The organism is Pseudomonas sp. TSO6 (assembly GCF_056098905.1).
On the sequence record NZ_JBLZWV010000042.1, the window covers coordinates 1 to 57,671 of the forward strand.

General features: G+C 63.7%; 39 protein-coding genes (1 of these 39 running past the window's edge). 20 read left to right on the forward strand and 19 right to left on the reverse strand.

Features of this window, described 5'->3' with window-relative positions; translation table 11 throughout:
- The first annotated feature begins 248 nt into the window (after positions 1–248).
- The 6 genes from ACN6NG_RS18720 to ACN6NG_RS18745 all read left to right on the forward strand — a co-directional run bounded on the left by ACN6NG_RS18720 (position 249) and on the right by ACN6NG_RS18745 (position 6,728).
- Complete coding sequence (locus tag ACN6NG_RS18720) at positions 249–1,001, forward strand: ABC transporter permease (protein ID WP_474315463.1); 753 nt, start codon at positions 249–251, stop codon at positions 999–1,001.
- 10 nt (positions 1,002–1,011) lie between these two features.
- On the forward strand, positions 1,012–1,767 hold the full coding sequence (locus ACN6NG_RS18725) for an ABC transporter permease (protein WP_474315467.1): 756 nt from the start codon (positions 1,012–1,014) through the stop codon (positions 1,765–1,767).
- Positions 1,768–1,778: 11 nt separating this feature from the next.
- Positions 1,779–2,564, forward strand: a complete 786-nt coding sequence (locus ACN6NG_RS18730; RefSeq protein ID WP_061202452.1) for an ABC transporter ATP-binding protein — start codon at positions 1,779–1,781, stop codon at positions 2,562–2,564.
- 166 nt (positions 2,565–2,730) lie between these two features.
- Positions 2,731–3,249 carry a sigma-70 family RNA polymerase sigma factor gene (locus tag ACN6NG_RS18735; protein ID WP_197898673.1) on the forward strand — a complete coding sequence of 173 codons (519 nt, stop codon included), beginning with the start codon at positions 2,731–2,733 and terminating at the stop codon, positions 3,247–3,249.
- Positions 3,246–4,214 carry a FecR domain-containing protein gene (locus ACN6NG_RS18740; protein WP_353455127.1) on the forward strand — a complete coding sequence of 323 codons (969 nt, stop codon included), beginning with the start codon at positions 3,246–3,248 and terminating at the stop codon, positions 4,212–4,214. The genes ACN6NG_RS18735 and ACN6NG_RS18740 overlap by 4 nt, the downstream gene beginning before the upstream one ends.
- Before the next feature lie 96 nt (positions 4,215–4,310).
- Positions 4,311–6,728 carry a TonB-dependent siderophore receptor gene (locus tag ACN6NG_RS18745; protein ID WP_353455125.1) on the forward strand — a complete coding sequence of 806 codons (2,418 nt, stop codon included), beginning with the start codon at positions 4,311–4,313 and terminating at the stop codon, positions 6,726–6,728.
- Positions 6,729–6,889: 161 nt separating this feature from the next.
- Here ACN6NG_RS18745 and ACN6NG_RS18750 read toward each other — a convergent pair whose 3' ends face one another.
- The gene (locus ACN6NG_RS18750) at positions 6,890–17,716 is read right to left on the reverse strand and encodes a peroxidase family protein (protein WP_474315471.1); all 10,827 of its coding nucleotides are present in this window, start codon (positions 17,714–17,716) and stop codon (positions 6,890–6,892) included.
- Positions 17,717–18,261: 545 nt separating this feature from the next.
- On the opposite strand from ACN6NG_RS18750, the gene ACN6NG_RS18755 reads away from it, so the two are divergent.
- The 3 genes from ACN6NG_RS18755 to ACN6NG_RS18765 are packed head-to-tail and all read left to right on the forward strand — an operon-like array spanning position 18,262 to position 22,675.
- Positions 18,262–19,998 carry a type I secretion system permease/ATPase gene (locus ACN6NG_RS18755; protein WP_474315473.1) on the forward strand — a complete coding sequence of 579 codons (1,737 nt, stop codon included), beginning with the start codon at positions 18,262–18,264 and terminating at the stop codon, positions 19,996–19,998.
- A 6-nt stretch (positions 19,999–20,004) separates the two neighbouring features.
- The gene (locus ACN6NG_RS18760; protein WP_063422862.1) at positions 20,005–21,345 is read left to right on the forward strand and encodes an HlyD family type I secretion periplasmic adaptor subunit; all 1,341 of its coding nucleotides are present in this window, start codon (positions 20,005–20,007) and stop codon (positions 21,343–21,345) included.
- 1 nt (position 21,346) lies between these two features.
- Positions 21,347–22,675: a TolC family outer membrane protein gene (locus ACN6NG_RS18765; protein WP_474315476.1), complete on the forward strand. Its 1,329-nt coding sequence runs from the start codon at positions 21,347–21,349 to the stop codon at positions 22,673–22,675.
- A gap of 181 nt (positions 22,676–22,856) precedes the next feature.
- Here the strand turns inward: ACN6NG_RS18765 and ACN6NG_RS18770 are convergent, their stop codons facing one another.
- The 3 genes from ACN6NG_RS18770 to ACN6NG_RS18780 form a co-directional block, all read right to left on the reverse strand.
- The gene (locus ACN6NG_RS18770; protein WP_474315479.1) at positions 22,857–25,286 is read right to left on the reverse strand and encodes a TonB-dependent siderophore receptor; all 2,430 of its coding nucleotides are present in this window, start codon (positions 25,284–25,286) and stop codon (positions 22,857–22,859) included.
- Between the two features lie 105 nt (positions 25,287–25,391).
- The gene (locus ACN6NG_RS18775; RefSeq protein ID WP_474315482.1) at positions 25,392–26,375 is read right to left on the reverse strand and encodes a FecR domain-containing protein; all 984 of its coding nucleotides are present in this window, start codon (positions 26,373–26,375) and stop codon (positions 25,392–25,394) included.
- Positions 26,376–26,888, reverse strand: coding sequence for a sigma-70 family RNA polymerase sigma factor (locus ACN6NG_RS18780; RefSeq protein ID WP_028613511.1), 513 nt, complete (start codon positions 26,886–26,888; stop codon positions 26,376–26,378).
- Positions 26,889–26,977: 89 nt separating this feature from the next.
- Here ACN6NG_RS18780 and ACN6NG_RS18785 point away from each other — a divergent pair, with 89 nt between their 5' ends.
- A complete protein-coding gene (locus ACN6NG_RS18785; RefSeq protein ID WP_474315485.1) occupies positions 26,978–27,652 on the forward strand; it encodes a class I SAM-dependent methyltransferase in 675 nt (224 codons plus the stop codon).
- 125 nt (positions 27,653–27,777) lie between these two features.
- On the opposite strand, the gene quiC is transcribed toward ACN6NG_RS18785, so the two are convergent.
- Positions 27,778–29,685 carry a 3-dehydroshikimate dehydratase QuiC gene (gene quiC, locus ACN6NG_RS18790; RefSeq protein ID WP_063422858.1) on the reverse strand — a complete coding sequence of 636 codons (1,908 nt, stop codon included), beginning with the start codon at positions 29,683–29,685 and terminating at the stop codon, positions 27,778–27,780.
- Positions 29,686–29,973: 288 nt separating this feature from the next.
- Here quiC and ACN6NG_RS18795 point away from each other — a divergent pair, with 288 nt between their 5' ends.
- Entirely contained in the window at positions 29,974–31,347 is a 1,374-nt protein-coding gene (locus tag ACN6NG_RS18795; protein ID WP_063422857.1) for an MFS transporter, read from the forward strand.
- 140 nt (positions 31,348–31,487) lie between these two features.
- Here ACN6NG_RS18795 and ACN6NG_RS18800 read toward each other — a convergent pair whose 3' ends face one another.
- The 5 genes from ACN6NG_RS18800 to ACN6NG_RS18820 form a co-directional block, all read right to left on the reverse strand.
- Positions 31,488–32,900: a DOPA decarboxylase gene (locus tag ACN6NG_RS18800; RefSeq protein WP_063422856.1), complete on the reverse strand. Its 1,413-nt coding sequence runs from the start codon at positions 32,898–32,900 to the stop codon at positions 31,488–31,490.
- Positions 32,901–33,101: 201 nt separating this feature from the next.
- On the reverse strand, positions 33,102–34,046 hold the full coding sequence (locus tag ACN6NG_RS18805) for a LysR family transcriptional regulator (protein ID WP_197898686.1): 945 nt from the start codon (positions 34,044–34,046) through the stop codon (positions 33,102–33,104).
- Positions 34,047–34,238: 192 nt separating this feature from the next.
- Positions 34,239–34,949 (reverse strand): YebC/PmpR family DNA-binding transcriptional regulator, encoded by a 711-nt coding sequence (locus ACN6NG_RS18810; RefSeq protein WP_016500402.1) that lies wholly within the window; start codon positions 34,947–34,949, stop codon positions 34,239–34,241.
- Positions 34,950–35,046: 97 nt separating this feature from the next.
- Complete coding sequence (locus ACN6NG_RS18815) at positions 35,047–36,438, reverse strand: FAD-dependent oxidoreductase (RefSeq protein ID WP_353455113.1); 1,392 nt, start codon at positions 36,436–36,438, stop codon at positions 35,047–35,049.
- A 15-nt stretch (positions 36,439–36,453) separates the two neighbouring features.
- A complete protein-coding gene (locus ACN6NG_RS18820; protein ID WP_016500404.1) occupies positions 36,454–37,770 on the reverse strand; it encodes an MFS transporter in 1,317 nt (438 codons plus the stop codon).
- Positions 37,771–38,014: 244 nt separating this feature from the next.
- On the opposite strand from ACN6NG_RS18820, the gene ACN6NG_RS18825 reads away from it, so the two are divergent.
- Together ACN6NG_RS18825 and ACN6NG_RS18830 are read left to right on the forward strand one after the other, a co-directional pair.
- Complete coding sequence (locus ACN6NG_RS18825) at positions 38,015–38,884, forward strand: LysR substrate-binding domain-containing protein (RefSeq protein ID WP_016500405.1); 870 nt, start codon at positions 38,015–38,017, stop codon at positions 38,882–38,884.
- Between the two features lie 140 nt (positions 38,885–39,024).
- Positions 39,025–39,396: a DUF2784 domain-containing protein gene (locus tag ACN6NG_RS18830; protein ID WP_016500406.1), complete on the forward strand. Its 372-nt coding sequence runs from the start codon at positions 39,025–39,027 to the stop codon at positions 39,394–39,396.
- Here the strand turns inward: ACN6NG_RS18830 and tam are convergent.
- The 4 genes from tam to ACN6NG_RS18850 all read right to left on the reverse strand — a co-directional run bounded on the left by tam (position 39,386) and on the right by ACN6NG_RS18850 (position 44,307).
- Positions 39,386–40,162: a trans-aconitate 2-methyltransferase gene (tam, locus tag ACN6NG_RS18835; RefSeq protein ID WP_353455109.1), complete on the reverse strand. Its 777-nt coding sequence runs from the start codon at positions 40,160–40,162 to the stop codon at positions 39,386–39,388. The genes ACN6NG_RS18830 and tam overlap by 11 nt on opposite strands.
- 162 nt (positions 40,163–40,324) lie before the next feature.
- Positions 40,325–42,730 carry a TonB-dependent siderophore receptor gene (locus ACN6NG_RS18840; RefSeq protein ID WP_474315490.1) on the reverse strand — a complete coding sequence of 802 codons (2,406 nt, stop codon included), beginning with the start codon at positions 42,728–42,730 and terminating at the stop codon, positions 40,325–40,327.
- Between the two features lie 201 nt (positions 42,731–42,931).
- Positions 42,932–43,774 (reverse strand): FecR family protein, encoded by an 843-nt coding sequence (locus tag ACN6NG_RS18845; protein WP_063422850.1) that lies wholly within the window; start codon positions 43,772–43,774, stop codon positions 42,932–42,934.
- A complete protein-coding gene (locus tag ACN6NG_RS18850) occupies positions 43,771–44,307 on the reverse strand; it encodes an RNA polymerase sigma factor (protein ID WP_016500410.1) in 537 nt (178 codons plus the stop codon). Before ACN6NG_RS18850 ends, ACN6NG_RS18845 begins: the two co-directional genes overlap by 4 nt.
- Positions 44,308–44,362: 55 nt before the next feature.
- Between ACN6NG_RS18850 and ACN6NG_RS18855 the strand changes: the two genes are divergently transcribed.
- Entirely contained in the window at positions 44,363–44,542 is a 180-nt protein-coding gene (locus tag ACN6NG_RS18855; protein WP_063426997.1) for a hypothetical protein, read from the forward strand.
- 3 nt (positions 44,543–44,545) lie between these two features.
- Here the strand turns inward: ACN6NG_RS18855 and ACN6NG_RS18860 are convergent, their stop codons facing one another.
- The gene (locus tag ACN6NG_RS18860; RefSeq protein WP_016486018.1) at positions 44,546–45,961 is read right to left on the reverse strand and encodes an amino acid permease; all 1,416 of its coding nucleotides are present in this window, start codon (positions 45,959–45,961) and stop codon (positions 44,546–44,548) included.
- Positions 45,962–46,286: 325 nt separating this feature from the next.
- On the opposite strand from ACN6NG_RS18860, the gene ACN6NG_RS18865 reads away from it, so the two are divergent.
- The 3 genes from ACN6NG_RS18865 (at position 46,287) to ACN6NG_RS18875 (ending at position 49,914) form a co-directional block, all read left to right on the forward strand.
- Complete coding sequence (locus ACN6NG_RS18865; RefSeq protein ID WP_474315494.1) at positions 46,287–47,711, forward strand: aminotransferase-like domain-containing protein; 1,425 nt, start codon at positions 46,287–46,289, stop codon at positions 47,709–47,711.
- 99 nt (positions 47,712–47,810) lie between these two features.
- The gene (locus ACN6NG_RS18870; RefSeq protein WP_019470893.1) at positions 47,811–48,551 is read left to right on the forward strand and encodes a response regulator; all 741 of its coding nucleotides are present in this window, start codon (positions 47,811–47,813) and stop codon (positions 48,549–48,551) included.
- 25 nt (positions 48,552–48,576) lie between these two features.
- Entirely contained in the window at positions 48,577–49,914 is a 1,338-nt protein-coding gene (locus tag ACN6NG_RS18875) for a HAMP domain-containing sensor histidine kinase (protein ID WP_353455210.1), read from the forward strand.
- Positions 49,915–50,056: 142 nt separating this feature from the next.
- Here the strand turns inward: ACN6NG_RS18875 and ACN6NG_RS18880 are convergent, their stop codons facing one another.
- The 3 genes from ACN6NG_RS18880 to ACN6NG_RS18890 all read right to left on the reverse strand — a co-directional run bounded on the left by ACN6NG_RS18880 (position 50,057) and on the right by ACN6NG_RS18890 (position 54,685).
- The gene (locus tag ACN6NG_RS18880) at positions 50,057–52,012 is read right to left on the reverse strand and encodes a TonB-dependent receptor domain-containing protein (RefSeq protein ID WP_474315497.1); all 1,956 of its coding nucleotides are present in this window, start codon (positions 52,010–52,012) and stop codon (positions 50,057–50,059) included.
- 95 nt (positions 52,013–52,107) lie between these two features.
- Entirely contained in the window at positions 52,108–53,349 is a 1,242-nt protein-coding gene (locus ACN6NG_RS18885; protein ID WP_474315498.1) for a Zn-dependent hydrolase, read from the reverse strand.
- Between the two features lie 31 nt (positions 53,350–53,380).
- Positions 53,381–54,685, reverse strand: coding sequence for an MFS transporter (locus ACN6NG_RS18890; protein WP_474315500.1), 1,305 nt, complete (start codon positions 54,683–54,685; stop codon positions 53,381–53,383).
- 228 nt (positions 54,686–54,913) lie between these two features.
- On the opposite strand from ACN6NG_RS18890, the gene ACN6NG_RS18895 reads away from it, so the two are divergent.
- Entirely contained in the window at positions 54,914–55,822 is a 909-nt protein-coding gene (locus tag ACN6NG_RS18895) for a LysR family transcriptional regulator (RefSeq protein ID WP_474315503.1), read from the forward strand.
- 42 nt (positions 55,823–55,864) lie between these two features.
- Here ACN6NG_RS18895 and ACN6NG_RS18900 read toward each other — a convergent pair whose 3' ends face one another.
- Entirely contained in the window at positions 55,865–56,110 is a 246-nt protein-coding gene (locus tag ACN6NG_RS18900) for a type II toxin-antitoxin system Phd/YefM family antitoxin (protein ID WP_019473905.1), read from the reverse strand.
- Between the two features lie 224 nt (positions 56,111–56,334).
- Here ACN6NG_RS18900 and ACN6NG_RS18905 point away from each other — a divergent pair, with 224 nt between their 5' ends.
- Together ACN6NG_RS18905 and ACN6NG_RS18910 are read left to right on the forward strand one after the other, a co-directional pair.
- Positions 56,335–57,132: an SDR family NAD(P)-dependent oxidoreductase gene (locus tag ACN6NG_RS18905; RefSeq protein WP_063427010.1), complete on the forward strand. Its 798-nt coding sequence runs from the start codon at positions 56,335–56,337 to the stop codon at positions 57,130–57,132.
- Positions 57,133–57,249: 117 nt separating this feature from the next.
- Positions 57,250–57,671, forward strand: the 5' portion of a protein-coding gene (locus ACN6NG_RS18910) for a WYL domain-containing protein (protein WP_063427012.1). It continues 121 nt past the right edge of the window; the window shows 422 of its 543 coding nt (coding positions 1–422); it begins with the start codon at positions 57,250–57,252; its stop codon lies off the right edge, out of view.

The window sequence follows — 57,671 nt, forward strand, 5'->3', positions numbered from 1 at the left end:
GGGCTGCGAAGCGGCCCCACAGTTTCAGCTTCGCCGCTGGAATTGCCGGGGCCGCTTTGCGGCCCATCGCGACGCAAGGCCGCTCCTACACCAACCGCGCCAGGCAGCTGCTGACTGACTGCTTCCAAAGCAGCACCTCGCTGCTGCTCCAGCACCACCCCCTCCTTCCAGCCCCGCATTCCGGGGCCTCCAGTGCCTGGCACAGCTCTTGCGATACAGCTCTACCTTCTGCTTTCCCAAGGCCAGCCATGCGCGTGCTCTCTCGTCTTTCCTGGTTCATCTCCCCCCTGGCCCTGCTTACCCTATGGGCCGTGGTGGCCAATGCCGGGCTGTTCCCGGCCAACCTGCTTATCCCGCCGTTGGAGGTGTGGCACAGCCTCAACGACCTGCTGGCAACCGGCGAGTTGCAGGAGCACCTGGCCGGCAGCCTGTCGCGGCTGGCCTTTGGCTTTACCGGCGGCGCGCTGGCCGGCCTTGGCTTTGGTGCCGCACTGGCCTTGTCGAAGACCGTAGAGGCCTACTGCGCCCCGCTGTTCCATACCCTGCGCCAAGTGCCCAGCATCGCGCTGATCCCGATGTTCGTGCTGCTGTTTGGCGTGGATGAGACCTTCAAGGTGGTCATCGTCGCCAAGACTGCGTTTTTCCCGGTGGCACTGGCCACCTGCGAAGGTATCCGCGCGATCCCTCGCAGCCATTTCGAAGTGGCTGCGGTATACCGCCTGCGCTGGCCGACGCTGGTGGGGCGGATTGCCCTGCCCGCTGCGGTGCCGGCGATCGTCACCGGTATACGCGTGGCACTGACCCGCGCCTGGGTAGTGCTGGTGGCGTGCGAGTTGCTGGCGGCCGACAGCGGCCTGGGGCAGATGATCGAGATGGGCCGGCAGATGCTGCGCATCGACGTGGTCATGGTCGGCGTTGTGTTGACCGGGCTGATCGGCTTCAGCCTGGACTTCACCCTGCGAGGCGTGGAACGACGCCTGTCCGCCTGGCAAAGCCGTTGAGGAAATTGTGATGAAACGACCTGATTTGCGTGGCCTGGTACTGCCGCTGTTGCTGCTCGGCGCCTGGGAGTATGCCTCGCGCCAAGGTGCAGCCGGGGCCTATGCCTTCGTGCCACTGGCGCAGGTGGGCACGGCACTGGCCGAACTGCTGGGCAGCGGCGAACTGCAGGTCAACCTGTGGGCCAGCCTGTTGCGCACCTGCAGCGGTCTGGCCATCGGTATTGTCGGCGGGGTCGGCCTGGGTGCGTTGATGGCCCTGTCCACACCCGCCAACCGCCTGATCGCGCCGCTGTTCCATGCCTTGCGCCAGGTGCCGATGCTGGGCTGGATCCCGCTGATCGCCCTGTGGCTGGGTAATGGCGAAGGCGCCAAGCTGCTGATCGTCAGCCTGGCAGCGTTGTACCCGATGGTGCTCAACACTTTCGGGAGCCTGCGCCAGGTCGCCGGCCAGCACCGCGAAGCGGCACGGGTGCTGATGCTCGGCCGCTGGCAGCAGCTTTGTCTGATCCTGTTGCCCGCCGCACTGCCCGGCATTGCCGCCGGGGTACTGCAAGCCTTGGCCTTCGCCTGGGTAACCTCGGTGGGCAGCGAGCTGTTCCTGTCTGCCGGGGCTGGCCTTGGCAGCCTGATGATGAACGCCGAGGCTGCGGCTCGCATGGAGATCATCGTGGTCTGCGTGCTGTGCATCGGCCTGAGTGGCTACCTGATGTCCTGGCTGTGCACCCTGCTCACCCGCCGCCTGCTGCGCTGGCGCACCAACCATTGAAAGGCCCGACCATGAACGCCATCGCCCACGCTTTACCCACCACCGCCAGCACTGGCGCGCTGACCATTCGCGGCCTGAACAAGGCGTACCCGCTCAAGGGCAAGCATGTGCCAGTGCTCGAAGGCATCGACCTGGATATCCGCCCGGGCGAATTCGTCAGCATTCTCGGCGCCAGCGGCTGTGGCAAATCCACGCTGCTGCGCCTGATTGTCGGCCTCGACCAGGACTACCAGGGCCAGATCCTGCTGGACCGGCAACCCGTGCGCGGGCCGGGCCTGGAGCGCGGTATCGTGTTCCAGGACCACCGCCTGTTCCCGTGGATGACCCTGCAGCAGAACATTGCCTTGGCCTTGAAAAACCATGCGTTACCCGCAGCCGAGAAAAACAGGTTGGTGGCCGAGCACATCGAACTGGTCGGTCTGAGTGGTTACGAGCAGGCCTACCCGCACCAGCTGTCCGGCGGCATGGCCCAGCGCGCGGCAATTGCCCGGGCGCTGGTGAACAAGCCCAAGGTGCTGTTGCTGGACGAACCGCTCGGCGCGCTGGACGCCCTGACCCGGGTGCGGCTGCAACAGGAGTTGCAGCGCATCTGGGTGCAGGAGCGCTGCACGGTGATCATGGTCACCCACGACATCGAGGAAGCACTGTACCTGGGTGACCGGGTGATCGTGATGGACGCGCACCCGGGGCGGATTCGCGAGGACTTGCGCATTGACCTGCCGCACCCACGCCAGCGGGACAGCCAGGTGTTGCAGGGGTACAAGCAGCGGTTGCTGGGGGAGCTGGTGGGGCACTGAAAGGGGTGAACTGAACAATTTGCCGGGGGCTGATTTGCAGCCCCCGGCACCATCAGAAATCGTAACGCAGGTTCAGGCTGGCATCCTGGCCCCTTGTCCCCCTGCCCAAGCACCACCATAATGATAAGAATTCTTATTTGAAACTGACTGTATGAAAAAGCCCTGCATGGACGCACACGCCCAGGTCGATGGCCTTTACCGTGACCACCACCGCTGGCTGCGCAACTGGCTGCAACCGCGGCTGACCTGCCGCGACCTGGCCACCGACATGGTCCAGGACGTGTTCGTGCGTATCCTCACGGCAGACAACGCGGCCGAGCGCCTGCACGCCGTGCGCGAGCCCAAGGGCTACCTGGCGACCATTGCCCGCCGCCTGATGATCGACCACTTCCGCCGTGCCCGCCTGGAACGGGCGTGGTTGCAAACATTGGCCGAACAGCCCGAGGCGCTGGATATCTCCGAGGAAGACCGCGCCGTGTTGCTGGAGACCCTGTGCGAGCTGGACACCATGCTGGCCGGCCTGGGGATGGAGGTACGCCGGGCTTTTCTGCTCTCGCAACTGGAAGGCCTGCCGTACAAGGCCATCGCCGAGCAGTTGGGCATATCGCTGTCCACGGTCAACCGGCATATGGCCAAGGCGCTGCACCACTGCCTGCTGTTCAACCTCGAGGCAAACCTGCAATGAGCGTGACCGATCCGCGCCAGCGCGAGGCACTGGAGCAGGCGGTGCAGTGGTACACCTTGCTGCAGAGCGGCGCGGCCAGGCCACAGGACCATCTCGGCTGGCAACACTGGCTGCAACAAGGCGCGGCCAACCAGTGGGCCTGGCAGCAGATCGAGCACCTGCAACAACGCCTGCAAGGTGTGCCCGCTGCCGTCGCCGGCCGCACGCTGGAGCTTGCCGGCCAGGCGCAGCACAACACCCGGCGCAGTGTGCTAAAGGGCGTGGCGCTGATGCTGGGCAGCAGCAGCCTGGGCTGGCTGGGCGTTCACCAGTTCGAAAACGGCGCTTGGCTTTCCGACTACCACACTGCGGTTGGCCAGCGACTGCCCGTGGCCCTCGCCGACGGTGGGCAGTTGATGCTGAACACCGACAGCTCGGCGGATGTCCGCTACGACGCACAACAGCGCCTGGTGCACCTGCGCCAGGGCGAGGTGATGGTCACCACCGCAAACGATCCTGGGGGCCGGCCCTTCTTCGTCCAAACTTCGCATGGCCGCGTGCAAGCCTTGGGCACGCGCTTTTCGGTGCGCCTGCTGGAGGGGCAGACTCAGGTCTCGGTCTTCGAGCACCAGGTGCGCATTACCCCCGCCCATGGGCACCCCCTGTTGCTGCAACCCGGGCAGTACTGCCGTTTCTCTGCGGCGAATGCCGGCCCGACACGTTCGCTGGCCGCCGCACAGGATGCCTGGACTCAGGGCCTGTTGGTGGCCAACGAACAAGCGCTGGGGCCGCTGATCGACGAACTGGCCCGCTACCGCCGTGGCTGGCTGCGCTGCGACCCGTCAGCGGCCGGGCTGCGCGTCAGCGGTACCTTCCCGGTGGATGACACCGACAAGGCGCTGCGTGCGATCGCTAGCGTACTGCCGATAGACATCGTGCAACGCACCCGTTACTGGGTGAGTGTGAACGCCCTGCACACGGGATGAAAAATTTTTTGCCCACCGATGAGATTTCTTCTCTTTCTCATCCGACTCAGGGGTAACGGGTGCATGACCCGCTTGCCAACATAAGAGAAGCCCCCCATGAAAACGCATCATCCGCTCCGCCCGCTGGCGGCCGGTATCCGCAACGCCCTGCTGGTTTCAGCCCTGTTCGCCGCCACCCCTGCTCTGGCCGACAGCACGCCCCGCGAGTACAACATCGGCCAGGGTGACCTGGGCCAGGCACTGACCCGCTTCGCGACCCAGGCAGGCATCGTGCTGTCGTTTGATCCCGCCTCCACCCAAGGCCGGAAAACGCCGGGGCTGGACGGTGTGTACGCAGTCGACGCAGGCCTGCAGGCGCTGTTGTCGGGCAGTGGCTTGCGAGTGATGCGGGAAAGTGACGATCGCTATTTCATCATCCCCGCTGGTGAAGAAACCGGTGCAATGGAGTTGTCGGCAACGCACGTGAACAGCGTCGGGCTTGGGGCGACTACCGAGGGGACCGGCTCGTACACCACGGGGGTGACCAGTACCGCAACCAAGATGAACCTGTCGATCCGCGAGACGCCGCAGAGCATCAGTGTCGTTACCCGCCAACAGATGGACGACCAACACTTGGCGAGCATCACAGATGTGCTGAAGCAGAACCCTGGCATCACCATGTCGCAGGACGGCGGCGAGCGCTTTCATATCTACTCGCGCGGCTCCGAAATCAGTACCTACCAGCTCGACGGGGTCAACACGGTTCAGGAGTACCTGACCCGCAACATGCCCAGCACGTTGATGGACATGGCCATCTTCGACCGTGTAGAGATCGTGCGAGGGGCCACTGGCCTGATGACCGGTGCAGGTGAACCCAACGGCGTGGTCAACATGGTACGCAAACGCCCCACTCGCGAGTTCCAGTCCTATGTGCAGGCGGGGGTCGGCTCTTGGGACTATTACCGCGCCGAGGCTGACGTCTCGGGCCCTCTGGTCGAGAATGGAAAGCTGCGCGGTCGGCTGGTGGCCGCCAAGCAGACCAACCACAGCTTCATGGACTGGTACAGCCAGGACCGCGACCTGTTGTACGGTGTGCTTGAAGCTGACTTGTCTGACTCCACCACCGCGCGCCTGGGGGTGGACTACCAGACCTACAATGCCGACGGCGCCCCCGGTGTACCGTTGTTCTACAGCAACGGCCAGCCGACTGACTTTTCGCGTTCCACCAGCAGCGGCCCGCGCTGGATGTATGAAGACTACACCACCAAGAACTATTCCTTCGGCCTGGACCAGCAGCTTGCCAATGACTGGCAACTGAAACTGGCAGCGAACTACATGGATGTCGATCGCGATTCATTGTCGGCGTTCTACCGCACCGGTGCCGGTATCGCCACCCTTGATCAGGCCACAGGCAATGCCACGCTGGACCTGCTGGAGGTCGAGGCGCATCAGGTGCAGCGCGGCATGAACATCACCCTGCAGGGCCCTTTCGAACTGCTTGGACAATCCCATGAGCTGATCGTCGGGTTCGACTACCTGGACTACAGAAACAACCACCTGACCGGGTCGGCAGGGTCGCCCACATTCAACTTCTTCACCTGGGGCAATCGCATACCACAGCCCGGCAACTACACGCCCGTGCTGGATTACGACGTCAACATCCGTCAGACCGGGTACTTTGCTGCCACTCGGCTCAACTTCACCGACGATTGGCATCTGATCCTGGGGGCACGGACCACCAGCTACCGCTACGACGCCCACCAGGTGTCGCTACCCAGCGGTTTCGACAGGCCCTCTAACCTGCAGGAGCGTGGCGAAGTCGTGCCCTATGTGGGGCTGATCCATGACTTGACCGCTGAACAGTCTCTGTACGTCAGCTACACCGACATCTTCAAGCCGCAGACCGCAAGGGACCGCACCGGCAAGGTCCTTGACCCCGTCACTGGCAAAAATTATGAGTTGGGATGGAAAGGCGAGTTCTATGAAGGCCGATTGAATACCAGCGCTGCGATTTACCTGATCAAGCGAGACAACTTTGCAGAGGACGACACCGGTTTCCCGATACCTGGCGTGGCAAACTCAACGGCGTCGCGCGCGGTAAACGGGGCCGAAACCAAAGGTATCGACCTTGAGCTCTCGGGCGAAGTGGCCGACGGCTGGAACGTGCACACCGGGTACAGCCATTCACGCACGGAAAACGCCCAGGACACCCGCCTGACGCCACAGCTGCCGCTGGACACCTTCCGGTTGTGGAGCACCTATCGCATGCCGGGCGAATGGGAGCGCCTGACGTTGGGGGGTGGGGTGAACTGGAACGCCAAGCAGTCGCTGCTGACCACTCGCAACACACGTATCACCCAGGAAGACTATGCCGTAGCCAGCCTGATGGCACGCTACAAGCTCAGCGACAACATGGCCGCCACCTTGAATGTCGAGAACCTGTTCGACAAGAAGTACTACGCGGGCCTGGCGGGCAATTACGGTCATTACGGAGCGCCCCGAAACGCAACGTTGAACCTACGCTACGACTTCTGATCAATGGACTGGCGCCGCTTTGCGGCCCTTTCGCGGCACAAGGCCGCTCCTACCGGGGGCGTGCGGGTTTCAATAACACGCTATCCCTGTAGGAGCGGCCTTGTGCCGCGAAAGGGCTGCAAGGCAGCCCCTGCATTTCAAGCAGCTTGTCTTTCAGACCCTCACCCCGCCAGGATGAAGTCTGCAGCAGTCACCGTGGTCGCATCCGCCACCCCCACCAGGCGGATGGAGTCGGCAGCGCCGATGTGAACCAGCGTATCAGCCCCAACATCGGCGATGGTGACACTGGCGGCGAAGGTCGCTGCGGTGATGTTCAGGGCGGTGATATCCAGCCGGTCCTGGCCACCCGCCGCAATGGCATCGAAGTTGATGATCAGGTCGTTGCCGAAGCCGGCCGCGAACTGGAACACGTCATTGCCGTCAGTGGCCATCATCGTGTCGTTGCCGGCACCACCCACCACCGTATCGTTGCCCGCCGCACCGTTGAGGAAGTCGTTGCCAGCGCCCCCAATCAAGGTGTCGGTGCCGACGTCACCAAACAGCGTGTCGTTGCCGTCGCCACCTTGCAGTGTGTCGTTGCCGTTGCCGCCGTCCAGGCTGTCATCACCAATGCCGCCCAGCAAGGTGTCGTTGCCGTTATCACCCAGCAGCGTGTCGTTGCCGTCACCGCCGTCGAGGCTGTCGTCGCCACCGCCACCGTTCAGGCTGTCGGCCCCAAGCCCGCCGAACAGCTGGTCGTTGCCGGCGTCGCCGTTCAGGGTATCGTTACCGGCATTGCCGTTGAGGATGTCGTTGCCACCGTCACCATTGAGCGTGTCGTTGCCTGCTGCGCCGTTGAGGGTGTTGGCCAAGCCGTTACCGGTACCAGTGAAGTTACCCGCCCCGGTAAAGGTCAGGAGCTCGACGTTGGCTGCCATCGTATAGCTGGCGAGCGTGGTGCGGACAGTATCGGTACCTGCCCCGGTGGCCTCGACCACGACATCACCGGCGTTATCGACCACATAGGTATCGTTGCCGACACCACCGACCAGGCGATCGGCCCCCGCACCGCCATTGAGCACGTCGTTGGCGGCACCGCCGGTAAGTGTGTTGGCCAGCGCGTTCCCGGTACCGGTAAAGCTGCTGCTGCCGGTGTAGATCAGGTTTTCGACGTTGGCACCCAGGGTGTAGGTGGCCAGGCCGGTCTGCACCAGGTCGGTGCCACCGTTCAGCGCCTCTGTCACCGTGTCACCCGCGTTGTCGACCACGAAGGTATCGTTGCCGGCACCGCCATTCATGGCATCCGCGCCAAGCCCGCCGTTGAGGGTATCGTTGCCATCGTCGCCATTGAGGATGTCAGGGTCGTCCCCGCCGTTGAGGATGTCGTTGCCAAGCCCGCCGAACAACTGGTCGGCGCCGCCCAGGCCATTGAGCGTATCGTTGCCGCCCAAGCCCGAAATCACGTCGTTGCCCGCCGTGCCGGTCAGGGTGTTGGCTGCGTTGGTGCCCACCAGTGTCACACCTGGCGGCACCACTACTGCGGCGGTCGCGGCGGAGGTCAACGACTCCAGGGTGCCGAAGCCGTCGGTGTAGCGCACGATCACCCGCAACTGCTGGTTGCCCTGGGCAAAGCCTGGGGTAAAGGTGGCGGCGGTGGCGCCGACAATGTTGCTGAAGGTGCCGCCAGTGCCCTGCTGCCACTGGAAGCTGAAGGCACCGAGCCCGTCCAGGTCGGCGATGCCGCCCGTGAGCGCGGTCAGCGACTGGCCCTGGTCTGGCGTGGTGTCGCTGATCGACACTGCACCGGTCGGTGCATCGTTGACGTTGGCCACCGGGTCGAGGATGTCGGAGGCGACGCTTTCTTGCACGCCAAAGTCATCCACATAGCTGACCACAACCCGCATGTTCTGCCCCACTTGCGCCTGGGTCAGGACAAAGGTGCTGCTGATGGCGCCAACAATGTTGACCCAGCCCACACCCCGGTTGGACTGCCACTGGAAGGTGAACTGCGGGTTGCTCAGGCCGTCGGCATCGACGATGGTTGCCGGGTTGGCAGTGAGCGTCTGGTTCTGCACCAGCAGCCCGGTCACGGTCGGCCCGGCACTCGGTGCGCTGTTCACCGACGAATCGACGATTTCCAGCGTGCCCTTGGCGTCCTGGTACACCGCACGTACGCGGATGCTCAGGCCAGCCACATCGTCCGTGACCCGGTAGGTGGCGCCCGTCGCCCGCTGGACCTCGCCTGCGGCGACAAAGGTGATGTCTTCATAGACACCCGAACCCGGCAGGGTCTCGACTTGCCAGTAATAGGCCACAGGGCCGTTGACCGCACCGGTCGTGTTGGCCGCGCTGACGTTGTCCGCATCATGTACCGCCAGGGGTGTCACGCGCAGCAGTTGGCCGCTCACCGGTGTATCGTCACGCACCCCGGTGGCAGCGTCGAGAATCACCAGGTGACCCGTGGGGCCAGCGTTGACGGCGGTTCCCACGCCAGAGGCTTGCGAGCTATCAGAGAACTGCAGCCGCTCGATGCCGGTCAGGTGGTCGACACCATCGCGCCCGGCCACCAGGTCGGTGACGATCACCGCATTGCCATCGACCACCACGCTGTAATCGGTGGCTACCCCCGAGAACACCGCCGTGTCGTAGTTGTCGGTGCCGTTGAGGATCTCCCGCACGATCACCAGCTGGCCCGGATTGTAGGTGCCGTTGAGCATCAGCGGCACCATGGGCTCCATGCTGTCGTAACTGGCGATTTCCGGGCCAGTGCCATCGAGGTTGGCGCGCACGCTGATGCGCACGTTCAGCCACTTGTCACCGTCGAGGATGTCGTCGCCGCCACGGCCTTCGATCAGGTCGCTGCCGCTGCCGCCGAGGATGACGTTGCCGCCATCGTAGAACGTTGCACCGGCGGCCAGCAGGCTGGACAGGCCGTTGATCAGGTTGATGTTGGTCAGCACGCTGCCAGTGGCACCCGCGGTGGGCAGCGAAGTGGCGTCTTCGTTGTCACCGCGCAGGAAGTCGCCATGGGCCGAGCCCGACAGGCCTTCCATGATGTCGAAGCGCACCAGCGCCGAAGCGCCCGAGCCCGGTACTGGCGGCACGTCGAAGAAGCGGTCGGTGTAGTCGATGGTCACACCCTGGGCCAGGCCCTTGAAGGTTGCCCAGTCGTAGCCCGAGCCACCGATGTAACGGTCGCCAAAGCCCAGGCTGCCGACCATGATGTCGTCGCCGCCTTCACCGTTGAACTTGTCGTTCTCGTTGCCGCCGATGAACACGTCGTGGCCGATGATGGGGTCGTTGCCGAGCGGGTCGAAGTTATCGCCAGGCGCACCGTCGGAGGTGCCCTTCTCGATCCAGTCGTCACCTTCGTTACCCATGTCCTGCTCGTTGGCCTTGCTGCCCAGGATAAAGTCGTTGCCCTGGCCGCCAATGGCTTCGGAGGCATCTTCACCGGTGACGATGAAGTCGTTGCCGAAACCGCCGATGATCAGGTTGACGCCATTGCCGCCGTGCAGCACGTCGTTGCCGTCGCCGCCCTGGATGTTGTCGTCACCGCCCATGTCGCTGATGATGTCGTCGCCGGCACCACCGCGCAGCTGGTCGTTGCCGTCACCCCCCTCGATGCGGTCGTTGCCGCCATCGCCCCAGACCGTGTCGTCACCCTCGCTGGACACCAGGATATCGTCACCGTTGGTGCCGCCCAGCACGATGTGCTCGGCACCGGCATAGCGAATGTAGTTGGTGTCCGGGCCAGCCGTCAGCGGGCTGTCGCGGAACACCACCTGCTCGCCGTTTTCGCCCAGTGGGTCGGCGTTGCCCAGGCCTGCGTTGAACTGCTTGCTCTGGTCGACTTCCAGGTAGAAGCCCGGGTCGGAGAACACCAGGCCCGGCAGGTGGGTGGCGGAGGTGTTGGCCATGATCAGCTTGGCGAAGGAGTTGCTTTCCAGCTCGGCGTTCATCGACAGGCCGGAGGTGCGCTCCAGATAGTAGAAGCGGTCGCCGTCCTGCAATTTCTCCATCTGGTTTTCGAACACGAAGTTGAAGGTACTGCCGAGCATGCCGCCGAACGGGGTCTTCTCTTCAGCCAGGCCGCCGATCCACAGGTCGATGGCATCGACACCGGTAATGGTTACCGCCTTCAGGTCATCGGCGGTGCCCAGCACGCCATCCTTGCCAGGCAAGGTCACATTGGCCCAGGTGCCGCTGCTGTTGAGGAAGTCCAGGCGGTCGGCCGGTGCGCCATCGCCACCGAACATCAGGGCCATGGCCGCGTCGCGTTTTTCCAGCAGTGTGGTGGCGCCGGTGATGGTGCTGTGGGTGCCATAGGCCGCAATGAAGTTGATCAGCGACTCGGGGTGCTTCAGGTGCTGCACCAGGTCGACCCAGCTGGTGTACGGCTTGAGCTGGGTATCACCGGTTTGCCCGTAGATGTCGCGGCGCACGGCGTTCAGTGAAGGGATGCCAACGTCGCGGCCACGGGCAATGTTGATCGCCGGCAAGTCCAGCGGCAGGCCGAGCAAATTGTTGCGCAACGCCTCGGTGACGAACTCGTCGATTTCGTTGCCACCCTGACGGGTGACCCCGCGGACGATGGCGCTGGTGGCGTCCTCGGGGGTAACGCCACTGGCGGCATAGGCCAACGGGTTGAGGAACGCCGCGATCAGGCCCAGTTGCTGGTCAGGGTTGGAGCTGGCCGGGTCCTTGATGACGTTGAAGTCGACGTCGAAGCGGTCGACAGTCTCGGTCAGCATGGAGTGGCCGAAGCGGTACACGGTGTGGGCGAACTCGGCCACGATCGATGCATCGAGGTCGACGTCGTACACCTGGGTCGGGGCAAAGAACAGGTCGACCCGTGGTTGCACAGTACGGGCGAACTCCTCGAACACCAGGTGCTGGTACTGCATCTCGGTACCGAACTTGGCCGCCTGGAACAACCGCTCGCCGTTCCATACCAATGCGCCGATCTCGGCCGGGGTAACCGGCAATGCGGTTACCGGGTTGAGCAGCCATTCGTTGAGGAAGGCCAGGTCGTGCGAGTCGAGCACGGTGTCCATGGTCTGCGCCACCAGCCGGTTGTGCTCGGAGTGGAAGATCGCATGCACGGCTGTCAGGCCGATGTTCTCGTTGACCCGGCCGTCGCCGGCGACGTAATGCGCGTCCAGCAGTTCGTTGTCGTAGGCCAGGTTGGCTCCGGTCTGTGGGTTGACCGGCACCGCGTTGCCGGCAACGTTGTCGGCATCCGGCGCCAGCACCCCGCCACTGAACACGGGTACCGCGTTATGGGCAATGTCGGCGAGGAACTGGTGCCCCGTGCGCACGGCGTTGGTCAGGTCGAGCGGCGCCAGCGGGTTGCCTTCGACCTGTTGGTCATCGGCAGTGCCGGCAATGCCGTCGAGGCCCTTCATCACCACCATCGGGTAGCCGTTCGGCCCCTTGATGAAGTTGCCGTAGGCGTCGGTTGCCAGCAGCGGCACGTTGTCGACGTCGGCATCGGTCAGGTTGATGCCAAGCACGTCGCGGGCCTGGGCCTTGAGTACTTTCCAGGTGGCCATGCCGCCGATTTCGGTGTCGTCGGCAGTGCCGAACTTGCCATCGGCGCCCAGGTCACGGTTGGTGATCAGCCGGCCAGTGGCAACGGGGCCGTCGTCGGTCAACATGTAGGCACGCAGGAACACCTGGTGCGACGGGTGCGAGCTGTAGGTCTGGTTCTGGTCCACGAACGGCGTGGTGGTATTGGTGTGCTCGCGGATGTCGTCGGCGTTGCCGAGGATGCCATCCGGCCCTGGCAGGTTGGTGGCACGGGTCACCACCATGAAGTTGGTGAAACCACCCTCCACGTAGAGCGGGTCATCGGGTTGCAGCGGGATGTAGATAGTCCCCGAACCACCCTTGGTGACCAGGTCCAGGCCATGGTCGAAGAACTGCCCGAAGAATGTCATCCAGGCGTTGAACGGCGCAGACAGGCCAGCATCGGCAGCGGTGTTTTCGAACAGGTACACATCGTGGTCGTCGGTGGTGCCGAACTGGCCATCCATGCCCGGGCTGGCGACAATGCGCACGCCGTCCTTGAGCACGTCGTCGTTACCGGGCGTGCCGAAGTTGAGCACGCCATCGGCACCTGGGTCATACGCGGTGGCATAGGCTGCCGGGTTGTTGGAGGTCTGGTCGACGATCAGGTTACTGATGGTGCGCGGCTGCGAGTCGAACACCGGGCCGCTGGTCTGCTGGTACGACGAGCCCGGAATGGCCGGCGAGCCAGGGCCGAAGAAGCCGGCCGGTGCACCTTCTGCCGGGTTGAACACCGGGTCGGTCAGGCGCGGGAAGACATTGTCGGCAGCACCGAACTGGGTGTTGTTGTTGCCGTTGAGGTTCATCAGGTTGTTGTTCGAACCATCGACCGCACGCAGGCCCAAGGGTGCGCGGATGTTGGGGATCAGCGAGAGGATGTCCTGCCCGGCGGCATCGGCCTCGGCGATCTTGATCTGGTCGAGGATGAAGTTGAGGTCGGAGCGCACCATGTGCAGCCCCTCGCCCCCTGCCGTGGCATCCACGACAGGAGCGGCCGGCGTTGGCACCACCGGTGCGCCCGGCTGTACCACCGCCGTGGGGGCGGAATACAACACCTCGGTTGTGCCATGGGCGTCCTGGTAGATCGCCTTGACCCGCAGGCTCAGCCCGGCCAGGTCTGGCGACACCTTGAACGCGGTGCCATCGGCGCTCTGGAACGCCAGGTCACCGGCCGGTAGCAGGATGATGTCCTCGAACACACCACTGCCCGGGTCGGCCTCGAATTGCCAGTAGTACGACACTGAACGGTCGGCAAGCGTGCCTGCCGGGTTGCCCGCACTGATATTGTCGGCATCGAGCACGCCCGCCACGCTCACCGTCAGCATATCGCCCACCGTGATCGCACCGCCGTTGCCATCGGTGACGGTCGGGCTGCCCGTGGGCTGCGCGTTCACCCCTGCCACCAGCACGCGTTGGCTGTCGGAGAACTGCAGGCGTTCGATATGCAACAGCGTATCGACGCCATCGCGGCCGTCCACAGTGTCGGTCACCGTCCACACATCGTCCGCGACATCGGCCGTGCCTTTGGTGTTCTGGGTTACCACGTACTCGCTCTGCCCCCCCGAATACACGGCCGTGTCAAAGGCCGCGCCGCCAGTGGAGGTACCTGGCAGGATTTCGCGCACGGCTTTCAGCTGGCCAGGGTTGTAGGTGCGGTCGAGCATGAACGGGATCATGTCGACCATGCTGTCGAAGCTGGCGATCTCGGGCCCGGTGTGGTTGACGTCGCCAGGGGCGTACACGGCAATCCGCACGTTCAGCCATTTGTCGCCGTCGATCAGGTCATCGCCGCCACGCCCCTCGATCAGGTCGCTGCCATTGCCGCCGAGCATGATGTTGCCGGTGGCAAAGCCTGTGGTAGGCAACCCGGCATCCGCCAGAAACTGCTGCAGCCCACGGATCAGCGCCACGTTGGTCAGCGCACTGCCGGTGGCACCGCCATGGTTGAGGATGGTCACGGCATCGACGTCATCGCCCTTGAGCACATCGGCGTAGTTCGAACCGGACACCCCTTCGACCTCGGCAAAGCGGTCGAGGATGCTGGCCGGCGAGGCGCCGACCGGGTTGAATACCCCGGCGTTCTGGTTTGGCGCATTGCCGTGGGGCTGGGCCAGCGCTGCCAGGCTCAGGTCCACGGTGACGCCGACCTTGTCGTTTTTGTTGGTGATCCAGTCGAAGCCGGACATGCCGTCCATCTTGTCCTGGGCATCGCTGCCGACAAAGATGTCGTCACCGCCCTCGCCGATCATTTCATCAAAGCCAGCGCCACCGACGAAAATGTCGTTGCCGACCACCTCGTCGCCTAGCAGCGGCGCAAAGTTGTCGCCCGGCGCACCGTCCTGGGTACCTTTCTCGATCCAGTCATCGCCCTCGTTGCCGGTGGGTGGCAGGTTGGTCTTGGCGCCGAGGATGAAGTCATCGCCCTGGCCGCCGAAGGTGGTGGAAATGTCCTCGGTGGTGATGATGAAGTCCTGGCCGTCGCCCCCCAGGATCAGGTTGCCAGCCGCCAGCATGCTGCCGGCGACGATCACGTCGTTACCGGCGTTACCCTCCAGGCGGTTGTCGCCGAACGAGTCGGTGATGATGTCGTCGCCTGCACCACCCAGCACTGCGTCGTTGCCGGCGCCACCTTCGAGCACATCGTCGCCGGCATCGCCGTAAACGGTATCGTCGCCTTCGCCCGAGATGATGATGTCGTTGCCGGCCGTGCCGCCCAGCACCACATGGTCTTCACCGGTGTAGTGCAGGTAGTTGGCGTCAGGGCCCACGGTGTCGGGGTTGTCGCGAATCACCAGCGGCAGGATTTCAACCCCGTTTATCTCGATGCCCCCCGTCGGGTCGGCCTTGCCGTCGGCACCCAGCCCGGTGAACTGGTTGGCCTGGTTAACTTCCAGGGTGAAGGTAGGCGTGAGGAACACGGTGTTGGACAGGTGGGTGACGTCGGAGTTGAGCATGATCAGCTTGGCAAAGGAGTTGTTCTCCAGTTCGGTACCGAAGTTCGTGCCCGCCGTACGCGAGAGGTAGTAGAAACGGTCGCCGTTCTGCAGCGCTTCCAGCTGGGTCTCGAAGACGAAGTTGAAGCTGGACCCGAGCATGCCGCCGAAGGGCATTTTCTTCTCGGCCAGGCCGCCGACCCAGAAGTCGATGGCATCCACCCCGGTCACGGTCACGCCGGTAATGTCGTCGGCCGTGCCGGCGATGCCGTCTTTGCCGGCCAGCGTCACGTTGGCATAGGCGCCGGTGCCGTTGAGGAAGTCCAGGCGGTCGAGTGGTGAACCGCTACCGCCAAGCACCAGCGCCACTGCGGCGGCGCGCTTGTCCGCTTCGGTGGTTGCCCCGGTGATGGTGGCGTGAGTACCGTAGGCAGCGATGAAGTTGATCAGCGATGCCGGGTGCTTGAGGTGGTCGGCAAAGTCGGCCCAGCTGATGTAGGGCTTGAGCTGGCTGTCGCCCGTTGCCGCATAGAACTCGCGACGCGCCTCGTTCAGGCTGGGGATGCCGGTATCACGACCCCGGGCTATGTTCAGCGCGGGCAGGTCCAGCGGCAGGCCGAGCAGGTTGTTGCGCAGCGCTTCGGTGACGAACTCGTCGATTTCGTTGCCCAGCTGGCGGGTAACACCGCGGATGATCGCACCGGCCGCTTCGTCGGCGGTGGCACCGCTGCCAGCGAACGCCAGCGGGTTGAGGAAGGCGGCAATCAGGCCCAGTTGCTGGTCAGGGTTGTCGGGGTCGGCAGACACCGGGTTGAACGACGGGTCGAAGCGGTCGACGGTTTCGGTCAGCATCGAGTGGCCGAAGCGGTACACCACATGGGCGAACTCGGCGAGGATGGCCGGGTTGATCGAGGTGTCGTAGCCATTAGGGGCGAGGAATTCATCGATCTGCGGCTGGATGGTGCGGGCGAACTCTTCGAACACCAGGTGCTGGTACTGCATTTCGGTGCCGAACTTGGCTGCCTGGAACAGCCGCTCGCCGTCCCACACCAGCGCGGCGATGCCGGCAGGTGTGGTAGGGATGGCGGTAACGTCGTCGATCAGCCACTCGTTGAGGAACGCCAGGTCGCCTGCGGCCAGCAGGGTGTCCTTGGTCTGCTGCACCAGGCGGTTGTGCTCGGAGTGGAACACGTGGTGCACAGCGGTCAGGCCGATATTCTCGTTCACCCGACCGTCGCCAGCGATGTAGTGGGCGTCTAGCAGTTCGTTGTCATAGGTCAGGTTGTTGCCGCCCGGGCCCACAGGCTGCGCGTTGCCAACGGCGGTGTCGGCGTCGGCTTGCAGCACGCCCCCCACTACCACGGGGGCCGCGTTATGGGCGATGTCGTCCAGGAAGCCATGCCCGGTGCCCACGGCATTGGCCAGGCTGATGGGCGCGGCGCGGTTGCCTTCGACCAGTTGGGTGACGTCATCGGCAGTGCCGGCAATGCCGTCGGCGCCGTTGTTCACGCGCATCACCACCTGCGGCATGCCGTTGGGCCCGCGCAGGAAGTTGCCGTAGGCATCGGTGGCCAGCAACGGCACGCTGTGCACGTCGGCATCGGTCAGGTTGATACCCAGCAGGTCACGGGCCTGGGCCTTGACCACCGCCCAGGTGGCCATGCCGCCGTTTCCGCTGTCGCCATCGTCGGCGGTGCCGAATTTGCCATCCGCGCCAAGGTCGCGGTTGGTGATCAGCCGGCCTGTGGCCACCGGGTCACCGGCGCCGTCGAGCGTGTACTCGCGCAAAAATACCTGGTGCGAGGGGTGCGAGCTGTAGGTCTGGCTCTGGTCAACAAACGGCGAGGTGGTGTTGGGCTGACTATCGTCGGCCGTGCCCACCACGCCATCGGCGCCAGCGGTGCGTACGGCCCGTGACAGCACCATGAAGTTGGTCGGGCTGCCGGCCACGTACAGCGGGTCATCCGGGCGCAGCGGTATGAACACGATGTCGGTGCTGCTCTTGGTGACCAGGTCCAGGCCGTGGTCGAAGAACTGCCCGAAGAAGGTCATCCAGGCGTTGAAGCCCGCCGTCAGGCCTACGTCCGGCGAGACGTTGGGGATGAAGAACACCGGCTTGTCGTCGGCGGTGCCGAACACCCCGTCGATACCGGGGCTAATCACCGGGGCTGCGCCACCATTGGCTTCGACCGCCGCCGGGTTGTTGGCGGTCTGGTCGACGATCAGGTTGCTGATGGTGCGCGGTTGCGAATCGACGACGTTGCCGGTGCCCACGTAGTTGGCACGGTAGGAGGCATCGAGCAGGCGCAGGAACGAATTGTCGGCAGCGCCGAACTCGCTTTGCCCGGCCACCAGGTTGTTGAAGCTGCCATCGACGGTGCGCAGGCCGAACGGTACCTGGCTGTTGGGCAGCAGTTCACTCAGGCTGGCGCCGTCAGCATGGGCTTCGGCGATGAAGATTTGTTTGAGAATGAATTCCAGGTCCGACTTGCTGAAATTGGCCATTGCAATTGCCCTCGATCTTTCCGGAGAAATCACAGGGCAACAGGGTCCTTCCCGCGCCCAGTCAGTGTTGACTTGCGCAGTATCTGGTTCGTGGTTCTGGGCTCGGTGGCGCAACGTTTGTGTGCTGGCGACTCGGCCTCATTGCTGGCAACCCGGCCCCACCGTTCCGGGATGGGGCCCTGTTAATCGTGCGCAACAGGTGTAACGCACGTGTATCGACCCCTGCTCGCACAGGGCCCGAATACTTCAGACTAAAGTCGTAGAGCCAAAACTTGTCAATATCCCGTCAAAAAAACACTGGACGATGATAATGCGATGCAACTAGCTGTTTTGTAGGCACTTATGAAAAGTTCAAAGATTTAATAGAGCAAAATGATATTACTGAATGTTTCGTTGCAACCTACGCTCCAGCATGTGGGAGCAAGCAGCGTTTTTGGACTTCTCGCCATAAGAGCGACCCGCCTGCGAGCCAACCAAGAAGCCACAACTGCCGTTGTACGGGGCGCCGCAAGGGCATCCCGACTTGTAACAAAGGGAGGCCTCCGATGCCCAAGCCACCACGCACCCGCTCCGAGCTGGCCGACGTGTTGTTTCGCCTGCGCCGCAGCTTCTACGCCCTGGCCGCCTTCAGCGGCGTGATAAACGTCATGATGTTGACGCCAGCTATTTATATGCTGCAGGTGTATGACCGCGCCCTGGTCAGCCGTAACGTGACCACCCTGGGCATGCTCACCCTGCTGGTGGTCGGGTTGTTCCTGCTGATGTCGGCGCTGGAAATGACCCGTACCCGCGTGCTGATCCGGGTCGGCAACTGCCTGGACATGGCGCTCAACCGACGCATCTTCAGCGCCGCCTTTGAGCGCAACCTGAGCCGCGCCGGGGGCAACCCGGCCCAGGCCCTGCAAGACCTGGCGCAGGTGCGGCAGTTTCTGACCGGCAACGGCCTGTTCGCCTTCTTCGATGCCCCCTGGACACCCATCTATCTGGTGGTCTGCTACCTGATCCACCCCTGGCTCGGGCTGGTCACGACAATCGGCTCGTTGACCCTGGTGGGCCTGGCCTACCTCACTGAAAAGGCCACGCAAAAGCCACTGGCCGAAGCCAACCAGGCGTCGATGTCGTCGGCCAGCTACGCCAACAACAACCTGCGCAACGCCGAAGTGATCGAGGCCATGGGCATGCTGCCGTCAATCGGCAAGCGCTGGTACCAGGGCCACTTGCGCATTCTGCAGATGCAGACCCTGGCCTCCGACCGTGCGGCGCTGATCAGCAGCACCGGGCGCTTCGTGCGCATCACCTTGCAGTCGGTGATTCTGGGGACCGGCGCACTGCTGGCAATCGAAGGCAAGATCACCCCCGGCATGATGATCGCCTGCTCGATCCTGACCGGCCGGGCCCTGGGGCCGGTGGAACAGGTGATCGCCTCATGGAAACAGCTGCTGGGCTGCCGTCTGGCCTGGGGCCGGCTCAACGACCTGCTGCAGGACTACCCACAACGGCCACCGAGCATGTCGCTGCAACGGCCGATGGGCATGCTGGCGGTGGAAAACGTGATTGCCGGCGCACCCGGTACCCCTATCAGCATCGTGCGCGGGGTGAGCTTCAGCCTGGTCCCGGGTGAAAGCCTGGGCATCATCGGCCCTTCGGCCTCCGGCAAGTCCACCCTCGCCCGCCTGCTGGTGGGTGTGTGGCCGGCCCAGGCGGGCAAGGTGCGCCTGGACGGGGCCGATATTTTCACCTGGAACAAGGCCGAACTGGGCCCGTGGCTGGGCTACCTGCCGCAGGACGTGGAACTGTTCGAGGGCACCATCGCCGAAAACATCGCGCGCTTTGCCGAAGTGGACAGTGATGCGGTTATCCGCGCTGCCCGCAGCAGCGGCGTGCACGACATGATCCTGCGCTTCCCGCAGGGCTATGACACCCGCCTGGCGGCCGACGGCACCCCGCTGTCCGGCGGCCAGAAGCAACGCATCGCCCTGGCCCGTGCGCTGTACGGCGAGCCCAACCTGGTGATACTGGACGAGCCCAACGCCAACCTCGATGACGTCGGCGAGAAGGCTTTGGTCGATGCGCTGGCCGAGTTGAAAACGCGCGGTGCCACGGTGATCCTGATTTCCCACCGGCCCAATGTGCTGTGCGCCGTAGACAAGATACTGATGCTGCGCGACGGCACCGTGCACATGCTCGGCAGCCGTGACGAAGTGTTCGCGGCGCTGCGCAAGGCCAGCGTGATTCCAGCGGCCAATACGGCCCCGCTGGCTTCGGTAAAAGTACGGGAGTAACCCATCATGCAAATGGCTCAAAACTCCGAACTGATTGCCGCCGAAGCCAAAGACCTGATCGACCTGGACGCCGGCCGGCCGGCACGCTGGGGTGTATGGATGGTGATCGCCGGCTTTGGTGGTTTCCTGCTGTGGTCTTGCCTGGCGCCACTGGACGCGGGTGTGGTTGCCACCGGCACGGTCAAGGTCACCAGCAACCGCAAGGCGGTGCAGCACCTGAGCGGCGGCACGGTCGAGGCGATCCTGGTGCGCGAAGGCGATGTGGTTAAAAAAGGCCAGGAGGTGGTACGCCTGGACGCATTGCGCGCCGCGGCCGAGCAAGGTGCACTCAGTGCCCAGTACATCGTCAGCAAGACCGTGGAAAATCGCCTGGAAGCCGAACGCGATGGCCGCGATACGGTCACCTTCGACCCTGCCCTGCTCAAGCACTACGACAATGACCCACGGCTGCTGGCGGCCATGGACCTGCAACAGCGCCTGCTCGACACCCGCCGCGCCGGCCTTGCCGGTGAATTGAGCATCCTTGAAGAAAACCTCGCGGCCTCGGCAGTGCAGCTCAAGGGCCTGCAGCAGGTGTACGGCGCCCGCGCCTCGCAGATCGGCTTCCTCAGCCAGGAGCTGCAAGGCACCCGGGTGCTGGCCGCAGAGGGCTATGTACCGCGCAACCGCTTGCTGGAACTGGAGCGCAGCAATGCCGACCTGTCCGCCGGCCAGGCCGAAAACCTCAACAACATTGCCCGGGCACGCAGCCAGGCTACCGAAATCAAGCTGCGCATGCTGCAGCGCCAGCACGACTACCTGAAGGAAGTGGAATCTCAACTGACCGACACCGCCAAGGAAAACACCACCCTGGCCGACCGATTGCGTGCGCTGGACTACGAGGTGACCCACACGGTGATCCGCTCGCCGATCGACGGCATGGTCCAGGGCCTGAGCATCGCCACAGTCGGCGGCATCATCCAGCCGGGCGCCAAGATCATGGAGGTGGTGCCGCTCGACCAACCGCTGCAGGTGGACGCGATGATCCCGGTGCAGGCCATCGACAAGATGGTGCCGGGCCTGGCCGTGGACATCGCCTTCCCGGCCTTCAACCACGCGCAGACGCCAAACATTCCGGGGCGGGTGAAGACCATTTCCGCCGACCGCCTGCTCGACGAAGAAAGCAAACAGCCGTTCTACCTGGCCCAGGTGGAAGTGACACCGGCCGGCATGGGCCTGCTGGGCAGCAACCACATCCGCCCCGGCATGCCCGCCACCGTCACCATCAAGACCGGCGAGCGCAACCTGCTCAGCTACCTGCTCAAACCCATGCTCGAACGCGTCGACGCCGCGTTCAAGGAGCAATGACATGAAACGCCCGTGCCTGATGTTGTGCCTGCTGGGCGTGGCCGTACAGGCCAGTGCCATGGACCTGAAGCAAGCCTGGGACCTGTTGCAGTACCAAGGCCCGATCTACCGCGCTGCGGTGCACGAAAAAGAAGCCGGCAGCGAAAACCGCGCCATCGGCGAGGCCGGCCTGCTGCCGCAGATCAACGCCTCGGCCTACTTCAACAGGGTCAATGGCAGCCAGCGGCAGAACGGCCTGGACAACGATCTGGACTATGACTCCAAGGGCGCCAATGTGCGCCTGCGCCAACCGCTGTTCAACAAGCAGAAGATGGCCGAGTACCGCCAGGGCCAGCAACGGGCCGACTACAGCGTGGCGGTGTTCGACGCCAAGAGCCAGGACGCTGCGGTACGCCTGGCCGACGCCTACTTCGACGTGCTGCTGGCCAGTGAAACCATCACCTTGGCCAAGGCCAAGCTGAACGCTTTCGAAGAGCAGCAGGCTTCGGCGAAACGGCGCAAGGAGCTGGGCGCCGGTACCATCACCGACGTCGATGAGTCGGTGGCCCGCCGCGACCTGGCCGAGGCCGACCTGATCGAAGCCCAGGACAACCTGGTCAACGCCCGCCGCAAGCTGGAGGAATACATCGGTGAAACCCCGCAGGCGCTGACCACCTTGCAGCCGGGCTTCAGTACGCCACCGCTGATGCCGGGCAACCTGCAGGACTGGCTGGTCAAAGCCCAGGCCGACAGCCCGCTGATTCACGCGCGCCGGCACAGCTACGAGCTGGCCGAAGAAGAAGTGAAACGTGCCCGCGCCGGGCACTACCCCACCCTGGATTTCGTGGCGGGCTATAACGCCGGCAGCAGCCAGTCGATTTCCGAGCTCAACCAGCGCAACCACTACAGCTCGATCGGCCTGGAGCTGAACATTCCGCTGTACAGCGGCGGCAGCACCAGCGCCCTGACCCGCCAGGCCAGCGCCAACAGTTCCAAGGCCCTGGATGAGCTGGATGCTACCCGTCAGGAGGTAATTTCCGGCACCACCCGCGAGTACCGCGGCGTGCAGAGCGGCGCCTTGCGCATTCAAGCGCTGGAAAAGGCCGTGGCCTCCAACGAGCGTTCGCTGATCTCGACCCGCAAAGGCTTCAAGGAAGGCGGCACCAGCACCAACTCGGACGTGCTCAATGCCGAGGAACTACTGTACGACGCCCGCCACGACCTGTTCGAGGCGAAACTGAACTACCTGATGTCGCGGCTGCGCCTGGCCTCGTCAGTGGGTAGCCTGGGGGATGACGATATCCAGCAGGTCAACGATTACCTGGGCCCGGAACTGATGGTGAGCAACTGATGAATACCTGAACGCATGCGCCTGCAGGGTACCGGGGTGGGCGCGATCATCAGTGTCAGGACCACAGGTCTACGATAGATGTCAGCGATGCCTGCGAGGCGCTGCCGGGTTACAAGCCCCGTACCGGGTCAAGCGAAAGCACACGGCAACCGGGTAACGATACCCCTGCACCGGACCCGCATCAGAAGTCAACCGTGGCCGACAGCTGCAGCGCCCTGGGGTAACCCGGCGATATCGCGCCGTACGAAGCCACGCCCGACCAGTACTCGCGGTCGAACACGTTCTGCACCGTCGCCCGGAACGTTGTAGGGTGGCCGTCGATGCGCGTGGCGTAGCGCGCCCCCACATCGAAACGTGTCCAGGCATCGAGTTCCTGGGTGTTGGCCTGGTTGATGTACTGGCTGCCGGTATAGATGGCACCTCCGGTCAGTGTGACGCCTTCTGCCCGGGGGATGTCCCACTCGGCCCACAGGTTGGCCTGTACATCTGGCACACCTACTGCCTCGTTGCCCTTGTTGGCGGCCGTGGCCGAATCGGTCAGCTTGCTGTCCAGCACAGTCATGCCACCCAGCAATCGGGTGCCCGGCGCAACCTCACCAAACATGCTCAGCTCGACGCCACGGTTACGTTGCTGTGCCTGCACCGAGAACTGGTTGCCAGCGCCCAGCTCACCGCTGGGTTTCTCTATCTGGAATACCGACAAGGTGGTCATGAACGTGTTGTGCTCGTACTTCACTCCCAGCTCGTGCTGCTTGGTCTTGTAAGGCGCGAACGCTTCACCGGCATTGCTCGCCGTTGCCGGTGCGACATCACCTTTGCTCAGGCCTTCGACATAGTTGTAGTACAGCGAAATGTTTTCCCACGGCTTGACCACTACGCCTGCCACGGGGGTGGTTGCACTGTCTTTGTAGCGCGAGGTCACCGTACCTGTGGTGCTGTAGTTGCGTGACTCGATTTCCTGCCGCCGCACCCCCAGCGTCAGTTGCACACGATCATCAAGGACCGACAAGGTGTCGGTCAGGGCGACGCCAGACAGCTCTGCCTCGGACACCCGGTCCACCTTTGGCGCAGCGATGTATTGCTTGGGCACATCTACCGGGTGGTAGATGTTCGAGCGAATTTCCGTGCCGTTGTTGATGCCACGGGACAACTCATCCTGATAACGCGTGGCCATGGCGGTAATCGTATGGTTGACCGGCCCGGTTTCAAACAACCCACGCAGCCCGACGTCGGCGGTGGAACGGTCGACGTTGAACTTGTAGTAACCGGGGATATTGCTGGTGTCACCCGCCGCGTTGAGGATCCGTGGAACCTGGTCGGACATCCGCGCCACATCTGCCCTGCCGCCACCGGCATGGGCGAACACCGTCAACGCGTCGCTGATGTCATATTCACCACCCAGCAACGCTGACTGTTCAGTGGTTCTCGACCAACCCCAGTCCTGCGGCAGATTGGTACGGCCACTGGCGGCAGAGGGGACGTCGAAACCGGGGGCCACGGTGAAGGGGCGCGAGGCAGCATCCCACCGCTCCTTCTGGCTGATGAAGTCCAGGTTCAGGCGCAAGCGCTCACCTTGGTAGTCCAGGGCAATAGCGCCAATGTCCAGCGCACGTTGCTGGTCATCGATAGCCGTGTCGCCCAGGGCAAGGCTGCCGTTGAAACGCACACCCCATTGCCGCTGGGCCCCGAAACGGCGGCTGATGTCGAGGTGGCCGCCCACCTGGGTGTCAGAGCTGTAGCTGGCGGTGGCACGGGTCAAATCTTCGGCGAGCGCGCGCTTGGGGACGATGTTGATCACGCCGCCAACGCCACTGTTCGGGGAAATACCGTACATCAGGGCCCCCGGCCCTTTGAGCACTTCGACCCGTTCGGCATATTCGGTGAACACGCGGTAATTGGGTGCAACGCCATACACACCATCGAAGGCCAGCTCGCCCAGGTTGCCTTCACCCACCGGGAAGCCGCGAATGAAAAACGAGTCGACGATGCCACCCGTCTGCCCGGTGGAGCGCACAGAGGGGTCTCGCTCCAGGGCATCGGCCACAGTCACCGTCTGCAGGTCAGCCAGTGTTTTTGCGGTGTAGCTGGTGACGTTGAAGGGCGTATCCATCACGTCTTTGTTGCCAAGCATGCCTAGCCGCCCGCCGCGTGCAACCTGTCCGCCTGCGTAGGCCTCTGGCAGTGTTTCGTGGCGCATGCTGTTGGCGTCAATGGTCGTGGCGGCCAGCGTGAGGCCTTCATCACTGCTTGGCTGACGGATCAGTTGGTAACTGCCGTTGCTCAGTTCCACCAGCTCCAGGCCACTGCCGGCAAGCAACTGGGCGATACCCTCACGCGCCGAATAAGCACCGCTCAGCCCAGGACTCTGCAGGCCATCGGTGAGTGCCGGTTCAAACGACAGCGCAACGCCCGAGGCCAGCGCGAAACTGGACAACACCCGCCCCAGACTGCCCGGGGCAATTTCGTAAGTGCGGATGCTCACGCTATCCAGGGGTTGCGCGACGGCGGGCAAAAGGTAGCCGGCCCCTGATACCAGAACTGCACCGAAGAGTGTGCTGCGTACCGCAACAGCTAACGCACGCTTAGGCGATGGGCAACTTGCAACAGGCATGACAGGCGGGTCCTTCTGGCTGGGAATGGAAGTGTTCATTCCAGTTGCCAGCCGAGACTGAAAAAAGTATCAGCCACAAAGCAGTTTTTTTCCGCGCCGGGCATTTCACGGCGCTGCGGGATAAAGCAGAGTCCAGTAGCCATTGATGTGCGCGGATACCCGCAATGCGTAGGTCGACTCCAGCATGCTCAGGCTGCGCTGAGTGTCGCTGACCGGAAACGCCCCGGAAATACGCAGGCCGGCAATGCGCGGGTCGCAGCGAATGACGCCGCGCTGGTAGCGCGCCAGCTGGGTCACAAAGTCATCCAACCGCATGCCGTCTGCCAGCAGCATCCCCTGGGTCCAGGCCGTCGCGGTGGCGTCAACCGGCATCGGCCAGCCGACCGTGTGTGCAGTGAAATCGACACGCTCGCCGGCCTGTACAACGGTGCCGGCCTTGGCCGCCGCGCGGGCGGGCTCGATGCGAATGGCCCCTTCGATAACCGCCAGGTAAGTGCGCCCGTCCAGCTCTCGCACGCTGAAGCGCGTGCCCAGGGCTTGCATGCGCCCCTCCCGTGTTGCCACCCGCAGGGGGCGCGCAGGCACTACGATATCAGGCGCTGTCTGCACCAGAATTTCGCCCCGGCGCAGTTGAATGAAGCGCTCATCGGCATCGAAACGTATGTCGATTGCAGAGTCGGTATTGAGGAAGATCTGCGTACCATCGGCCAATGTGAGCTGGCGGCACTCGCCTACAGTCGAGCGATAGTCCGCGGCCCATCCTTGTCGCTCGGTGAGCTTCCAGCCTGCCCAACCTGCCGGAAGCACGGCCAGCAGCAATGCCAACCGGCTGATCATCGCCCGTCGGTCCGGGTCGGCCGGGCGGTCGAACGCCGACATCGACAGCGCCGGCGGCAAACCGTCCAGCTTGCCCATCAGCCGTTCGGCACGTTGCCAGGCCTGCGCACGCTCGGGGCTGCTACTGCGCCAGGCCAACCAGTCGGCCCTTTGCGCATCGGTCACTGCGCCTGCACTCATGGCCATCAACCACTCGGCCGCTTCTTCAAGTGCCTCGGTAGCCGTTGGGCCGCCACGCTGGACATCAGCCATCTAGTCGACCAGCCTCAAGCACTGGAGAAACGCCTGTTTCATGTAACGCTTGATGGTGATGAGCGACACACCTAGCTGCTCGGCAATGGCTTCGTACTTCATGCCGCCCAGCTGGGACAACAGGAACGCGCGCCTGACCAAAGCTGGCAGCGTGTCGAGCATGGCATCTATTTCGTGCAGGGTTTCCAGGATCAGCAAGCGGGCCTCGGGCGAAGGCACCTCAGGTGCTGGCAAGTGCTCAAGCGCCTTGAGGTAGGCACGCTCCAGCGATTTACGCTGGCACCAGTTGGCAAGGATGCCCCCGGCGACACAGCTCAAATAGGCGCGAGGCTCGTCAAACACCACGGTTTTCGAGGCCAGGATGCGCGCGAAGGTATCCTGCACCAGGTCGGCCGCATCGACCGCATTGCCCAGGCGCCTGCGCAGCCTGGCATGCAGCCAGCCCTGGTGGCCGTTGTAGAGCGCCTCTACATTGCGCAGGTGATTATCGGAGCCGGGTAGCACGTCGCTCATGGGGCGATTCTGTTCACGCAAGTGAGAATTGTTTTCAATATTAAGGTAGCGTTTCAACACAACGCAAGTTCAACCACCTGGACACCACCATGCCTGATCCTGAATGCACCTTGCTCGACAGTTGGCAGCATAACGCCCAAGCCTGGATCGACGCCGTGCGCAGCGGCGCCATCGAGAGCCGTCGGCAGGTCACCGACCAAGCCATTTTGCTAACCATCCTTGGCCGCCAGCCCGGACGGGTACTGGACCTGGGCTGTGGTGAGGGTTGGTTGCTGCGTGCGCTGGATGACCGCGGTATCGAAGCCGTGGGCGTGGATGGTGACCGGACGCTGGTAGAGGCCGCGCGCGCGGCGGGCTCTGCCGAGGTGCACCTGGCCAGCTATGCGCAGTTGGCCGATGCGCAGGCCTGTGTAGGCACAGGCTATGACCTGGTCTGTGCCAACTTTGCGCTGTTGCACCAGGACATCATTCCACTGTTGGCGGCGATGAATGAATTGCTGGTGCCAGGTGGGGCGCTGGTGATCCAGACCCTGCACCCATGGAGCGTGGCGGGCGGGGACTATCAGGATGGCTGGCGAGAGGAGTCTTTTGCCGGGTTTGCCGGGGACTGGCAACCGATGCCGTGGTACTTCCGTACGTTGGCCAGCTGGCTGAATGCACTGGACATGGCCGGGTTGCGCCTGGTCAGTTTGCAGGAACCACAGCACCCGCAAAGTGCGGTGCCGCAGTCATTGTTGATGGTGGCCGAGACACGGTTGGTGTAGGAGCGGCCTTGCGCCGCGAATGGGCTGCGAAGCGGCCCCAGAAATGGATGCCGCGACACAGAAACTGGGGCCGCTTCGCAGCCCATTCGCGGCGCAAGGCCGCTCCTACACCGACCGCGTCGGGGTCAGAGGACCGGTTTGCGTGCCGCGCCGCTGCGGGCCTTGGCCATGGCTGCCAGGCGCACCGCGACGTTGGCCGCGCCGTAACCGGTATAGCCGCCCTTGCGCTGGATGATTTCGAAGAAGAAGCGCTCTTCAAACGGTTCGGTGTACACGTGGAACAGCTCGCCGCCTTGGGCGTCGCGGTCGTACAGCACGTTGTAGTACGCCAGTTCGCTGAGGAACTCGTCGTCGAAATCGAAGCGCGCCGCCAGGTCGTCGTAATAGTTCAGCGGGATTTCCAGCAGCGGTACTCCAGCCAGCTTGGCACGCGCCACTTCACGGAAGATGTCGTCACAATCGAAGGCAATGTGATGCACCCCCGAACCGCGGTAGCTGGAGAGTGCATGGGCAATGGCGGTGTTGCGGTTTTCCGAGATGTTCAGCGGCAGGCGCAAGGTGCCGCATTGGCTGCGCAGGGCGCGGCTCTTGACCAGGCCATACGGGTCGGGCAGCACCACTTCGTCGTCGGCAGCGAAGTCGAACAGGCTCTTGTAGAACAGCACCCAGCTGTCCAGCGACTCGGCTGGCAGGGCCAGGGCCATGTGGTCGATGCGACGCAGGCCGCCAGTGGCAGTGGCGCTCTTGTCCAGGCTGAAATCGGTGTCGTACAGCGTGTGGCCAGCGGTGCCCTGCTCCACCAGGTACAGCAAGCTGCCGTCCGGTGCGCGTACCGCCGGTACTTCGCACTCGTTGGGGCCGACCAGGCCGCGGAACGGCTGGCCACGGAAGGCGGTGGCACGCTTCAGGGCGGCTTGCGGGTCTTTGACCCGCAACGCAGTGGCGCACAGCGACGGGCCGTGGGCCTCGAAGAAGTTGTGGCCGAAGGAGTACGGTTCGGCGTTCAGGACAATGTTGATATCGCCCTGGCGCAGCAGTTGTACGTCCTTGCTGCGGTGTTTGCCAGCTTCGGCAAAGCCCAGGCGCTTCAGCCAGCTGCCCAGGCGCGCGCCGACGGCTTCGTCGACCGCAAATTCAAGGAACTCCACGCCGTCATAGGCGCTGGCCGCTGGCGGGGTGAACAGCACGCCAGGTTCGATCGGCGTGTTTTCCTGCTCCAGGCGCAAGCGGGTCTGTTCTTCAAGGTACAGCAGCGAACGCAGGCCGTCGGCGGCATTCTGCCGGGTGGGCGCGGCGCGGAAGCCGTCGTTGAAGATTTCCAGCGACAGCGGGCCACGGTAGCCAGTGGCAAGAATCGGCGCCAGGAAACCCGCCATGTCCATTTCGCCCTGCCCCGGGAAGCAGCGGAAGTGGCGGCTCCACTCCAGCACATCCATGGCCAGGATCGGCGCGTCAGCCATCTGCACGAAGAAGATCTTGTCGCCGGGGATGTCGCGGATCCCGCTCGGGTCGCCCTTCAGCGACAAGGTGTGGAAGCTGTCGAGGATCACCCCGAGGGCCGGGTGGTCGGCCTGGCGCACCAGGTTCCAGACTTGCTGGTAGGTGTTGACGTGACGGCCCCAGGCCAAGGCTTCATAGCCAATGCGCAGGCCACGTTTGCCGGCATGCTCGCCCAACAGGCGCAGGTCGTCGACCAGCAGCTGTTCGTCACCCAGAGCATCGGCCTGAACGTTGCTGCATACCAGCACCAGGTCGGTACCCAGCTCTTGCATCAGGTCGAACTTGCGCTCGGCGCGGTCGAGGTTTTTCTGCAGGCGGTCGCGGCGGCAGCCTTCAAAATCGCGGAACGGCTGGAACAGGGTGATGGCGATGCCAAGGTCGGCGCACATCTGGCGCACCTGGCGCGGGCTGCCGGCGTAATAGAGCAAGTCGTTTTCGAAGATCTCGACGCCGTCAAAACCGGCGGCGGCGATGGCTTCGAGCTTTTCCGGCAGGGTGCCGCTCAAGGACACGGTAGCGATCGAACGCTGCATGGCGGGAGTTCCTTGTTGTTGGAAAATTACGGTGCCAGTCAGGTAAAAAACCACTGTCACAGTTTATGGCACGATCGATTATTCGCAGGTAAAGTCGTCGCTTCAATCTCTTTGTACGGAATGGTTAGTTTTGCGTTCGATTATCGCACAAAACCCGTTTTAACGAATTGCTAGACCGCTGGCCCGTGGTCAACATGAACCACAGACGCAGGCACACCGACCACTGCCTCCTGCCTTGGCAAACCAACGGCGGAACCTGCGCAAACAACAATAACAACGGAGACAACGATGGCTCACTCCAGCTCGCAAGCCAAAAAAGCGACCGCCAGTGGATGGATAGGCTCGGCACTCGAGTACTACGACTTCTTCATCTACGCCCAGGCCGCTGCACTGATCTTCCCGCAGATCTTCTTCCCCAATACCGACCCGAAAATGGCCATCATCGCCTCGTTGGCCACCTACGGCGTGGGCTACCTGGCGCGTCCGGTCGGTGCTTTCGTGCTGGGCCACTGGGGTGACACCCGCGGTCGCAAGAACGTACTGCTGCTGTGCATGTTCCTGATGGGCCTGTCGACCATGGCGGTAGGCCTGCTGCCCACCTACCACGACATCGGCTACCTCGCGCCAGCCTTGCTGGTGGTGCTGCGCCTGATCCAGGGCTTTGCCGTGGCCGGGGAAATCTCCGGGGCCAGTTCCATGATCATGGAGCACGCGCCGTTCGGTCGAAGAGGCTACTACGCCAGTTTCACCCTGCAAGGCGTGCAGGCCGGCCAGGTGCTGGCAGCGGCAGTGTTCCTGCCACTGGCCTACTTCATGCCTAGCGAAGCCTTCACCGAGTGGGGCTGGCGCATTCCGTTCCTGATGAGCGCCATCGTGCTGATCGCAGGCTTCATCATCCGCAAGGAAGTGCATGAAACCCCGGCATTCGTGAAGGAAGAGAAGCAGGACAAGGTTGCCAAGTCGCCCATCAGCGAAGCTTTCCGTCACAGCTGGAAGCACATGGTGCTGGTGATGTTCATGGCCCTGATGAACGTGATCCCGGTGGTGGCCACCATCTTCGGTGCGGCCTACGCGGTGCAGCCGGCCTATGGCATCGGCTTCGACAAGAGCGTGTACCTGTGGATCCCGGTGGTCGGCAACATCGTCGCTGTGCTGGTGATCCCGTTTATCGGCAACCTGTCGGACAAGATTGGCCGTCGACCGACCATGATCGCCGGTTGCCTGGGCTCTGGCCTGCTGGCCTTCGTCTACCTGTATGCAATCAGCATCCAGAACGTGCCAATGGCGTTCGCCGCCTCGATCGTGATGTGGGGCATGGTCTACCAGGGTTACAACGCGGTGTTCCCAAGCTTCTACCCAGAGCTGTTCCACACCCGCTACCGCGTTTCGGCCATGGCCATCGCGCAGAACATCGGCACCATGCTGACTGCCATGCTGCCAGCGCTGTTCGCCCTGGTTGCACCGCCTGGCTCGGACAACATCCCGCTGGTGGTAGGTAGCCTGGCGTTCTTCATCACTTGCGTGTGCGCCCTGGCGGCCTACATCGCCCCGGAAACCCACCGCCTGGCGATGGAAGACCTGGGTAACCCGAACGCCAAGCCGATGGAAAAGGCAGCGTATGAAGCTAGCCGAAAAGGTAGCTTTCAGGCAGTGAGCCACTGATAGATTGCAGGGGGCTGCTTTGCAGCCCATTCGCGGCACAAGGCCGCTCCTACAGGTGGATCGCATGAGCCCAGGCTTGCGCGTTGCCCTGTAGGAGCGGCCCTGTGCCGCGAACGGGCCGCAACGCGGCCCCGGCAGTCTCAGCCTGCAACCACTTCCTGCAACCTCTGCCAAAGCTTCTCGACATGCTCCCGCTCAGTCGGCAGCGCACCCACCGACACCCGCACCATCCATCGCCCGTCCAGCGTCGCTGGCGTCACATACGCATCCCCGGATGCATTCAGCCGCTCGGCCCACCCCTTGGTATGCGCATCCAGCGCCTCCCCTTCCAGCCCCGCCGGCCGATGGCGAATGCACAAGGTCTGCAATTGCACCGGTGCCAGCACTTCCCACTGCGCAGCCGCCCCTACCTGCTCCGCCAGCCACCGGGCATTGTCCAGGTCACGCCGCAGCCGCGCCTGCAACGCTTCTACACCCTCGCTGCGCAACATGAACCACAGCTTCAACGCGCGGAACCGACGGCCCAGCGGGATACCCCAGTCACGCAGGTTTTTCACCTCGCTATCCACCGCCGATTGCAGGTAGCTGGGGTTGGTGCTCATTACCCGGATCAGGTGCTGCGGATCTCGCACGTAGTAGATCGAGCAGTCGAAGGCCACACCCAGCCACTTGTGCGCATTGACCACTACCGAATCGGCCAGCTCGATGCCATCCCACATCCAGCGGCATTCGGGCAGGATCATCGCCGAACCGGCCATGGCCGAATCCACATGCAGCCACAGGCCATGGGCCTGGGCGATCTCGCCGATCGGGCGCAGCGGGTCCAGCGCAGTGGTGGTCGTGGTGCCAGTGGTGGCCACCACGGCGCATGGCTGGTTGCCCGCTGCCAGGTCCTGCTCGATGGCTGCCTGCAGCGCCTGCGGGCGCAGGGCGTAGTGTTCGTCGGTGGGGATCAGGCGGATGTTGTCGCGACCAAAACCGGCCAGCAACGCAGCCTTGTCCACCGAGCTGTGGGCGTGGGCGCTGACGTAGACGATCAGGGGTTTGGCCTGGGCTTGCAAGCCACCGCGCACCAGTGCGTAGTCGCTGGCGCGCTCACGGGCGCTGATCAGCGCCACCAGGGTGCTGGTGGACGCCGTGTCCTGGATCACCCCGCTCCACTGGCCCGACAGGCCGAGCAACTGGCGCAGCCAGTCGAGGGTGGTTTCTTCCAGCTCGCTCAGCGCCGGGCTGGACTGCCACGACAGGCCCAGCACGCCCAGGCCGGTGCTGAGGAAGTCGCCAAGTACCGAGGACAGCGTACCGTTGGAGGGGAAGTAGCCGTAGAAGTCCGGATGCTGCCAATGGGACAGGCCGGGCATGACCAGTTGGTTGACGTCGTCCAGGATGGCTTCGAAGGGTTCACCTTGCTGGGGAGCGGTGCCTGGCAAGGCGGCCTTTAGGTAGCCGGGCTCGACCTGGGCCATGACCGGGCGCTCGCCGACGGTCTGGCGGTAGTCGGCGATCAGGTCGATCAGTTGGTGGCCGTACTGGCGAAATTGTTCGGGGGTCACGTGGGGGCTCCTGTGGTTTATCCACTGCCTGTACTGGCCCTATCGCCGGCAAGCCAGCTCCCACAAGTAAGCCACAGGGTTTGAAGCCTATGGAGTACCTGTGGGAGCTGGCTTGCCGGCGATAGGGCCTGGACAGGCAACACAATGCCCCCAGTCTAGGCACCTATGGCAAACCGAATAACCCCGCCTTGCGCATACCTGCTATGGCAAACCCGCATGCCCACCCTGCACGCCGAACTGCGACTGACGCCACAGCTCGAACACCCGGTTGCGCAGCCAGCGGTGCTCCGCTGAAGCCTGCAGCCGCTGGTGCCACACCACCCAGTAGCGCTGGCTGTGGTCGATAAAGCCCAACGGCCGCCAGGCCAGGTCATGCAAGCGGCACAATTGCCGGGCGATGTGCTCGGGTACGGTGGCCACGGCCTGGCTGTTGGCAATGACCTTGACGGTGGCGGAAAAAAACGGCACTTCCAGGCTGACCCGCCGCTGCAGGCCCTGAGCGCGCAGGTGGCGGTCGATGAAACTGTCCTTGTCGCCACCACCGGAAATGCGCACATGCTTGTGCGCCAGGTAATCGGCCTGGCTGAGCGCGGAGTGGGCGGCCAGCGGGTGGTCGTGGCGCATCAGGCACACCGCACGGTCCTCGCCCAGCAAGCGCCCGTGCAGGTTGGGGGGCGACTCGTCGAACAAGGTGGTTGCCAGGTCGATTTCACCGCTGGCCAACAACGCATACTGGCCGGCCTGCCAGGTACGGTATTCCAGCGATACGCCCGGGGCTTCTTGTTCCAGCGCGGCCACCAGCAGCGGCAGCATATGCTCGGCCACGTAGTCCGAGGCGGCCAGGCAGAATCGCCGCTCGCAGCGCGCCGGGTCGAACACCGCGGGTTGGCGCAGGGCGTGCAGTTCTTCGAGAACCTGGCGCAGCGGTTCGACCAGCGCTTCGGCGTATTCGCTGAGTACGTAGCCGCGGCCCTGGCGAACCAGCAACGGGTCGTCGAAGGCTTCGCGCAGGTGGGCCAGCTGGCGGCTGAGGGCCGACTGACTGACGCCCAGGCGCTCGGCGGCGTGGCTGAGGTTTTTCAGCTGCAGCAAATGGTCGAGGGTGCGCAGGTGCGCGAGGCTGAGGGAGGCGAAGGTGGGGTTCATGCAGGCTCCCTTCCAGTGAATCGACCGGCCCAATCGCCGGCAAGCCAGCTCCCACAGGTACAGCACAAGCCTTGAAGGTTGCGGGGACCCTGTGGGAGCTGGCTTGCCGGCCATTGGGCCGCAAAGCGGCCCCGGATCAGCAGGTCAGGCGGTCAGGCGGTCAGGCGGTCAGGCGGTCAGGCGGTCAGGCGGTCAGGCGGTCAGACCGACGTAGACGTTCTGCACGTCATCGTTCTCGTCGATCGCTTCGAGGAACGCTTCAACCTCAGCCAGTGCTTCAGCACTCAGGCTGGCTGCGCTCACCGGGTTCTTCGGGGTGTAGCCGATCTTCGCCGAGGTCACGGTAAAGCCATGCTCCGGCAACGCCTTTTGCACGGCATCCAGGTCAGTGGTGTCGGTGATGAACAGGGTCGAGCCCTCTTCTTCACCTTCTTCAAAGTCCTGGGCGCCGGCTTCGATGGCGGCCATTTCCGGGTCGGCGTCACCTTCCGGGGTAGCTTCGATCAGGCCGACGTGGTTGAAGTCCCAGGCCACCGAGCCGCTGGCGCCCAGCTGGCCCTTGCGGAACAGCACGCGGATTTGCGCGACGGTGCGGTTGACGTTGTCGGTCAGGCACTCGACGATCAACGGTACCTGATGCGGCGCGAAACCTTCGTAGCTGACTGCCGAGTACTGCACGGTATCACCGTCCAGACCAGCGCCCTTGCGAATCGCCCGTTCCAGCGTTTCACGGGTCATCGAAGCCTTCTTGGCCTGCACGATCGCCAGGCGCAGGCGCGGGTTCATGTCGGGATCAGCGCCCGATTTGGCAGCGATCTGGATTTCCTTGGACAGCTTGCCCATGACCTTGCCTTTGGCATTGGCCGCTGTTTCTCTATGTTTGGCTTTCCACTGTGCGCCCATGTCGACTCTCTTGTTTCAGCGGCCGGTTCAGGAAGCGACCGGCCAAAAGTGGGTGCATTTTATACGCCCTCAGGCATGGGATCGACAAGAAATCTCATCAGCCTTTATCGGCTTTGCCCGCCGCCGCCGCAAACCGTGCCAGGCGCACGTCCAGCCGACGCGGTCGCAAACCGTGGTCCTCTGCACGCTCCTTGCGGCGGATGGCATTGCGCACCATCAGCGAGCCCAGGTAGCGGATCGGTTCGGGCGGGAAAAGCCCCAGCGGCCCCTTGACCAGCGGCGAACGGGTCCACGGGTTATCCAGCCCCAGCGCCAGCGACGAAAGAATCTGCCCACCCATATGACACGGGCCAACGCCGCTGCCGGAGTACCCAAAGCCATAGAACACGTTGCCCTGCCCGTCCAGGCGACCAAAGAACGGCAAGCCGGTCACCGAGCGGTCCGACGGCCCGTTCCAGCTGGCCGCCAGGGGCACCTCGGCCAAGGCCGGGAAAAACTCGCCAACGGTTTCGCCCAGCAATGGCCGGTACGGCGACGGCTGGTCGAATACCGGCAGCATGCGCCCGCCATAGGCAAAGGTGTTGCCGCCCTTGCCGAGCATCAGCCGGCCATCAGAGGTGTTGTGGTAGTAATGCACGAAAATACGCGAGTCGAGCACGCTGATGCCGCTGTCCAGACCGATCTGGCTTAGCAGTTCGGGGCACGGTTCGGTAATGACCATGTCGCTGGAAACGATCGCCACGCTGCGCTCGAACTGCGGAAAAGCCCGCGCCATCCAGGCATTGAGGCCCAGCACCACGCGATCGGCACGTATGGTTCCATGAGCGGTGCGCACCTGCACCGGGGCGCCGTGCTCCAGGCCTGTCATGGCGGTACCTTCATGAATGCGCACACCGCGCTGCAAGGCCACCCGCCGCAGGCCGCGCACCAGCTTGCCCGGCTGCACCGTGGCTGCCGCCGGCGAGAACCAGCCCTCCAGATGCCGCGCCGAACCCGCCAGACGCTGCACCTGTTCCAAGGGCAGGCGACGGAACGAATTGATACCCTTCTGCTCCAGCGCAGCGATCACCCCGTCCGTGGCGCCGATCTGGGCCGCGTTGGTGGCGGTGTACAGCGTGCCGTCCAGGCGGTAGTCACAGTCAATGCCGTTGGCCGCGCAAAACGCCCCGATGTCCCCGATGCTGCGCTCCGACTCGCGCACCAGGCGCACCGCCTCGGCCATGCCGAACAGGCGCTCCAGGGTGAAGTACTTGGCCGACCAGGACAACGCGCAGCCACCATTACGGCCACTGGCACCGGCGCCGCAGATGTCGGCTTCGATCAGCAACACATCCAGTGCCGGCACCGCCTCCTTGAGCATCAATGCGGTCCACAGGCCGGTGTAGCCGCCGCCGACAATGCACACATCGCAGTGGGCATTGCCTTGCAGCGGCGGGCACACCGCCTCCTGCGTGGAATCCAAGGCCTGTTGCAGCCAGAAGGGTCTCATTCGCTCGCTTTCCTTTCAGGTACGCAGTGGCTTGATTGCCATGCTGGTATTCGGTGCCACGTCGTTGCTTTGCACACTGCTGGCCGGGCGGCTGTTCCAGTGCGGCAGCAGCACCAGCGCCGAGAACAGCGCGCAGCCAGCGAACACGATGAACACCGTGACGCCGTCGAAATACCCGGGTAGCAGCCCACCCAGCACCGCCCCCACCGAGCCGCAACCATTGACGAATCCGGCGGCAGTGGCACCCGCCTTGGCAGTACCGAAGTCGATGGCAGCGGCGCCGCTGATCATTGAGTCGGGCCCGTACAGGGTCAGGCCCATGACGAACAGCAAGGCCACCACCAGCATCACGCTACCGGTGTGCATGGCCGCCATGAACGCCGCCAGGGTCATGGTCAGCAGCACCAGGCTGATCACGCAGGCCGGCATGCGCCGGGCGCCGAACAGTTTGTCGGAGGCCAGGCCGATCATGATCGGACCAAGCAACCCCGCCAGCTCGAAGGCGGTCGGGATGATTGCCGCGCCGACCTTGCCTACTGAAGGCATCTGCTCGAACACGATCACCGGCCCCCACAGCAGGATGGCGTAGCGCGCCGGCTTCAACAGGAAGTACGCAAGCCCCAAAGTCAGCACCGTGCGGTTGCGCAGGATCTCCCTCAGCGGCGCCCACACGCTGCACAGGTTGTCGGCCGGGGCCATGCTCTGTGGCTCGGGCTCCACCGCCGGCAGGCCGACATCCTCAGGCTTGTTGCGCTGCAGGAAGAAAAACAGCACGGCCACCAAAGCCACCACGGCGGCACTGGAGAAGAACGCTGCGTGCCAGGTACCCACCAGGGTATAGGCCCACCACCCCGCGAACGGTGAGGCCACCAGGCCGCCGAAGGCATAGCAGGAACTCCACAGGCCCAGTACCCGCCCACGCTGCGAGGCCGGGAAGAAGCTGCCGATGTTCTTGCACAAACCGGCCCAGCCGGTGGACTGCGCCAGGCCCTGCACCAGCATGCAGGTGGCAAAGATCGGGAAGGTGGCGTAACTGCCCATCACCACCGCTGCCACAGCAGAAATCAGCAACCCGCCAAGCACCACCACCCGCGGGCCGAAGCGGTCGGCGAGCATGCCCCAGGTGAACTGGCCCACGGCGTAGGCGGCCAGGTAGATGGCGTCGAGGTTGGCCATGGCGGCCTTGTCGAGCATGAAGCTTGGGTCTTCAGCGATGCCGAGCTTGGCTACCGAGAAGGCTTTGCGGGTGAAATAGAAGGCGGCGTAGGCCAGCCAGGTGATGGCGAAAATCTGGATGCGCCAGCGTTTGAACGCGGCTAGGGATTGATTCATGTGAGTCTGACCTCTTGCTCAAGTGTGCCGGCAGAATGTGAAGAAACGCCTGTCTTGTTCTTGTGTTACGCACAGCGATGACGAGGCTGTCATCGGGTCAGATGGCACCGTGTGGGTACCATGGCCCAGGCGGCATTTGTGGTGCCAGCATCGGGCTGACATCTATGGAAACAGTTGCGCTAAGATAAATAAAATCGATTTATCGTATTACACACATAAGCCAAGCTTGTTACTGAGGTCAGCCATGTCGGTTTCCCACGCACAACTCAAGGCCTTCCATGCGGTGGCCGTGCACGGCAGCTTTACCCGCGCTGCGCAAAAGCTGTTCCTGACCCAGCCAGCGGTGTCGGACCAGGTGCGCAAACTGGAGGAGCGCTTCGGCGTATTGCTGTTCCACCGCAACAAGCGTTCGGTGCAACTCACCGACCTTGGCGAGCGCCTGCTGGGCATCAGCCAGCGCCTGTTCGCCTGCGAGGCCGAGGCCCAGGAGCTGCTGCACGATTCGCGCGCGCTGCACACCGGCAGCCTGGTGCTGGCAGTGGATGCCCCGGTGCACGTGCTGCCGCAGGTCGCCCGCTTCTGCCAGCGCTACCCGGGCATTCAGGTGAAGATCGAAACGGGCAATACCGACGAATCGCTTGCGCGGCTGTTCAGCTATCAGGCCGACCTGGCCCTGCTCGGGCGGGATGTCGACGATGAACGCCTGCATTGCCTGCCGCTGCGCCGCGACCCGATGGTGGCGTTTGTGTCCCACCATCACCCCTGGGCCAGCCGTGGCTCGATCAGCCTTGCCGACCTTGATGACATGCCACTGGTGCTGCGCGAGCCCGGCTCGGTGACGCGACAGACGCTGGAAGAAGAGATGCAACGCGCGGGTTTGCGGATTCGCCCGGCGATCCAGGTGGAAGGCCGCGAAGCGGCGCGGGAAGCGGTGGTGGTGGGGATTGGCGTGGGCGTGGTGTCAGCGGCGGAGTTTGGCGCCGATGCGCGGGTGTGTGCGTTGCCGATCGTGGATTGTCAGCGGCATTTGACCGAGACGCTGGTGTGCCTGAGCGAGCAGCGTACGCGGCGTGTCGTGGCGACCTTTTTGCAGGTGGTCGAGGAAGGGTTGTAAGCCTGTACCGGCCCTTTCGCAGCACAAGGCTGCTCCTACAGAGGCATGCGGTAACCTGTAGGAGCAGCCTTGTGCTGCGAAGAGGCCAGTGCAGGCCACCCGACTATGCTGGGTTAACTTCAACCCCCGGCACACTAACCATGCTCTACCGCTTTGCCGCCGACACCCTGGTCCTGCTGCACCTGGCCTTCATCCTGCTAGTGCTGTTCGGCGGCCTGCTGGTGCTCAAGTGGCGCCCTGCCCTGTTAATCCACTTGCCGGCCCTGGCCTGGGGCCTGGCGGTGGAGTGCCTGCACCTGGGCTGCCCGCTCACCACCTGGGAAAACCGCATGCGCAGCGCAGCCGGGGGCGCAGGCTACCAGGGCGGCTTTGTCGAGCACTACATCTGGCCACTGATCTACCCCGCCGGGCTGACACCGCACACTCAATTGCTGTTGGGCAGCATCGTGCTGCTGCTCAACCTGGGCATCTACAGCTACGTGGCCTGGCGCTGGCGCCGGCCTAGCGGGTAGCGATCACGAACAACCGCGGGAACGGCAGCAGCACCTTGCCATCGGTAGCCGGCGGGTAGTCGCGCTGCATGGCCTGCAAGTACATCTGCAGGAAGTCAGCCTGCTCCTGGTCATCAAGCCTGGCCAGGTAAGGCCGCAACGCCGAACCCTTGAACCACTCCACCACCGCTTCGGCGCCGCCCACCAAAGGGTGGTGATAGGTGGTGCGCCACACATCCACTCGCGCACACAGCGGGCTGAGCAAGTCGTAGTAGAACGCCGCACCGTGCCGTGGCGGCAACTGGAAATCGGCGAATTTCGCCGCCCAGGGGCCTTGGCTGGCAATCTCGCGCAACTGCCGATGGGCCGGTTCGTCAAGGTTGTCGGGGGTCTGCACGGCCAGGCTGGCGCCTTCACTCAACTGGCGTACCAGGTGCGGGTACAGCGAGGCGTGGTCAGGTACCCATTGCAGCGAGGCATTGGCCAGGATCAGGTCCTGCGGCTCGGGGGCAGACCAGCCGGCAATGTCGGCGATGACCGTACGTACCCGTGGGATGCACAGCCGTTTGCGCTCGCGGGCCTTGTCGATCATGTCCGGGTCGCTGTCCAGCGCGGTCACCTGGGCATCGGGGTAGCGTTGCAGCAACACCTCGGTGGAATTGCCCGGGCCGCAGCCCAGGTCGGTGGCATGGCGCACCGGGCGTGGCGGGATGGCGGCGAGCAGGTCGCGCACCGCGCGGGTGCGTTCGTCTTCGAACAGGGAATACTGGTTGGCGGACCAAGCCATGTGGGGCTCCTTTTGGGCGGGCAATGTGCCTAGCATATGCCATCTGTCGACTGTGAGGGCCCTATCGCCGGCAAGCCAGCTCCCACAGGGACAGTGCAACACTTGAAGGCGATGATGCCCTTGTGGGAGCTGGCTTGCCGGCGATGAGGCCTTGACCCGTTTTCAGAAATCCCAGCGGGTAGTCACCATGACGTTGCGTGGCTCGCCGTAATAGCCACTGTAGAACGTGGTATCCAGCGCACTGAGGTACTTCTTGTCGAACAGGTTGTTGACGTTCAGCGTGGTGGAAAGCTGGTCAGTGATCTGATAACGGCCCATCAGGTTGAACACGGCGAACTGCCCTTGCTTGGCTTTGACGGTGCCAAGCTCGGCAGGCGCGGCAGTGAAGTGCGTGCCGCTCTGCCAGTTCATGCCACCACCCACGGTCAGGCGGTCCAGCTCGTCCGGCAGGCGGTAGGTGGTCCACAGCTTGACCATGTTGGCCGGAAACACCGTGTTGATGCGCTCGCCGTCGGCGTCCTTGATGATGCTGTGGTTGTAGCTGGCGCTGAGGTTCCAGCCCGGCTGCAACTCACCGCTGGCTTCCACTTCGAAGCCACGCGTGGTGGCACCGGAAATCGCTTCATAGGCCGCCGTGGTGGTACCTGGCACAACTCGGCCTGGGTCGACCACGGCAAGGTTGTCCTGCTTGATCTCGAACGCGGCGACGCTGGTTTGCAAGCGCCCGTCAAAATACTCGCTTTTCAGGCCGACTTCGTAGTTGTCGCCCTCGCGCGGCGCCAGCGTTGCGCCGCTGGCATCACGTACCGTCTGCGGCTTGAAGATACTGGTGTAGCTGGCATAGACCGAGTGAATGTCGTTCAGCGCGTAGACCACACCGGCATAGGGCGTTACCACGCCGCTTTCACGGTTACCCGGGATTTTGTTCGGCTGCGTGCTGAGGTCGTAGCGGTAGCGGTAGTTACTGACCCGGGCGCCCAGGATGAGCGACAGGTCGTCGGTGGGCCGCAGGCGCGTCGCCAGGTAGGTACCACTCTGGTAGATGCTGGTATCGCCGTCATACAGCTTGCCGTTGGCGGTGTTGGGCTTGGTGGTGTAGTTGTCCCATGTGTAGAAGTTGACCCGGGTGCCCTCGATCTCGGTGCCGCGCAGCGGGTCGTGGTGGTTCTGGTAGCGGGAGAAGTTGTAGCCCAGCACCAGGTCATGTTCGCGGCCGAATGCCCGGAACGGCCCCTTGAGCTGCGCATCCACACCCACCTGCTTCTGCCATGTACTGCCGGCGCCGCCGTACAGGCGCACGCCTTCGCCGGTCTGCTTGTCGGGGAAGCCCCAGCTGGCGGTGGCCAGGCGGTAGTCGTCGCGGTTGATGTACATCTGGTTCACTGCCAGCCGCAGGCTCCAGTCGTGGCCCAGTTTCTGTTCGAGGCTGGCGAACGTGTTCAGTGCGTCCTGGGGGTTGCTGCTCCAGCGCGCGGCGCTATTGGTGGAGCGGGAAAAGTCGGTTTGCTCACCATTGCTGTAGAACAGCGGGAACGCCACCGAGGACGAGCCCTCTGGCCGGTTGCGCTGATAGTCGGCGCCCACGGTGAGCAAGGTGGTGTCGCTCAGGTCGGCCTCAAGGATGCCGTAGAACACCTGCTTTTCCTGGTGGTAGTGGTCGACGAAGCTGTCGTTCTGCTGGTAGGCGGCAACCATGCGCCCGCGCACATTGCCGTTGGGGGTCAACGGCCCGGACAGGTCGACCTCGGTGCGGTACTTGTTCCACGACCCCAGCCCAGCGCTGACATGCCCCTTGAACTCGGCGGTGGGCCGCTTGCGCACCAGGTTGATGGTGGCAGAAGGGTCACCTGCGCCAGTCAGCAGGCCGGTGGCACCGCGCAGCACCTCCACATGGTCATAGATGGCCATGTCGGCGAGGCTTTGCGCCGACACCTGGCTGACGATATCGAGGGTGGTGGGAATGCCGTCGAACTGGTAGTTGTCTACCGAATAGCCACGCGAGTAGATGTTGAACCGCTCACTGCCCAGGCTTTGGACCGACAGGCCTGGGGTTTGCTGCAGCACTTCGGTGAGGTCGTTCAGGCCCTGGTCGTCCATGCGCTGGCGGGTGACCACGCTGATCGACTGCGGCGTTTCCCGTGGCGACAGGTCAAGCCCTGTACCGGCGCGCGTAGTGCCCAAGGTGTAGGCACCGGTGCCGTCGGTGGTGTTGCCATAACGCTGGCTGTCGATGTTGATAGCGCCCAGTTCCAGCGCCATGCCGCTGGCCGGCGCGCCGATCAGGTAACCCTCCCCCGCCCGCTGCAGCTGCAGACCAGAGCCGGCGAGCAGCTGTTGCAAGGCCTGGGCGACGCTCATGCGCCCTTGCACGGCCGCCGCCTGACGGCCCTCGGCAGCATCCGTGGAAAACAGGATGCGGGTGCCGGTCTGCTGGGCCAGGGCGTTTAGCGAGCGGTCCAGGCGTTGGGCCGGAATGTCCAGGCTGAAGGTGGCATCCTGCGCCTGGACGGTGGCGCAGGTCAGCAGGCTGGCAGCCAGCAGCGTCAGCGGTGAAAGGTGGTAACCCATGTGTTCCCCATACGATTCAAGTGACTTCATGGGGATGGCGGCTGGCCCTGGGAGAATGTTGATGTGCCAATGAAAATAATTATCGGTTGCCTGTTCTGGCTCTTTCGCGGGCTTGCCCGCCCCCCAGGATATCCGAACCATCGGATTCACCTCTGTAACCTGTGGGAGCGGGCAAGCCCGCGAAAAGGCCGGTGCAGGCGATCAGTCAACCCGGCCAATGACCAAGCCCCCATCAGCCGCGCGCACCACCGTCACAGGCAACACCGCTGGCAACTGCTCCAGCAGTGCCCGCACCTGCCGGCTGTCGAACTCACCCGACAAGCGCAAACCCCTGGTACGTTCATCCGCCAGCTGCAATGGCACCTCGCTGTAGCGCTGCAAATCCACAATCGCATCGCGCAACGGTGTGCCGTCAAAACGCAACACCGAGCTGCGCCAGGCCTCCATCGCACCTGACGCCACGGCCTGCACCTCGCCCAACTCGCCAGCAGCAGCGAGCAGTTGCTGCCCGGCCCGCAGTGGCTGCACGGTGCCGTGCCCAATGCCGACCTCGACCGCCCCCTCGAGCACCCCTACCCGCACGCCACGCACATCGCTGCGCACATCGAACACCGTACCGATATCACGCACCCGCACGCCCTGGCTGTGCACAATGAACGGCGCATCGGCATGCACTACGGTAAACCGCGCCTGCCCTTCGAACAGTTCTAGCTGCCGGCTGCGCAGGTGCCGTTCAATCTGCAGGCGGCTACCCGAATCCAGCAGCACCTGGCTGCCGTCCGCCAGCACCAGCTCGCGCTGCGCGCCCACGGCCACCCGCACCTGCTCGGTATGCCAGGCAGGGTCTAGCCACCACAGGCTGCCCGCCAGCAGCAATGACAGCAGGCTGGCCTTGGCCGCCTTGCCGGCCTTGCGCCGGCGTGCGGTCATGGCTTTGCCTTCGGCGAGCAACGCCTCGCGGGACGCCACCCGCTCACGCAGGGCTTCGCTGAACGCCTCCAACGGGTCGGCCTGGGCCTTGCTTTCACGCTTGCCCTGGCTCATGCCCGCGCCTCGCCATGCAGGCGCCGGGCCGGTTCCCAGCGGCTGGCGATGGTACGCATCGCCCGGTTGAAGTGCTGGGTGACCATGTTGACCGAAATCTCCAGCTCGGCGGCAATGTCACGCTGAGCCATGCCATGGATGCGGTGCAGCAGGAACACCTGGCGCTGACGTGCCGGCAGGGCTTCGATAATCGCCAGCAGGGCATGCAGCTGTTGCTCGAAATCCAGCTCGCGGGCACCGTCCCAGCTGTCCAGGGCGGGTTCGTCATGGCTCGCGGCAGCCAGGTGAGCCGCACGCAGCGATTCGGCGCGCACCCGGTCGATGGCCCGGTTGAAGGTGACCTTGCGCAGAAATGCCAGCGGCAGCGAAATGCGCTGGCGGGGTGGCTTGTCGAGAATCTGCAGGTAGACGTCGTGCACCAGGTCGCGAGCAAAATGGCGGTCGCGAAAGCGCTGGCGGATGTAGCGAACCAGGTCGTCATAGTGCAACGCCAGCGCGTCGAGCAGTTCCTGGTTGGGCGGTGTATTAGACATGGAGGGCCGGCGATGAGGCCGGAACTGACTACCTATGCGTGAAGTCAGTCCATGTATGCGCATGCCCATGAAGCCCTACATCGCCCTCGCCATACTGGCCCTCATCGGCGCGGCCGCCCTGCTCGGCTCGCCGTGGATGAACCAGCGCTTCCACATGCCCGCAGAAAAAACCCAGGCCCAACAACGCGAAACGGCCGGGTCCCCAAGGGAGCCGGCCGTTTCCAGACACGAGTGACGCTTAGTGCTGCTTGCTGCTGCCAGAGCGGATCTGGTGCACCACGCCCATTGCCACCACGACTGCCGCCGCGATACCGGTGGAGATCACCAGGATCTGGTAGTCAGGCATGAAGGCCATGGTTACCAGGGCGGCGACGATGAACGCGATCACCAGGTAGGTCAGCCACGGGAACAGCCACATCTTCAGGCGCACTTCCTTGCCTTCGGCAATCAGCTTGCGGCGCATGCGCAGTTGCGAGAAGGCAATCACCAGGTACACCAGCAGGGCGATCATGCCCGTGGTGTTCATCAAGGTATCCAGCACGTCTTTCGGGCGCAGGGTCTCGCTGAAGTTGATCAGCGCACACACCACGGCCACGGCGCACGAGCCCATGATCGCGTACACCGGTACACCGGTGCCGGCACGGGTGATCTTGAAGAACGACGGCGCATCGCCACGCTGAGCCAGGGAGAACAACATGCGCGAAGCGGTGTAGTGGCCCGAGATCAGGCAGCTGCTCACCGAAGTCAGCACCACGAAGTTCATCAGCAGCTCGGCATACGGCACGCCCAGCAGTTCCAAGGTACGGCGATAGGCGCCATAGCCGGAAACGCCCAGGTGCGGGTCGTTCCACGGTACCAGGCAGACGATCAGGAAGATCGAACCGACGTAGAACAGGCACACCCGCCATACCACCGAGTTGGTGGCCTTGACGATCTGCGCAGCCGGGTCCTTGGCCTCGGAAGCTGCGATGGTGACAATTTCGGCGCCCAGGAAGGCGAACATCACCCCAAGCAGCGCACCGATCACGGTGGTGATGCCATTGGGCATGAAGCCTTCGGCGGTGAGGTGGCTGATGCCACGCACTTCACCGAACTGCCACACGTTCATCACGGCAGCGGTACACACGATCAGGAAGCAGACGATCGCGATCACCTTGATCAAGGCGAACCAGAACTCGAACTCACCGTAGTGCTTGACGTTGAAGAAGTTGACGGTGATCAGCAGCAGGGTCGTGGCCAGCACGAACACATTGACGCTAACGTCGGGGAAGAAGCCATGCAGGATCTTGCCCGCCACATAGGCTTCCCAGGCCATGAGGATGACCCAGTACCACCAGTACAGCCAGCCGATGGTGAAACCGGCCCAGCGGCCAATGGCGCGGTCGGCGTAGGTGGAGAACGAGCCGGTGTCTGGCGAGGAAGTCGCCATTTCACCCAGCATGCGCATGATCAGTACCACCAGGATGCCGCCCGCCAGGTAGGCCAGGACAGCGGCTGGGCCGGCGCTGTGGATCACGCTGCCGGAACCGACGAACAAGGCGCCGCCAATTACCCCGGCGATCGACATCATCGTCAGGTGGCGCGACTTCAGCGAGGCACTGAGCTTGCTCTCGTGCCCGCCTTTCGCGGTGGTGGTTGTGGATGTTGCGTCCATCAGTTGTGTACCCCGTGCTTCTTTTTATCCAAGGAAAACCGTGAAACCCCGATGGCTGGCGGTTTCACCTGTACATCAGTGCTAATGCGGGCAGGATGGTGTGAACGAACACACGCAGGCCCTCCATGGCGGCCTGCTGACGCGCCCCAGGACGACTGCCTGGAGCGAACTGAACATGCTTTATGTGGCGATATCCGACACCTAATGTAAAAATGTCCGACGCAGAGAGCCATGCACAGTGGCATGAATCTCGCACTGCACTGTACAGGTCGCCCTTGCAGTACACCCTGCAGACGCCAGGCGATACGCACCCTGAAGGCCCCGAATGTTCGAATTACATCCAGACTCCTCCACCCCGCTGGTCAACCAGATCATCGACGGGTTGCGTGAGTTGATCGACAACCAGACCCTGAAGCCGGGCGCCAAGGTGCCGTCTATCCGCGCCTTTGCCGCGAGCTATTCGGTGAGTACTTTCACCGTCGTCGAGGCCTATGATCGCCTGGTCGCCCAGGGGCTGCTGGTGAGCCGTGGCAATGCGGGGTTCTTCGTCAACCGTGCGGCGGGCGAGCTACTGGAACGGCACAATACCGAGGTTGACGCCAGTCGACCAACGTTCAACTCCGAGTGGTACCTGCAGCAAATCTTCGAGATCCGCCAGTTGCCCTACAAACCGGGGTGCGGATGGCTGCCTAACGACTGGATGTACGAAGAAGGCCTGCGTCGGGGGCTGCGCCAGGTGGCGGGAAGCCCGCTGGAACTGTCGGGCTACGGCGACCCCATGGGCCTGATGGAGCTGCGTACGCTGACTGCGCAGAATTTGCAGCAAGAGCTTTCCATCGTCGCCAACCCGGCGCAGCTGATGCTCACCCACGGCGCCAGCCAGGCCCTGGACCTGGCCGCACGCACCCTGGTGCGCCCTGGCGATGTGGTGCTGGTGGACGACCCCGGCTACCCCAACCTGATGAGCATCCTGCGTACCCAGGGCGCGACGCTGGTCGGCGTGCCACGCACCCCGGCCGGCTACGACCTGAACCAGCTGGAACAATTGCTCACCCACCACCGCCCGACGGCGTTCTTCACCCAGCCGCACCTGCACAGCCCGACCTGCTCACGGACACCGCTGCCGCAGTTGCATCGCCTGCTGCAGCTGGCCAGCCAGCACGGCTTCCGCCTGGTGGAGAACAACCTGTACGCCGACATGGTCGCCGAGCCGCAGCCATGCCTGGCCAGCCTCGACCACCTGCAGCAGGTGGTGTACGTGGGCAGCTACTCCAAGAGCATCTCGCCCAATGTGCGGGTCGGCTACATGCTGGCCAACCCCGAGCTGATGCAGAAACTGCTGCACCTGAAGATGCGCTCAGGCCTCACCACCTCGCAAGTGATGGAGCGTGTGGTGTACGCCGCGATCATCGACGGCCGCTGGCGCAAGCACCTCAAGCGCCTGCGCCAGCGGCTGGCCGAGGCGCATCAGGAAGTTGGCCGGCATCTGCATCGATTGGGCTTCGAACTGTTCACCGAATCGGATGAAGGCATGTACATCTGGACCCGCCACCCGGCGATTCCGGACAGTGCCGCATTGCTGGATGATGCGCTGGAGAAAGGCATCATGCTTGGGCCTGGGCAGTTGTTCATGGTCGATGCCAAAGCGACCGGGTGGATGCGCTTCAATGTGGCGTTCAGTACGGACCCGGCGATGTGGGAGTTGCTGGAGAAGGTGTTCGTCAAGCATGTACGCCGGGGTGGGGTGTAGGAGGCGGCGAGCGCACGTACAGCGAAAAGATACAAATGATAATGACTCGTAGTAATATGTTGCGCTTCAAGCCCCAGCAACCCCGACAGCGCACTGCCAATGACCACTCAAGCCCCCGCCCCCCGTGTGCTGGTGGTCGATGACCACCGCAAGATCCGCGAGCCTTTGGCCACCTACCTGCGCAGGCACCACTTCGAAGTGCGCACTGCCGAAGATGCCGGGGGGATGTGGCAGCTGCTCAAGCAGCAGGCTTTCGATGTGGTGGTGCTGGATGTGATGCTGCCCGACGGTGATGGCTTCGACCTGTGCCAGCAACTACACCGGCGCTGGAACCTGCCGCTGATCCTGCTGACCGCCCGTGACACCACAGCCGACCGTATCCGCGGCCTGGACCTGGGTGCCGACGACTACCTGACCAAGCCTTTCGAGCCCCGTGAGCTTGTCGCCCGTCTGAACAGTGTGTTGCGCCGTCATCAGGTTACTCAGGCACGACTGCAGGCAAGTACCGTGGTGGCGAAACCCCAGCGCTACCGGTTTGCCGGTTGGCAGTTCTGTAGCAGTAGCGCGACCCTGAGCCGCGACAGCATGCCCACCGTGCAATTGAGCACGGCAGAAAGCCGGCTGTTACAGGTCATGCTGGCCCACCCCCACAGCCCCCTGACCCGTGAGCGTCTTGTGGACCTGACCGCCGCCCACGACAGCGACATCAGTGACCGCGCCATCGACCGCCAGGTCAGTCGCCTGCGCCGCAAGCTGGCCTACGACCCACAGGCCCCCGAGCTGCTGCGTACCCTGTGGGGCAGCGGTTACGTGCTGGCCGCCGATGTCATGCATGACTAGGCTGCGCCAGTGCTGGCCAAAGCGCCTGCTGCATCAACTGAGCCTGTTGCTGTGCCTGGCCCTGGTTGCGTCGCACCTGATCGGCATCGTGCTGCTGCACCACCACGGCAGCTTGTTGCACCCGCTGTCACGCAATGCCAGCCTGGAGCGCCTGGCCACGGCGTACCATGCCGCCCGCGATCTGCCACCTGGACAAAGCAGCAAGTTGCTGGCGCACATGGGCAATCGCGAGACACGCTTCTGGGTTGCCCGGCAACCGGAGGTGGAGCCATTTTCCCCGCGTGCCGAAGAACAACGCCTGGCCAACGACCTGCGCTCGCGCCTGGCGTTGCCCGCCGAAAACAGCCTGACTTTGCAGCTGGAACGGGCCAACGGTGCCAACGCCCGCAGCCACCTGCTCAGCCCTGCCGGCTGGGCACCGCTGCAACTGCGCAGCAGCCTGGCCATAGGCAACGGCCTGTTCCTCAACGCCATCCAGCATCCCAGTGGCGCATATCAGTGGGGCAGCGTGCTGGCCTACAGCCTACCGGTGACTACCTTGCCCGTGCTGTTGGTGGTGGTCTTCTGCATCAGCCGCGTGCTGCGCCCGGTCAAATCGCTGGCCCGGGCTACCGAGCGGGTCAGCCGAGGCGAATGGATCGCGCCTCTGCCCCTGGCCGGCCCTGCTGAAGCCCGCGAACTGACGCACGCCTTCAACACCATGCAGGCCAGCCTGGCACGCCATGTCGAAGGCCGTACACGGCTGCTGGCGGCAATCAGCCATGACTTGAACACGCCCCTGACTGAACTACGCCTGCAGGTGGAGCTGCTGGAGCCAGGTGAGGCGCGGGACGACATGCTTGAGAGCCTGGAAGAGCTGGCGACGATGCTGCGTGAAACGCTGGGTTTTGTGCGCGATGACGCAGTGCAGGAGCCTACCCGGCGTATCGCCATAGAAATGTTGCTGGGCGAGCTGACTCGCCGCTACGGCATGCTGGGGCACACTTTGATCCTAGGCAAACGTGCCGATGTCTACCTGTATTGCCGGCCCTTGGCGTTAAAGCGGGCACTGACCAACCTGATCGACAATGCACTGAAGCATGGCGGGACGGCGCAGGTTGACGTGAACGTGCAGGCCGGGATGATCGTGCTGGAGATTCTCGACCAGGGGCCCGGGCTGCCGGAAGCGTGGCTGGAAAAGGTGTTCGAGCCATTTGTGCAGCTGGGGCACGGCAACGGGGGGCTGGGATTGGGGCTGGCGATTTCCCGGGCATGCGTACAGGCACATGGCGGCGAACTGGTGCTGGAAAACCGGCAACCGACGGGGTTATGTGCAGTGCTGAAGTTGCCGCAGTCCCTGGAAGACCCCAAGTGCCTGGTGTGAGAAAACTGTACTCAGAGCTACGTAAGCCTTGTAGGAGCGGCCTTGTGTCGCGAAAGGGCCCGCGCCCCGGCAAGGCCGCTCCTGCAGATGACCGTGACTGCTCGGGATAGCGCGCGCGCCCGGAAATGGATAAGCATCCACCTTAGAAGTTGTAGGTAGCCCCCATCCACAATGTGCGCCCGTAGTTCACCGTGCCGTAGGTTTCGTCATCCAGGCGCTTGTCGGTGATGTTGTTCAACGACGCGTTGAGGGTCAGGGCATCGGTAACATCAAGCGACCCGCCGATATCCGCCGTGGTGTAGCCCGGCGCGCTTTCGGCCGTGACCGTATTGCCATTTTCCTCGCCGTAGTAGCTCACCGCTGCCCAGGCCTGGGCGCGGTCGCTCAAGCGCCATTCACTGCGCAGGCTGGCCTTCTGCTTGGGCGTCAGGGCCAATGGCGCACCGGCGTTGGCACCACTTTTCTGTTCTGAATCGGTATAGGTGTAGTTACCCTTGAGCAGCACATCCCGGCTGATATCCCACTGCCCGGTCAGCTCCACACCGCGGATCACCGCCTTGTCGACGTTAACCCGGTCCATGACGATATAGCCGTTCCACAGCCGGTCAGTCGTCACCGTCGAAAGCTTGTCCTGGAAGTCGTTGTAGAACAACGTTGCACCGGCCTGCAGATTGTCGCGGTTCGACCACAGCGCCGAGACTTCATAGTTGGTGCTGGTTTCCGGCTTCAGGTCGGGGTTGCCGAGCATCACGAAGCGGTTACGTCGCAAATAGGCATAGCCCTCCACCACCGCCCGCAGTTCCGGCGCCTTGAAACCACGGGCCACGCCGCCCTTGAAGGTCCACTGGTCGGTTGCTCGCCATACACCGTACAGCCGCGGGCTGAAGTGGTTGCCGTACTGCTCGTGGTCATCCAGGCGTAGGCCGGCAGTCAGGGCGAAGGTATCGGTCACCGACCATTCGTTTTCGGCGAACAGCGCTTTCTGGCTCACCTTGAACTCACGATTTATCCGGTCACCCAACCCCTGGTTCCAATCCGTGACCTGGCTCTGCTGCCATTGCGTGCCGACGGTGGTGGTGTTGTGCGCGGTGGGGATCACCAGCTTGGCGTCGAACACACGGTTGCGGATTTCCGGCTTGCGTCCGTAAATGTCGGTCTGATCGGGCGTCGCCTTGCCTTCGCGGCTGGTGGTTTCCTGGTAGAGGGCGATGTCTGACGTTGCCCAACCCCAGCGGCCCTGGTGTGACAGAGACCAGTGATCGCGGTTGTTTTCCTGCTCGCGGGTAGCCCAGTTGGCGCTCAGGCCATCGCCGTTTTTCAGGCGCGTGGCGCCCGCTTCCAGCAGGATGTCGTGGTCGATGGTCGGGGTGAAAGACAGGCGCGTGGTCAGGTCCTTGTGGTCGGCCTTGCTGTGGCCATTGGTCAGTTCCAGGTCGTCGTCGGCCTGGCGGTTCAGGTATCGGCCCCACACCTGCAACCCCAGCAGGTCCTCTTTCAGCGGCCCGCTCAGGTAGAAACTGGTTTGCCCGGCGTTACCCTCGTCACTGTGCTGACGCAGCGAGTAGTCATAGCCGATCGACCCGCCCCACTCCGGCGCCACCTTGCGGGTGATGACGTTGATCACCCCGCCGATGGCATCGGAACCATACAGCGACGACATCGGCCCGCGGACCACCTCGATGCGCTCGATGGCGGCCGCCGGCGGCACGAAACTCTGCTCGTAACCGGCATTGCCGTTGACCCGCGACTCGCGAGCGCTCTGGCGCTTGCCGTCGACAAGGATCAGCGTGTAGTCGCCGGGCATGCCGCGAATGGAGATATCGGTTTCGTTGGCGCCGCCGTTCACTGTCACACCTTCCACGTCACGCACCGCGTCGCCCAGGTCGCGGTACGACTTGCGGCGCAGGTCTTCGCCTTCGATCACGGTGATCGACGCAGGGGCATCCTCTACACGCTGCTCATAGCCGGCAGCGGTAACGACCATTTCTTCGAGGGTTAGCGCTACCGGCTGCACAGCTGCGGTTTCGGCATGCAGCGGGCCAGCGATAAGGGCGGTGAACGTGGAGGAGCAGCAGATGAGACGGCGTGTTGCGGACATGCAGGTGACCCTGTGGATTCGTTGTGAATGGGAATCCTAATCACCTGCATCTTTGTAGCTGGGACAAAGTGTGACAGCTTCAACGCACCTTGTCGTCAGACTTGCCCTTGCTCCACACGACCTGCCCGTGCCAGCACAGCGTTCAGCAGTACATCAGCGCCCTGTCGGGCATCATCAGGCAGCACGTCTTCAGCCTCGTTGTGGCTCAAGCCGCCAACGCAGGGGATGAACACCATCGCCGTCGGGCAGTACCGCGCCAACAGGATGGCATCGTGACCCGCCCCGCTGACAATCGATTGCTGCGCATAACCAAGGCCGTCCACCGCTTGCTGCACGGCAGCCACGCAGTCGGCATCGAACGGGGTCGCCGGGCTCACCCAGTGGCGCTCGATACGCACTTGCAGGCCGCGCTGGCTGGCGATGGCTTGCAGCTTCAGGGTCAGCTCGCGCTCCATGGCTTCGATGGCCTCGTCGCGGTGGTGGCGCAGGTCGACCGTGAACTGCAGCAGGCCGGGAATGGTGTTGCGCGAGGACTTGGCAATGGAGAGCTCACCTACGGTGGTCAGGCCTTCGGGGGCAAAGTCCGCTGCCAGTTGCTCAACGGCCTGGATCATCCGCGCGGTGCCGTACAGCGCATCCTTGCGCAGCGGCATCGGCGTGGTGCCGGCGTGTGCCGCCATGCCCTCGACCGTCACGTCCAGCCAGCGGATGGCCTGGCCACCACTGACCACGCCAATGGCCTTGGCGTTGTCTTCAAGGATCGGGCCTTGTTCGATATGCGCCTCGAAATAGGCATCCACCTCGCCGCCCAGCGGGCGTTGGCCGGCGTACCCGGTGCGGCGCAGCTCGTCGGCGACGCTGACGCCATCGGCATCGCGAATGGCCAGCGCCTCGGCCAGCGCGAGGCTGCCGGTGAACACCGCCGAGCCAAACATGGCCGGGGTGAAGCGCGCGCCCTCCTCGTTGGTCCATACGGCAATTTCCAGTGGCTTGCGGGTCTGGATGTCCAGATCGTTCAGGCGGCGCACCACCTCCAGGCCGGCCAGCACGCCATAGACGCCATCGAAACGGCCCCCTTCGGGCTGGGTGTCGAGGTGGCTGCCCATCATGACCGGGGCGGCATGCGGGTCACTGCCGGCACGGCGGGCGAACAGGTTGCCGATGGCATCTACCGACAGGCTAAGGCCCGCTTCGCGGCACCAGTGGCTGAACAGTTCACGGCCGGCTTTGTCCTCGTCGCTGAGGGCCAGGCGGCAGCTGCCGCCGCGGGCGGTGGCGCCCACTTCGGCCATGGCCATCAGGCTCGCCCACAGGCGTTCGCCATTGCTTTTCAACATATGCGGGTACTCCAGGATAATTGGGGTTCGATCAGGCCAGTTCCAGGCGCTGGCTACGGGCGTATTGGCGGGCCAAGGCGAGCACGCAAACCAGCGAAATAGTGGCGATCAGGGTGTAGAAGGCTGCCATCGGCCACCATTGGCCGCTGAAGGTATGGGCCAGCCAGGTGCCAATCAGCGGGGTCAGGCCGCCGGCGATGGCGCCGCAGATCTGATAGGCCAGGGAAATGGCGGTGTAGCGCACGCGGGTTTCGAACATGCCGCTGACATAGCCGGCAATCACCGCGTAGAAGGAGGCCATGCAGGCGGCGGCCAGGGCGATGCCAAGCACGATCAACGGGCCCTGGCCCGAGCTGACCAGCACGAACATCGGGTAGGGCGAGGCCATCGCCAGCAGCGCGACCAGCGCCAGGAAGCGCGTCGCGCCGACCTTTTCCGACAGCCACGCCGCCAGCGGCTGCACACAGAGCTGGATGACCGCCACAAAGAACAGGCATTCAAGGATCAACGAGCGCTCCAGGTGCAACTGCTGGGTGGTGTAGCTGATCATGAAGGTGTTGGTGAAATAGACCCCGGCAATGCCCAGGGTGTTGGCGCCGATGCACAGCAACAGCGGGCGCCAGGCGGTGCGCAGCACTTCAAACACTGGCGCCTGCTCCTTGCGCCGGGCCTTTTGCGCCTGCTCGCGGCTGGCGATGAACTCGGGTGACTCATTCACCCCCAGGCGAATTGCCAGGCCCACCAGCAGCAACAGCGCGCTGGCCAGGAACGGCACGCGCCAGCCCCAGCTCATCAGTTCCTCTTCAGGCAGGCGGGTAACCGCGCCAAAGGCCAGCAGCGACAGAATCAGGCCAGCCGGGCTGCCCAGCTGGGCGAACGAGGCGAAGAAGTTACGCCGGCCCTTGGGCGCATGCTCACCCGCCATCAATACCGCCCCGCCCCACTCGCCGCCCACGGCAATGCCCTGAACGATGCGCAGCAGGATCAACAGCACCGGCGCGGTGGCGCCGATCTGCGCGTAAGTCGGTAGCAGGCCGATGCACACGGTAACGATGCCCATCATCAGCAGGGTGATGACCAGCGACTTCTTGCGGCCGATTCGGTCGCCCACGTGACCGAAGACGATGCCGCCCAGCGGCCGGGCGAAGAAACCGACGGCGAAGGTCCCGAACGCGGCCATGGTGCTGAACAGGCTGTCGTCAGAGGGGAAGAACAAGGCACCGAACACCAGGGCGGCGGCGGTGGCGTAGATGTAGAAGTCGTACCACTCGATCATGGTACCGATGAACGCGGCGGCGGCTGCACGGCGCGGCTGGGCGGAAGCGGTGGGGTTCATGGGGGCTCCTTTGCTTGTTGTTCTGGCAGGAGTTGCTGGGACACGGTGGCCCTCTGGTGGCGCTTGGCCTGCTGGTTCGGTGCTGGTTTCTCGCGGGCAAGCCCGCGAAGAAGCCGACGCCGACGCACCAGGCTCCAATGCATGCGATTTATCGGCTCAGGGCTATGATTAGTCAATTTTCTATTTATTATTCGAACTATTAACCACGCTTATTATCGAGCCCCCGCCATGCCTGACCGCCTGCTCAACGACCGCCTCGACTGGAACCTGCTGCGCACCTTCCGGGTCATCGGCCAGGAGCTGTCCATCAGCCGCGCCGCCGCCCGCCTACACCTCACTCAACCGGCGGTAAGCCAGGCGCTCAAGCGCCTTGAAGAGCAGCTCGGCCGCCAGCTCATCGCCCGCCGCGGGCCGCGCTTCGTGCTGACAGAAATGGGCGACCAGCTGTTCCAGCTGGCCGGCGAGGTGTATGGGCAAATGTCGCAGATCGGCGGCTTGCTGGAGCAACCGGCAGACGAAGTGGTGGGCAAGGTGCGCCTGCTGATGATCAGCCGCATCGTCAGCGAACGCTTCGACAACTTCCTTGCCGACTTCCACCGCCAGCGCCCGCGGGTGGAACTGGAAATCGACGTGATGCGCAGCTCCGACATCGTCGCCGCCCTGCAGGAAAAAACCGCCACAGCGGGCCTTAGCCTCACCCGGCGTGCACAGCCACGGCTGGAACAGCGGCTGTTCCTGCGCCAGCGCTATGCGTTTTTCTGCGGCAAGCACCATGCCCTGTTCGGCCAGGCCGAAGGCGACCTGCAACGGGAGAATTTCGTCAGTTTTACCAGCGACCAGATTGGCGGCATGTTGTCACCGCTGACCATTTTCCGTGACCTGCAAGGGTTTGCCGGGCGGATCGTGGCCTCATCGCCAAGCCTTGAGGAAGTACGCCGGCTGGTGATCGCCGGATTCGGCATCGGCTGCCTGCCCGAGCATGTGGTGGCACCGGATGTCGAAGCGGGGTTGCTGTGGAAGCTGCCGCCGCAGGAAGGGATTGCCGATGTGGATATTCACCTGTTGTGGAACAAGGAACAGCGGTTCAGCAGGGCGGAAGAGGTGTTTATCGAGGCGTTGCAGCGGGTCATAACCTAACGCTTCTGAGCGGCTCCATAGACCTCGCGCGCTCGCGCTTGCTTATAGGTCATCCAGAGACACCGGTACGCCTTTTTCACCCAGCCTGGACTTGGCCAATTCACTCAATTCGAGATCTTCCAGGCGCTTCATCATGGATTCGTACAGTTTGGCCGGAACCATGTAACCCATCACACGATTGTGGTTAAGCACGGCAACAGGCATGCCAGCGGCACCGGCCATTACCGCAGATGGGTTCTTTTTCAGTTCCGATACGCTTACGGTCACACTTGCAAAGATTTTCTGCATTATTCCGGCTCGAATCAGGACCATATTTTGGTCCATATATAGGACGTAAACAAGCCTACGCTCTTAGACACTGCCGTGCCTCAGCCTTGTCATCTATATCAACAGGCGAAAGCCCCCCGGCCATGTCATGCGTAAGTCAAAGTCCGTCATTTACCGGCTGTACGTGCTTCACTTGGATGGCTTGCATCCCTGCATCACTGCAACTCACTTAGAGGAGCCATCCCATGAACATCGACCTCGGCGGGCGCACCGCCATCATCAGCGGCTCGACCGGCGGTATTGGTCTGGCCATCGCCCGTGGCCTGGCCCGCGCCAATGCCGACGTGGTCATTGCCGGCCGCAGCCAGAAGTCGCTGGACGCCGCCCTGGCCGAAGTCAGCAAGCAAGGTGGCCGTGGCCAGGTACACGGCGTGGTCGCCGACCTGGGTACCGCCGCCGGTGCCGAAATCTTGTTCGCAGCCCACCCACGGGCCGACATCCTGATCAACAACCTGGGCATCTACGACGACGTCGACTTCTTCGAGGTGGACGACAGCGAGTGGGCGCGCTTCTACGAAACCAACGTGCTTAGCGGTGTGCGCCTGGCACGCCACTATGCCCCGGGTATGGTTGAAAAAGGCTGGGGGCGCATCCTGTTCATTTCCTCGGAATCGGGTATCGCCATCCCTGCCGACATGATCAACTACGGCGTGACCAAGGCCGCCAACCTGGCCGTTTCCCATGGCCTGGCCAAGCGCCTGGCTGGCACCGGGGTTACCGTGAACGCGGTGTTGCCGGGCCCGACCCTGACCGATGGCGTGACCGCGATGGTGGCCGATGCAGCGCAGGCCTCCGGGCGCAGCATTCGTGAAGAGGCGGACAACTTCGTTCGCACCGCGCGGCCAAGTTCGATCATCCAGCGCGTCGCCGATGTCGATGAGGTTGCCCACCTGGTGGTGTACCTCGCCTCCCCTTATTCCTCCGCCACCACCGGCGCAGCCCTGCGGGTCGACGGCGGCGTGGTCGACAGCCTCGCTATCTGAATTCAATTGGAGGTATTCGGGGAAAACTTGGATCCCATTCTATGACAAGGTATGCTGGGCAATAGCTATACGCCACTACCCTGGCGGGCTTCGTGCCTGCCTTCAAGGACGAAGCCTTTGCCCAGCCACCCTACCCGCCATACCATTGCCCGCCAGTGGCAGCTGCTCAAGTTGCTGCCCGGCCGCCACCCGGGCATGAGCTCCACCCAGTTGCAGGCCGCCCTCACGACCGTGGGCCATACCACCAGCAAACGCACCGTCGAACGCGACCTGGTCGAGCTCGCCGCGCTGTTCCCGTTGCAGTGCAACAGTAAAGGCATGCCGTACGGTTGGTACTGGCAACCCGGCCTGAGTCTGGGCGAAGCGCAGCAGCTGCAACCCGACGTGCTTATGCCCCCGGACCAAGTTGAACTGCATGCCTGGGTTGATGACGCGTTGGCCCTGCGCCTGGAGCAATCACCCCTGTCCGCAGACATGCAACTGACGCCGCAAGCGAGCGGCGGCGCCACGCTGGTGGCCACTGTTGACGACAACCGGGC

Bases quoted from the DNA above. Each gene is read 5' to 3' on its own strand.
- ACN6NG_RS18720 (WP_474315463.1), top strand. From the start codon at position 249: ATGCGCGTGCTCTCTCGTCTTTCCTGGTTCATCTCCCCCCTGGCCCTG.
- ACN6NG_RS18725 (WP_474315467.1), top strand. From the start codon at position 1,012: ATGAAACGACCTGATTTGCGTGGCCTGGTACTGCCGCTGTTGCTGCTC.
- ACN6NG_RS18730 (WP_061202452.1), top strand. From the start codon at position 1,779: ATGAACGCCATCGCCCACGCTTTACCCACCACCGCCAGCACTGGCGCG.
- ACN6NG_RS18735 (WP_197898673.1), top strand. From the start codon at position 2,731: ATGGACGCACACGCCCAGGTCGATGGCCTTTACCGTGACCACCACCGC.
- ACN6NG_RS18740 (WP_353455127.1), top strand. From the start codon at position 3,246: ATGAGCGTGACCGATCCGCGCCAGCGCGAGGCACTGGAGCAGGCGGTG.
- ACN6NG_RS18745 (WP_353455125.1), top strand. From the start codon at position 4,311: ATGAAAACGCATCATCCGCTCCGCCCGCTGGCGGCCGGTATCCGCAAC.
- ACN6NG_RS18750 (WP_474315471.1), bottom strand. From the start codon at position 17,716: ATGGCCAATTTCAGCAAGTCGGACCTGGAATTCATTCTCAAACAAATC.
- ACN6NG_RS18755 (WP_474315473.1), top strand. From the start codon at position 18,262: ATGCCCAAGCCACCACGCACCCGCTCCGAGCTGGCCGACGTGTTGTTT.
- ACN6NG_RS18760 (WP_063422862.1), top strand. From the start codon at position 20,005: ATGCAAATGGCTCAAAACTCCGAACTGATTGCCGCCGAAGCCAAAGAC.
- ACN6NG_RS18765 (WP_474315476.1), top strand. From the start codon at position 21,347: ATGAAACGCCCGTGCCTGATGTTGTGCCTGCTGGGCGTGGCCGTACAG.
- ACN6NG_RS18770 (WP_474315479.1), bottom strand. From the start codon at position 25,286: ATGCCTGTTGCAAGTTGCCCATCGCCTAAGCGTGCGTTAGCTGTTGCG.
- ACN6NG_RS18775 (WP_474315482.1), bottom strand. From the start codon at position 26,375: ATGGCTGATGTCCAGCGTGGCGGCCCAACGGCTACCGAGGCACTTGAA.
- ACN6NG_RS18780 (WP_028613511.1), bottom strand. From the start codon at position 26,888: ATGAGCGACGTGCTACCCGGCTCCGATAATCACCTGCGCAATGTAGAG.
- ACN6NG_RS18785 (WP_474315485.1), top strand. From the start codon at position 26,978: ATGCCTGATCCTGAATGCACCTTGCTCGACAGTTGGCAGCATAACGCC.
- quiC (WP_063422858.1), bottom strand. From the start codon at position 29,685: ATGCAGCGTTCGATCGCTACCGTGTCCTTGAGCGGCACCCTGCCGGAA.
- ACN6NG_RS18795 (WP_063422857.1), top strand. From the start codon at position 29,974: ATGGCTCACTCCAGCTCGCAAGCCAAAAAAGCGACCGCCAGTGGATGG.
- ACN6NG_RS18805 (WP_197898686.1), bottom strand. From the start codon at position 34,046: ATGAACCCCACCTTCGCCTCCCTCAGCCTCGCGCACCTGCGCACCCTC.
- ACN6NG_RS18810 (WP_016500402.1), bottom strand. From the start codon at position 34,949: ATGGGCGCACAGTGGAAAGCCAAACATAGAGAAACAGCGGCCAATGCC.
- ACN6NG_RS18815 (WP_353455113.1), bottom strand. From the start codon at position 36,438: ATGAGACCCTTCTGGCTGCAACAGGCCTTGGATTCCACGCAGGAGGCG.
- ACN6NG_RS18820 (WP_016500404.1), bottom strand. From the start codon at position 37,770: ATGAATCAATCCCTAGCCGCGTTCAAACGCTGGCGCATCCAGATTTTC.
- ACN6NG_RS18825 (WP_016500405.1), top strand. From the start codon at position 38,015: ATGTCGGTTTCCCACGCACAACTCAAGGCCTTCCATGCGGTGGCCGTG.
- ACN6NG_RS18830 (WP_016500406.1), top strand. From the start codon at position 39,025: ATGCTCTACCGCTTTGCCGCCGACACCCTGGTCCTGCTGCACCTGGCC.
- tam (WP_353455109.1), bottom strand. From the start codon at position 40,162: ATGGCTTGGTCCGCCAACCAGTATTCCCTGTTCGAAGACGAACGCACC.
- ACN6NG_RS18840 (WP_474315490.1), bottom strand. From the start codon at position 42,730: ATGGGTTACCACCTTTCACCGCTGACGCTGCTGGCTGCCAGCCTGCTG.
- ACN6NG_RS18845 (WP_063422850.1), bottom strand. From the start codon at position 43,774: ATGAGCCAGGGCAAGCGTGAAAGCAAGGCCCAGGCCGACCCGTTGGAG.
- ACN6NG_RS18850 (WP_016500410.1), bottom strand. From the start codon at position 44,307: ATGTCTAATACACCGCCCAACCAGGAACTGCTCGACGCGCTGGCGTTG.
- ACN6NG_RS18855 (WP_063426997.1), top strand. From the start codon at position 44,363: ATGCGCATGCCCATGAAGCCCTACATCGCCCTCGCCATACTGGCCCTC.
- ACN6NG_RS18860 (WP_016486018.1), bottom strand. From the start codon at position 45,961: ATGGACGCAACATCCACAACCACCACCGCGAAAGGCGGGCACGAGAGC.
- ACN6NG_RS18865 (WP_474315494.1), top strand. From the start codon at position 46,287: ATGTTCGAATTACATCCAGACTCCTCCACCCCGCTGGTCAACCAGATC.
- ACN6NG_RS18870 (WP_019470893.1), top strand. From the start codon at position 47,811: ATGACCACTCAAGCCCCCGCCCCCCGTGTGCTGGTGGTCGATGACCAC.
- ACN6NG_RS18880 (WP_474315497.1), bottom strand. From the start codon at position 52,012: ATGTCCGCAACACGCCGTCTCATCTGCTGCTCCTCCACGTTCACCGCC.
- ACN6NG_RS18885 (WP_474315498.1), bottom strand. From the start codon at position 53,349: ATGTTGAAAAGCAATGGCGAACGCCTGTGGGCGAGCCTGATGGCCATG.
- ACN6NG_RS18890 (WP_474315500.1), bottom strand. From the start codon at position 54,685: ATGAACCCCACCGCTTCCGCCCAGCCGCGCCGTGCAGCCGCCGCCGCG.
- ACN6NG_RS18895 (WP_474315503.1), top strand. From the start codon at position 54,914: ATGCCTGACCGCCTGCTCAACGACCGCCTCGACTGGAACCTGCTGCGC.
- ACN6NG_RS18900 (WP_019473905.1), bottom strand. From the start codon at position 56,110: ATGCAGAAAATCTTTGCAAGTGTGACCGTAAGCGTATCGGAACTGAAA.
- ACN6NG_RS18905 (WP_063427010.1), top strand. From the start codon at position 56,335: ATGAACATCGACCTCGGCGGGCGCACCGCCATCATCAGCGGCTCGACC.